This is a genomic window from Pseudomonas sp. PA-6-3C (assembly GCF_021605825.1).
GTDB classification, from domain to species: domain Bacteria; phylum Pseudomonadota; class Gammaproteobacteria; order Pseudomonadales; family Pseudomonadaceae; genus Aquipseudomonas; species Aquipseudomonas edaphica.
In genome coordinates this window covers 1-54545 of record NZ_WKDV01000002.1, presented here as the reverse complement: position 1 = coordinate 54545, position 54545 = coordinate 1, and the positions used below count along the sequence as shown (strand labels likewise).

Sequence of the window (54545 nt, the reverse complement as noted above, 5' to 3'; positions counted from 1 at the left end):
CTTCTTCAATGCAGGCCTGTTCAACTCGGGTTCGGCCCTGGCTCAGCTGGGTCGTTTCTATGCGGCAGCCATCGTCGATAGCGGTATTTCCTTCGACGTGTTGTTCGGGCCAGCCTACAAGGGCATCCCTCTGGCGGCCGCTACGGCCGTGGCCCTGGCTGAACATCATGAGCGGGATTTGCCATGGTGCTTCAACCGCAAAGAGGCCAAGGCTCATGGTGAAGGCGGCAGCCTGGTCGGTGCGCCACTCAAGGGCGACGTGCTGATCATCGACGATGTGATCACCGCCGGCACCGCCATCCGTGAAGTGATGCAGATCATCGCGTCCCAGGAAGGTGCCAAGGCCGCCGGCGTGCTGATCGCGCTGAACCGCCAGGAGCGCGGCAACGGTGAGTTGTCGGCAATCCAGGAAGTGGAGCGTGATTTCGGTATTCCGGTGGTGAGCATTGTTTCGTTGAACCAAGTGCTGCAATACCTGGAAGATGACGCGCAGCTCAAGCAGCATTTGCCTGCAGTGCGTGCGTACCGTGAGCAGTTCGGCGTCTGACACCGAACCCCTGTGGGAGCGGGCTTGCCCGCGATAGCGGTATGTCAGGCGGTGCAGTTCTTGAATGTGCCGCCGTCATCGCAGGCAAGCCAGCTCCCACATTGGAACTGTGAAAACAAAAAAGGCCCCGCTCAATTGGATTGAGCGGGGCCTTTTGGTTTTTGGCGTTTAAGGCCGCTTGCGGTTACTGATCAGCGTACCCACACCCGTATCGGTGAAGATTTCCAGCAGGATCGCATTCGGCACGCGGCCATCCAGGATCAGCGAACTGCCCACGCCGCCTTGCACGGCTTCCAGCGCGCAACGGATCTTCGGCAGCATGCCGCCGTAGATGGTGCCATCGGCAATCAGCTCGTCCACTTGTTGAGTGGTCAAACCGGTCAATACCTTGCCTTCCTTGTCCATCAGCCCGGCGATGTTGGTCAGCAGCATCAGCTTCTCGGCTTTCAGTGCTTCAGCCACTTTACCGGCGACCAGATCGGCGTTGATGTTGTAGGACTCACCGTTGGCGCCCACGCCGATGGGCGCGATCACCGGGATGAAGTCGCCCTTGACCAACAGGTTCAGCAAGTCGGTGTTGATGCCGATTACTTCGCCTACCTGGCCGATGTCGATGATTTCCGGCTGGGTCATTTCCGGCGTCTGGCGGGTCACCGTCAGCTTTTTCGCGCGGATCAGTTCCGCGTCCTTGCCGGTCAGGCCGATGGCACTGCCGCCATGGCGGTTGATCAGGTTAACGATGTCCTTGTTGACCTGGCCGCCAAGGACCATCTCCACCACGTCCATGGTCTGCGCGTCGGTGACGCGCATGCCATCGATGAAGTGACTCTCGATCGACAAGCGCTTGAGCAGGTCGCCGATTTGCGGGCCGCCACCATGGACGACCACCGGGTTGATCCCCACGGCTTTCATCAACACGATGTCGCGGGCAAAACCGGTTTTCAGCTCGTCGCTTTCCATGGCATTGCCGCCGTACTTGATCACCAGCGTCTTGCCGACGTAGCGTCGAATGTAAGGCAACGCTTCGGACAGGACCTTGGCAGTGTTGGCAGCGGCTTCGCGTTCGAGGGTCATTCAGGGCTCCGGTAAAAAAATCAGAACGGTAATTGGAGATCAGGGGCAACACGTTTCAACTGGGCGTGGAACACGTCCTTGATGCGCTGCAACTCAGCCTCGGTATCCGCCTCGAAACGCAGGACCAGCACCGGTGTGGTGTTGGACGCGCGAACCAGGCCCCAGCCTTTGGCGTAATCGACTCGCACACCATCAATGGTGGTCAGGTTGGCGCCTTCGCCCCATTGCGCATCGTGCAGTGCGTCAATGATGCTGAATTTGCTCTCCTCGGTCACATGTATATTGATCTCTGGCGTAGAAATATCGTTCGGGAAGGTCTGAAACAGCTCTTGCGCCGTGGATTTTTCCTTGCTGAGGATCTCCAGCAGACGGGCGGCGCTGTAAATGCCGTCGTCGAAACCGAACCAGCGCTCTTTGAAGAACACGTGGCCGCTCATTTCACCGGCCAACAGTGCGCCGGTTTCCTTCATTTTCTTTTTGATCAACGAATGACCGGTCTTCCACATTAGCGGGCGACCGCCATATTCCTTGATCAACGGCGTGAGGCGGCGGGTGCACTTCACGTCGAAGATGATTTCGGCGTTGGCATTGCGCGCCACCACGTCACGGGCAAACAGCATCAGCAGGCGGTCGGCGAACACGTTTTCGCCGGTGTTGGTCACCACGCCAACACGGTCGCCGTCACCGTCGAACGCCAGGCCCACGTCGGCGCCGGTTTCCTTGACCTTGGCGATCAAGTCCACCAGGTTTTCAGGCTTGCCTGGGTCCGGGTGATGGTTGGGGAAGTTGCCGTCGACGTCGCAGAACAGCGGGATCACTTCACAGTTGAGGGCTTCGAGCAGTTGCGGAGCGATCACGCCAGCCGCGCCGTTGCCGCAGTCCACCACCACTTTCAGGCGGCGCGCGAGTTTGACGTCGCCGGTGATCTGGTCAGAGTAGCGCTGCAGAATGTCGACTTTGGTGACACTGCCTTTGCCGCTGGTCAGGTCGTTGGTCTTGAGGCGGTCGTGCAGGGCCTGGATCTGTTCGTTGGCCAGGGTGTCACCGGCAATCACGATCTTGAAGCCGTTGTAGTCCGAGGGATTATGGCTGCCGGTGAGCATCACCCCGGACTTACCGGCCAGTACGTTGGCCGCGTAGTACAGCGCTGGTGTCGGCACCAGGCCGACGTCGCTGACGTGGCAACCGCTGTCAGCGAGGCCCTGGATCAGTTGTTCCACCAGCTCCGGGCCGGACAAGCGGCCATCACGGCCTACCGAGACATTAGGTTCGCCCTGGGCCAGGCTCTGGGCTCCGATGGCGCGGCCGATCCAGTAGGCGGTTTCGGCGGTCAGGGTCTTGGGCACCACGCCACGAATGTCGTAGGCGCGGAAGATGCTGTCGGGGAATGTCGGGGCTACTCGGGCTGCGGTACTCATCGCGGGGGTGAACTCCATCTGAAGGGGGCAAGGCTGGCCTTAAAGTGGCTGACCGGCAGGCTCAAACTGAAGGGTATGACGGTGTTTTCGGCAGAGAGTTCGTGGTGCAAAAATGCCATCGGCGTGCTGAGGCACTTTGGGAAAACGCGTAATGCATTGATTTCATTGTGGAAATTTCGCTGAATAAATCCGCACATTCTTCATCCTGAATAGCCATGCGGTGGCGTCTTGCCGGACAACTGCATCCGGCAAGGTTCAGCTTAGTCAGTGGCTGCCGGAATGCCCAAAACCACCTGCGCCGCGCTGAGTTTCGTCGAACTCCTGCACCAGTTCGAAGTGTGCCTGTACCACCGGTACCAGCACCAACTGGGCGATGCGCTCGCCGACAGCGATGTTGAACGCGGTGTTGCCACGGTTCCAGCACGACACCATCAATTCGCCCTGATAGTCCGAATCGATCAGGCCTACGAGGTTGCCCAGCACGATGCCATGTTTGTGGCCCAGGCCGGAGCGCGGCAGGATCAATGCCGCCAGGCCTGGGTCGCCGACGTAGATCGACAGGCCGGTAGGAATCAGGATTGTCTGGCCTGGCTCAAGGACGGTGTCTTCCTTGAGCATGGCGCGCAGGTCCAGGCCGGCGGAGCCCGGAGTGGCATAGGCCGGCAGAGGAAATTCGTTGCCGATGCGGGGGTCGAGGATCTTGGCTTGCAAAGCGTGCATGTAAATTAAACCTGGTTCAGCCGTTGGGCGATAAATGAGATCAGTTGGCGGGCAATCTTGCCCTTGCTGGTCTGGGCGAAAAGGGTGGCGTGCAGCTCGCGGTCGATCACGCTGCAGGCGTTTTCCTCGCTGTTGAAGCCGATGCTCGGGTTGGCGACATCATTGGCAACGATCAGGTCGAGGTTTTTGTCTTTCAATTTGCGTGCGGCGTAGTCCAGCAAGTGCTCGGTTTCGGCGGCGAAACCGACACTGAACGGGCGGTCCGGGCGCGTGGCGATGGTGGCCAGGATGTCCGGGTTGCGCACCATTTGCAGGAGCAGGCCGTCGCCGCTTGTAGGGTCTTTCTTAAGCTTTTGCGGGGCGACAACTTCCGGGCGGTAGTCTGCAACCGCTGCCGAGGCGATAAACAGGTCGCAGGGAATGGCCGCTTCACAGGCCGCCAGCATGTCCCGGGCGCTGACTACGTCGATTCGCGTAACGCGATCAGGGGTTGGCAAGTGCACCGGGCCGGTGATCAGGGTGACGCGTGCGCCTGCCTCGACCGCGGCTTCCGCCAAGGCAAAGCCCATTTTTCCTGAGCTATGGTTGGTGATGTAACGCACCGGGTCGATGTTTTCCTGGGTCGGGCCGGCGGTAATCAGCACATGTTTGCCCGTGAGAGCCAGGTGCTGAAAGCACTCGGCGGCACACAGCGCGAGGTCAGTAGCCTCAAGCATGCGGCCCATGCCCACGTCGCCACAGGCTTGGCTGCCGGAAGCCGGGCCAAACACTTTAAGGCCGCGGCTTTGCAGGAGCTGGGTGTTGGCCTGGGTGGCCGGGTCGCGCCACATGGCCTGGTTCATGGCCGGTGCGATGGCGACGGTGGCGTCGGTGGCCAGTACCAGAGTGGTCAGCAGGTCATCGGCAATGCCTTGGGCCAGGCGGGCGATCAGGTCGGCGGTGGCCGGGGCGATCAACACCAGGTCGGCCCATTTTGCCAGCTCGATGTGGCCCATGGCAGCTTCGGCCGCCGGGTCCAAAAGGTCCAGGTGAACCGGGTGCCCAGACAAGGCCTGCATGGTCAGCGGGGTGATGAACTCACTGCCACCACGGGTCATGACCACGCGCACTTCGGCGCCCTGGTCCAGGAGCCTGCGAACCAGTTCTGCGCTCTTGTAGGCGGCAATGCCGCCGCCGACGCCGAGAACGATGCGTTTCCGATACAGACGCTGCATTGGTTTGCCTTTCCAGTTCAGTGATGCCAGTTCAGTGACGCCTGCGATGCCCCCTCCCCAGGGGAAATCACATGCAAAAAAGAGGGCTTAAGATAACACAGCGACCGTCAGGCAACAGCGGCGCACGTGCAGAGGGAGGCGGGATGAGTATTCGCGATTGGCCTGTGGCGGAACGCCCACGGGAGAAGCTTTTGGAATGGGGCGCGGCGAGTCTGTCGGATGCCGAGTTGTTGGCGATCTTCCTGCGTACCGGGGTTTCCGGCAGAAGCGCAGTCGACCTGGCGCGCCATCTATTGGCGCAATTCGGTGGCCTGCGCCCGTTGTTGGAGGCCAGCCAGACGCTGTTCAGCCAGCACTTGGGGCTGGGGCCGGCGAAATTTGCCCAGTTGCAGGCGGTGCTGGAAATGTCTCGGCGGCATATGGCCGAACGCTTGCGTGCCGACTCGGTGCTGGAAAGCCCGCTGGCCGTACGTGAGTACCTCAAGGCCTTGCTGCGCCACGAGCCCCACGAAATATTCGGCTGCCTGTTTCTTGACTCAAAGCACCGGGTGCTGGGCTTTGAGGCGCTATTTGAGGGCACCATCGACGCGGCCATCGTTTATCCGCGACAAGTGGTCAAGCGCGCGCTCGCTTACAACGCGGCGGCTCTTATCCTGTGCCACAACCATCCGTCCGGGAGCGTCGAGCCAAGTGCGGCTGATCGAAAATTAACCAAAATATTGCAAAAGGCCTTGGAGTCGGTAGATGTGCGGGTGCTCGACCACATCATCGTGGGAGATGGCGACCCGCTGTCGATGGCGGAATACGGCTGGTTGTAGGATGGGAGCAGCTGCAAGGTTGAAGCTGCAAGCCACAAGCGGCTTGCAGCTTGCAGCTTAGGGCTTGACGCTGACCTTGGAGAAATCCTGGCGCCCAAACGGGCTCACCTGGTAGCCGTCAACATTCTTGCGCGTCAGGGCGAATGCGGTGGGGTGTGCCAATGGCAGCCACAATGCCTGCTGCTGAATCTGAGCCTGGGCCTGTTGGTACAACTTGCTGCGCACGCCTTGTTCACTGGTGGTCTTGCCGGCGCTGATCAGCTTGTCCAGGGCCGGGTCGCAGTAGCGGGCGAAGTTGGTGCCGGATTTTACCGCTGCGCACGAGAACTGCGGGGTGAGGAAGTTATCCGGGTCGCCGTTGTCGCCGGCCCAGCCCATGAACAGCAGGTCATGTTCGCCGGCTTTGGCGCGGCGGATCAGTTCGCCCCATTCGATTACGCGAATCTCGGCCTGGATGCCGACTTTGGCCAGGTCCGCTTGCAGCAACTGGGCACCGAGGTTGGGGTTGGGGTTCAGCAGGCTGCCAGTGGGGCGAGTCCAGATTGTGGTCTTGAAGCCGTTCTTGAGTCCGGCGCGCTCCAGCAGCGTCTTGGCCTTGGCGATGTTCTGTGGATAACCTGGCAAGTCCTTGGCGTAACTCCAGGTATTGGGTGGGTAAATGCCATTGGCTGCTTCGGCGGTGCCTTCAAATACGGCCTTGAGGTAGCTGTCTTTGTCGAAGGCCAGGTTGATTGCCTGGCGCACTTCGGGCTTGTCCAGTGGCGGGTGCTGGCTGTTGATCGCGACGAATGCGGTCATGAAGGCCGGGGTTTTTTCTACTTTGAGTGCAGGATCTTTCTCGGCTTCACTCACATCCAGTGGCTTGGGCGACAGGGCGATCTGGCATTCATCGCGATGCAGCTTTTGCAGGCGCACGTTGGCATCCGGGGTGATGGCGAAGATCAAGTTATCCACAGCCGGTTTGCCAGCAAAGTAATCCGGGTTGGCTTTATAGCGGACCACGGCATCCTTCTGGAACCGTACAAACACGAACGGGCCGGTGCCGATTGGCTGGCTGTTGAGTTTTTCCGGGGTGCCGGCCTTGAGCAGTTTGTCGGCGTATTCGGCCGGGTAGATCGAGGCAAAACCCATGCTCAAGGCGGCGAGGAAGGTGGAGTCGGCGTGATCCAGGGTGAAGCGTACGGTTAATGGGTCGAGAGCATCGATCTTCTTGACCAATGCGGGTAGTTGCAGCGACTGCGCATGGGGGAAGCCGCTCTGGGCGATCTTGTGCCATGGGTTGGCCGGGTCGAGCATGCGTTCAAAGCTGAAGCGTACGTCTTCGGCAGTCAGGGTGCGGCTTGGATTGAAGTACTCGGTGCGGTGGAACTTCACGTTCGGGTGCAGTTTGAAGGTGTAGGTCAGACCATCGGGCGACACTTGCCAGCTGTCCGCCAGGCTCGGCACCAGCTTGCCGGCCGTGGCGTCGTAGTCCACCAGGCGGTTCATCAGCACGTCGGCCGAGGCGTTGGTGGTGGTCAGCGAGTTGTACTGCACCACATCGAACCCTTCGGGGCTGGCCTCGGTGCAAACGCTCAGATTGGTGGCGGCAGAGGCCAGCGGCGCGATAAATAGAGGGGCGAGCAATAGCGGTAGGGCAGCGAGGCGCATATTCGGTTTCCTTTGCAGATCGAAGGCCCATCTGCGAGTGCAGTCTGGAAAAAGCCTACCGTAGTGGTCTGATTGATAAATGACTAGCCCATTTTTGCCTGTGCTTTTGGCGCAAATGCTGTTTTGATGGCGCCTCAGCGCGTTTCGCCTTGTACTTTTGTGTGCGGGCGAGCGCGGTAAATCATTCTGTGCGACGAGTGGTCGGCTGTTACAGCGGCCCCTCCTGGCAACGGTTCGGGCGTCTATTGCCAAGATTTACGCCGGTAAAAACACACGGGCTGTTGTTGCATTGGGGTCTTTCTGGTATAAAGCAGCGCTCTTTTCTAGGGGCCCGGTTCCTTCACTGTAGGTGTAGCCGGTAAGACCCTTAAAGAAACGCGGCGCCTGGCGCCAAATGACTGAGAGATTAAGCGGCCAACCCATGCCGGGTTGGGCATGTGGTTTTAGAGGGCTGAGGCATGTCGAGAGTCTGTCAAGTTACCGGTAAGGGTCCGGTGACTGGGAATAACATTTCCCACGCAAATAACAAAACCCGTCGTCGTTTCCTGCCGAACCTGCAGCATCACCGCTTCTGGGTTGAAGAAGAGAAACGTTTTGTTCGCCTGCGTGTATCTGCCAAAGGCATGCGTATCATCGACAAGCGTGGCATCACTGTCGTGCTGGCCGAAATCCGCGCCGCTGGCAAGATTTAAGGAGCTTTATCATGCGTGAATTGATTCGAATGATCTCTAGCGCCGGTACTGGTCACTTCTACACTACCGACAAGAACAAGCGTACTACCCCGGACAAGCTCGAAAAGAAAATGTTCGACCCGCGCGTTCGCAAGCACGTGATCTACAAAGAAGGCAAAATCAAGTAATTGATTTTCTTCCTTGTGAAAAAAAGCCCGTCTCTCACGAGACGGGCTTTTTTTTGCCTGAAATGTGCTGATCAGGCTTTCTGCTCGAACACCACGTAGATCTTGCGGCACGGCTCCAGCACTTCCCAGGTGCCGCTGAACCCGGCAGGAATCACGAAACGGTCGCCGGCACGCAAGGTCTTGGCATTGCCGTCGGCATCACGCAGTACCGAAACCCCCTGCACAATCTCGCAATACTCATGCTCGCTGTAATTGACCTTCCACTGCCCGACTTCACCTTCCCACACGCCGGCGTTCATCTGGCCGCACGGGCTGTTGTAGTGGTTATAAATGGTCTGCTCGGGGTCGCCCTTGAGGATTTTTTCGGCGGCCGGGCGGTAGCGGTCCGGGGTGGTGCTGGCTTGGCTGAAGTCGACGATATCCTGGATGCTCATGTGCGTGTCCCGTCTGGCCTGCGGTTGGAGAGCCCAAAGTCTATGTTTATTAAAATGAACATCGCAAGGGCGTTTACCGCCGTTATGTCAAATATATTGAAACACCCCCAGCCGCTGGTTTAGGGTGGCAGCTGCCTTGAGCCGAACAGCAGGCTGGCCGGGCAAGAATTCTTTGAGGCTGCCGGGGGACATCACCTGGCCCTTGTATTCAATAAGAGGAGGACACTCGCATGACCACCCTGACCCGTGCCGATTGGGAACAACGCGCCAAGGATCTGAAGATCGAAGGCCGCGCCTACATCAATGGTGAGTACACCGCTGCTGTTTCCGGTGACACGTTCGAATGCATCAGCCCGGTCGATGGCCGTCTGCTGGCTACCGTTGCCAGCTGCGACGCCGCCGACGCCCAGCGCGCTGTCGAGAACGCCCGCGCTACGTTCAATTCCGGTGTCTGGTCTCGCCTGGCGCCGGCCAAACGCAAAGCCGTCATGATCCGTTTCGCCGCGCTGCTCAACGCCAATGCCGAAGAACTGGCGCTGCTCGAAACCCTGGACATGGGCAAGCCGATCACCGACTCCCTGGGAATTGATGTGCCTGGCGCCGCCAACGCCCTTAGCTGGAGCGGCGAGGCGATCGACAAGATCTACGACGAAGTCGCCGCCACCCCGCACAACCAGTTGGGTCTGGTGACCCGCGAGCCGGTCGGCGTAGTGGGCGCCATCGTGCCGTGGAACTTCCCGCTGATGATGGCCTGCTGGAAACTCGGCCCTGCGCTGTCCACCGGTAACTCGGTGATCCTCAAGCCGTCCGAAAAATCCCCACTGACTGCCATCCGCATCGCGGCCCTGGCCGTTGAGGCCGGCATCCCTAAAGGCGTGTTGAACGTGCTGCCGGGCTACGGCCACACCGTCGGCAACGCGCTGGCGCTGCACATGGACGTCGACACCCTGGTGTTTACCGGTTCCACGAAAATCGCCAAGCAACTGTTGATCCGCTCCGGCGAGTCGAACATGAAGCGTGTATGGCTGGAAGCGGGCGGCAAGAGCCCGAATATCGTGTTTGCTGATGCGCCGGACCTGCAAGCCGCCGCCGAATCTGCCGCGGGCGCCATCGCCTTCAACCAGGGCGAGGTCTGCACCGCCGGCTCGCGCCTGCTGGTCGAGCGCTCCATCAAAGACAAATTCCTGCCGCTGGTGATCGAGGCTCTCAAGGGCTGGAAGCCAGGTAACCCGCTGGACCCGGCGACCAACGTCGGTGCCCTGGTGGACACCCAGCAGATGAATAACGTGCTGTCGTACATCGAAGCTGGCCATGCCGACGGCGCCAAGCTGGTGGCGGGCGGCAAGCGCACCCTGCAAGAAACTGGTGGCACCTATGTGGAGCCGACGATTTTCGACGGCGTGACCAACGCCATGAAGATCGCCCAGGAAGAAATCTTCGGCCCAGTGCTGTCGGTTATCACATTCGACAGCGCCGAAGAGGCGGTCGCTATTGCCAACGACACCATTTATGGCCTGGCCGCAGCCGTGTGGACCGCTGATATCTCCAAGGCACACCTGACTGCCAAGGCCTTGCGCGCCGGTAGCGTGTGGGTCAACCAATACGACGGCGGCGACATGACCGCACCCTTTGGTGGTTTCAAACAGTCGGGTAACGGTCGCGACAAGTCGCTGCACGCGTTCGACAAGTACACCGAGCTGAAATCGACCTGGATCAAGCTGTAAGCAACACCGCAGGTCAAATGTGGGAGCCGGTTTGCGTGGGAGCTGGCTTGCCTGCGATAGCATCAACTCGGTGTAACAGATAAACCGAGGTGTCTGCATCGCGGGCAAGCCCGGCTCCCACACAAGCCCGCTCCCACACTGTTTTGTGTGATCTTGATAATTATCCACAGGAGCGTGGAAATGCGTTGGGCGACTTATTTCGCCGTGCTGGCCTCTGTCCTCAGCGTCGGCCTGGCCTTGGGCGTGAGCATGCCGCTGGTGTCCCTGCGTCTCGAAGGCTGGGGTTATGGCAGCTTCGCCATTGGCGTGATGGCCGCCATGCCGGCTTTTGGCGTACTGCTCGGCGCGAAGGTCTCCAGCCGGCTGGCCTCGTGGCTGGGCACCGCCAACCTGATGCGGCTGTGCCTGTGGGCCGGTGCCATCTCCATCGGCTTGCTGGCAATACTACCCAGCTACCCGGTGTGGCTGGTGCTGCGGCTGATGATCGGCGTGATCCTGACCATTGTGTTTATCCTGGGTGAAAGCTGGATCAACCAGTTGGTGGTCGAGCAATGGCGTGGCCGCCTGGTGGCGCTGTACGGTTGCAGCTATGCCTTGAGCCAATTGTCGGGCCCGTTGCTGCTGGGCGTACTCGGCACTGACCATGACTATGGCTTCTGGGTGGGCGTTGGCTTGTTGGTGGTCGCGCCGCTGTTGCTGCTAGGGCGTTCCGGTGCCCCAACCGCCGAGTCCTTCAGCGTGACGTTCAGTGACCTGTGGCGTTTCTGCCTGACGCTGCCGGCAATTGCCTGGGCGGTCGCCTTGTTCGCCGCGTTCGAGGCGATGATTCTGACGCTGCTGCCGGTGTATTGCCTGCAGCAGGGTTTCACCGCCGAGATTGCCTTGGCCATGGTCAGCACCGTGGTGGTCGGTGATGCGCTGTTGCAATTGCCCATTGGCGCTTTGGCCGATTACTTGCCGCGGCGCACCTTGTTCTTGAGCTGCGCGGTGTTGTTGCTGGCCTCAAGCCTGGCGATTCCTTTGCTATTGCATACGCAGTTGATCTGGCCGGTGTGGGTGATCTTTGGCGCGAGTGCCGGTGGGTTGTTCACCTTGTCGCTGATCCTGATCGGCGAGCGTTATCGCGACGATGCGCTGGTGCGTGCCAATGCTCACGTAGCGCAGCTGTGGGGCATCGGTTGCCTGATCGGGCCTCTGGTGGCGGGCGCGGGCAGCCAATGGGTCAGCGGGCATGCGCTGCCGTTGCTGATGGCGGCCGGGGCGCTGGGGCTGGTGGTGTTGCTACTGCGCCAGGGCGCATTCGGCGCCGCACAGCCTGCCTAAGCATTTGAAATGCAATCAACTGTGGGAGCTGGCTTGCCTGCGATAGCGGTGTGTCAGCTTGCCCAAATGGCGCCTGATACTCAGCTATCGCGGGCAAGCCCGGCTCCCACAGTTGACCCTGTTGTTCTTACAGCATGCGCTCCAGGCCAACACTGGTGGCGAACCAGGCATTAAACCTGCGCCACCAACTGCCCGGCTCCCGCGTCAGGGTGTGCAATTGGCCGTTATCCTCGGTCACCCACACCACCTGGCCATTCTGCAATTTCGCCTCATAGCTCAACGCTGGCGCCATGCCTTGCAGCGCCAGGTTGCGCACGTGTTCCGCCAGTTCGGGGCTGTCTACCAGCACCCCGACTTCGGTGTTCCACAGCACCGAGCGCGGGTCGAAGTTGAACGAGCCGATAAACGACTTTTGCCGATCAAAGATCATCGCCTTGCTGTGCAGGCTGGAGTCCGAGCCGTGGAAGGCGCCTCGGCGAAACAAGTGTGGGCCACTGCCACCGCCCGCATCGCCCGGTTGGCGGCGCAGCTCATAGAGTTTCACGCCGTGTTCCAGCAACGCCTTGCGATAGGGCGCGTAGCCGCCGTGTACGGCAGGCACGTCGGTGGCTTCGAGGGAGTTGGTCAGCAGGCTGACTGACACGCCCGCATCGGCGCGCCCGGTCAGGTACACCAGCCCGGGTTGCCCCGGCACGAAATACGCCGAAATCATTATCAGCTCATGGCTGACGCCTTCCAGCTCCGGCGCCAGCTGAGTGGTTAGCAGTAAGCGTGGATCAGGGTCAGCCTTGGCCAGCACTTTGCTCGGCGCATCCCACAACGCCTGGTTCCAGGCCCAGATCAGCTCGCGACGCCAGATGTCCATGCGCGGTTGTGTCTGGTAAGTGCGCAAGCGGTTATAGAGGGCGTGGTTCTGCTGGCGCGACTCAGCCAACGAGTCTTGCAGGCGTGCGCGTGCGGCGTTCAGGTCACCCTTGGACGGGGTGCTTGAGACGAAGTCGTCAATGGGCTTGCTCAGCGCGCTGTTCCAGTACTGATCAAAGCTGTGCCCGAGCTGCTCGGCCACCGGGCCGACGCTGAGCATGTCGATATCGGTGAAGTTGAGATTGGGCTCGGCATCGAAATACTCGTCGCCCAGGTTGCGCCCGCCGACAATGGCCACGCTGTTATCCGCCAGCCACAGCTTGTTGTGCATGCGCCGGTGTTGCAGCGACAGGTTGAACAGCCGGCCCATCGCCCGCGTCACGCCGGTGCTGCGGCCCAGGTGCAGCGGGTTGAACAGGCGAATCTGGATCTGCGGGTGGGCGGCGAGGGTGGCGATAACCTGATCGAGGCCGTCGCTGGTGGTGTCGTCCAGCAAGATACGGATGCGCACACCACGGTCGGCGGCCTTGAGCAGTTCATCCACGAGCATGCGCGTGCTGATGCCGTCGTGCACGATGTAGTACTGCAGGTCGAGGCTGCTCTGAGCATTGCGGATCAGTTCGGCACGGGCCATGAAGGCTTCGCTGCTGTTGGGCAACAGGCGAAAGCCCGAACGACCTTGGTACGGCGCCGCCTGGGCCTGGATCGAGCGCCCGAACGAGGATTGCGCCGCAGGCAGGGCGTCGCTGGGGATGCGCGGTGCATCGACCGTGGCGCAGCCACTCAGCGTCAGGGCGCCCAGCAGCAAAAACGGTAAAAGCCGTCGAATCATCAAAGGCACTGCTTCCAGGTCAGGGCGGTTGTGGGATATGACGGCAGATTGCGGGGAAAGGTCAGTCGGTCACCTCGGCAAGCATCTTCATCGCGGCGGCCCCGACCTTGCGCACTGCCTCTTCGATCTGCGGCGTTGGCTTGGCAGCGTAGTTCATGCGCAGGCAATTACGGTATTTGCCGGAGGCGGAAAAGATGCTGCCCACCGCCACCTGTACACCTTGTTCTACCAGCACACGGTTGAGTTTCAGGGTATCAAAGCCCTCCGGCAGTTCTACCCACAGCATGAAGCTACCTTGGGGCCGGCTGGCACGGGTGCCGGCGGGGAAATAACGGCTGACCCAATCGAGCATCAAGTCGCGATTGCGCTGGTATTGGGTGCGCATCCGCCGCAAATGCGGCTCGAAGTGACCGTTTTTGAGGAACTCGGCTATGGCGATCTGCGGTTGCGTCGCTGTGGAACCGGTGCTGATGTATTTCATGTGCAACACCCGCTCAAGATAGCGCCCTGGCGCTACCCAGCCGATGCGCAGGCCGGGCGCCAGGGTTTTCGAGAACGAGCTGCACAGCAGCACACGGCCATCTTCGTCGAAAGATTTGATCGTGCGCGGACGCGGGTAGCTGTAGGCCAATTCGCCGTACACATCGTCTTCAATAATCGCCACGTCAAAGCGCTGGGCCAGGGTTAGCAGTGCGCGTTTGCGTGCCTCGGGCATGATGTAACCCAGCGGGTTATTGCAGTTGGGGGTCAGCTGGATGACCTTGATCGGCCACTGTTCCAGTGCCAGCTCCAGTGCTTCGAGGCTGATGCCGGTGATGGGGTCGGTGGGGATTTCCAGAGCCTTCATGCCCAGACCTTTGAGGGTTTGCATCGCGCCGTGAAAGCTTGGCGAGTCGACCGCAACAATATCGCCAGGCTCGCAAATCGCGTGGATGCTGGCGGAGAGCGCTTCATGGCAGCCGGTGGTGATCACGATATCTTCGGCGGTCAACTGGCAGCCGGAATCCAGAGACAGTCGAGCGATCTGCTCACGCAACTCCATACAGCCAAGGATATTGTCGTAATACAGCCCCGGCAGGTCCTGGCGACGGCTCACCCGGGCCAGGCTGCGCAGCAGGGGCTTCATGGTCGGCGACAATACGTCCGGCATGCCACGGCCCATCTGTATGACGTCTTTGCGCGGCACGGCGCGAATCAGTTCCAGCACCTGGTCCCACTGCGAGATTTCCACCGGGCGCTGTGCCGGGCGGCCGATTTCCGGCAGCGCCGGCAACTCGCGTCCGACCGGCACAAAGTAGCCCGACTTGGGCTTGGGCATCGCCAGGCCGTTGTCTTCCAGCAATCGGTAGGCTTGTTGCACGGTGCTCAGGCTCACTCCGTGTTCCACACTCAAGGCCCGCACGGAAGGCAAGCGATCACCGGGGCGATAGAAGCCCTGCTCGATGCGCGTGCCCAGTAATTCGGCGAGGTTGACGTAGAGGGTCATGGTGATCGCTCCGAGGGGACCAGTACAGATAGGCGCAAAATACAGGATTCAGCCCTTCATGGGCAGTATCTGTATGGATTTAATAAAGATTGGTTGAATCTGTAATGGTTTTGCCCGTGCGCCCATCCTAGTCACTCATGGCAACAGGCAAATGAGGGGCAACACGATGAACGGCATGAGCGATGTGCGGCTGATGTTACACAGTCAGCAATTGCAGGCAGGGCAGGAGCGGGCGAAGTTGCCTCGCGATATCAGCCGCTGGAGTCTGTTCTGGCACCGCCGCTACACGCGCAAAGCCTTGCTGCACCTGACCGGTGAGCAACTGCTTGACGTCGGGTTGACTGCCGAACAGGCGCGCCAGGAAGGCATGAAGCCGTTCTGGCGCGACTGATCAGAGCAGCTCTTTGAAGCGGTGCCAGAGCATCCCCAGCGCCAACAGCGGCGAGCGCAGATGTTTGCCGCCGGGGAAGGTGATGTGCGGCACCTGGGCGAACAAATCGAAACGGCCCTGCTGCTGGCCGCTGATTGCCTCGGCGAGCAGCTTGCCGGCCAGGTGCGTGGCGTTGAGGCCATGGCCGGCGTAGGCCTGGGCGTAATACACGTTTGGCTGGTCGGCCAGCCGGCCAATCTGCGGCAGGCGGTTGGCGCCGATGCCGATCATGCCGCCCCATTGGTAGTCGATCTTCACGTCCGCCAGTTGCGGGAACACCTTGAGCATTTTGGGGCGCATATAGGCGCCGATGTCCTGCGGGTCGCGGCCGGAATAGTGGCAGGCTCCGCCGAACAGCAGGCGGCGGTCGGCGGACAGGCGGAAGTAATCCACGGTCACGCGTTGATCGCACACCGCCATGTTCTGCGGCAGCAGGCTGGCGGCCTGGGCTTCGTTCAAGGGTTCGGTGGCGATGATGTAGCTGCCGGCGGGCAGCACCTTACCGCTCAATTGCGGGTTCAGGCCGTTGAGGTAGGCGTTGCAGGCCAGCACCAGGGTGTTGGCGCGCACGTTGCCATTGGCAGTGTGCACGTTGACCTCGGGGCCGTAGTCGATGCGCGTCACTTCGGACTGCTCAAACAGCTTCACGCCCAGCTGCTGCGCGGCGGCGGCTTCGCCGAGGGCCAGGTTCAGCGGGTGCAAATGGCCGGAACCCATGTCGATCATGCCGCCTACATAGCGCTCGGAGCCGATCACGCTGCTCATCTCGTTGGCTTGCAGCAGACGTACTTCATGGCGATAACCGAGGTTGCGCAGTTCTTCGGCGTCTTCGGCCAGGCCGATCAGATCGCGGGGTTTGTTGGCGAGGTCGCAGTAACCCCAGGTCAGGTCGCAGGGGATCTGATAGCGCTCGACTCGCTCGCGCACGATCTCCACGGCTTCCAGGCCCATCAGCTTCATCTGGCGCACGCCGTCGCTGCCGATCACGTTGCTGAACTGGTCCAGGCCGTGGCCGACACCGCGAATCAGCTGGCCGCCGTTGCGGCCGCTGGCGCCCCAGCCGAGCTTGCGCGCTTCCAGCAGCACCACGCTAAAGCCGCGTTCAGCCAGCTCAAGCGCTGTGTTTAGGCCGGAATAGCCGCCGCCAATCACGCACACATCGGCGCGCACTTCGCCCATCAACGCCGGGTAGTCGGGCTGTGAAACGCTGCTGGCGGCGTAGTAGGAAGCGGTGTGCCGGGCGCTGGCGGTCATGGGGAGCATCCCTGTTTGGAAAATTTGACGCAGGATACAGCGGTCGGACGAAGCTGTCTGCGCAGCACGTTTTGCGTCAGAATCCACGCTTATTCGCCGTTCGGTAAGTGTTTTGATGAGTTGCAACAGCCAGAAAATCAGCGCGCTGCGCAGGCAGATCCCTTCGTTCGAGTGCGTCCCCGGCTGCCACGACTGCTGTGGGCCGGTGACCACCTCACCCGAGGAAATGTCGCGCCTGCCACGCAAGACTGCCGCCGAGCAGGAGGCTGCCATGGACGAGCTGAACTGTGTGCACCTGGGGCCGAATGGCTGCACCGTGTATGACGAGCGGCCGCTGATTTGCCGGCTGTTTGGCACTACCAAGACGTTGCCGTGCCCGAATGGGCGGCGGCCGGTGGAGTTGATTCACCCTAGGGTTGAGAAGCAAATTCACGAATACATGGCGAGTACCCGGCAAGTACTGGTCTGACGGATGTACTGGATCAAAAAAATGTGGGAGCAGGCAAGCCAGCTCCCACATTTGACCGAATTGTGTCATTTGGTCAGTCGGGGATCGGCAGATTGAGGCTCTCTTTCACCTCTTCCATCACGATATAGCTCTTGGACTCGCGCACATGCGGCAGCTTGAGCAAGATATCGCCGAGCAATTTGCGGTACGAGGCCATCTCGGAGATCCGCGCTTTCACCAGGTAGTCGAAGTCGCCTGACACCAAGTGGCACTCCAGCACATGGGGCAGCTTCAGCACGGCGCGGCGGAATTCCTCAAAGGTGTCGCCCGACTTGTAATCCAGGCTGATCTCGACAAATACCAGCAAACTCCCCTTCAAATGCTGCGGGTTGAGCCGAGCGTTGTAGCCCATGATGATCCCTTCGCGCTCCAGGCGGCGGACCCGCTCGGTGCACGGCGTGGTCGACAGCCCGACCTTTTCCCCCAGCTCCGTAAACGAAATACGCCCATCGGTTTGCAGGATGCGCAGGATATTGCGGTCGATCTTGTCCAGCTCCCGCTTGGTCTGGGTGTTGGTACGCATAGGGGATACGCCTCTGTGAAAAGGGTTTTTGCCGAGAATTGTCGCCAAATATAGGCATTTATATAGTGAAATGCACTGGTCATTGTTTTTTACACTGCGCCCATCATTGCTCGAATAACACACGTCAGCGGCTAAGCCCGTGATGAGGATATAAAAATGCGCGTTCTGGTCTTGGGTAGCGGCGTCATTGGGGTGACCAGTGCCTACTATTTGGCGCGGGCCGGCTTTGAAGTGGTTGTGGTCGACCGTCAGCCCGCCGCTGCCATGGAAACCAGTTTCGCCAACGCAGGCCAGGTGTCGCCGGGTTATGCCTCGCCCTGGGCCGCGCCAGGCGTGCCGCTCAAGGCCATCAAGTGGTTACTGCAACGCCACGCGCCACTGGCGATCAAAGCCACCGCCGATATCGATCAGTACCTGTGGATGGCGCAGATGCTGCGCAACTGCACCCAGAGCCGTTACGCGGTGAACAAAGAGCGCATGGTGCGCCTGTCCGAATACAGCCGTGACTGCCTTGACGAACTTCGCGCCGAAACCGGCATCGCCTACGAAGGCCGCAGCCTGGGTACTACCCAGTTGTTCCGCACCCAGGTGCAATTGGATGGTGCGGCCAAAGACATCGCCGTATTGAAAGAATCCGGCGTGCCGTTCGAGCTGCTCGACCGCGCCGGCATTGCCCGCGTTGAGCCAGCCCTGGCCAGCGTCACCGATATCCTCGCCGGCGCCCTGCGCCTGCCCAACGACCAGACCGGCGACTGCCAGATGTTCACCACGCGTCTGGTGGACATGTGCAAGCAATTGGGCGTGGAATTCCGTTTCGAACAGGACATCCAGCGCCTTGATTACGCCGGTGATCGCGTTAATGGCGTGTGGATCGATGGCAAGCTGGAAACCGCCGACCGTTACGTACTGGCCCTGGGCAGTTACTCGCCCAAGCTGCTCAAGCCGCTGGGGATCAAGGCGCCGGTGTATCCGCTCAAGGGTTACTCACTGACCGTGCCGATCACCAACCCGGCGATGGCGCCGACTTCGACCATTCTGGATGAGACCTACAAGGTCGCGATCACCCGTTTCGACAACCGCATCCGCGTCGGCGGCATGGCTGAAATAGCCGGTTTTGACCTGTCGCTGAACCCTCGTCGACGTGAAACCCTGGAGATGATCGTCAACGACCTTTATCCTCAGGGCGGCGATTTGACCGAAGCCACTTTCTGGACCGGCCTGCGCCCGACCACACCCGACGGCACGCCGATTGTCGGTGCCACCCCGTTCAAGAACCTGTTCCTGAACACCGGCCACGGCACCCTTGGCTGGACCATGGCGTGCGGCTCTGGCCGTTTGCTGGCTGACCTGATGGCGAAAAAAACGCCGCAGATCAGCGCCGAAGGTCTCGATATTTCCCGTTACGGCAGCAACCACCAGGAGTCCGCAAAACATGTCAATCCAGCGCCAGCTCACCAATGAGCGCATGAGCCAGATCGTTGTTCACAGCGGTACCGTGTATCTGGCAGGGCAGGTCGGCGACGACATGAATGCCGGGATTGAACAGCAGACCCGCGAAACCCTGGCCAATATCGAACGTTTGCTGGACCTGGCCGGCACCGACAAAACCAAGTTGCTGTCGGTGACGATCTACCTCAAAGACATCGACGCCGACTTCGCCGGCATGAACGCGGTGTGGGACAAGTGGCTGCCTAAAGGCGTGGCCCCGGCCCGTGCCACGGTTGAGGCCAAACTGTGCGAACCAGAAATTCTGGTAGAGCTGTCCGTGGTGGCTGCGCTGCCTTAAACGTAGCTTTTTCCCCCGGCGCCGTGGCTGATAGTCGGCGCCGGTTTTTCTTCACTTTACCGCCTAGAAGCCTGCCGCCATGCGTCCTGCCCGTGCCCTGATCGACCTCCAAGCCCTGCGCCACAACTACCAACTGGCCCGTGAACTGACGGGGGCCAAAGCCCTCGCCGTGGTCAAGGCGGATGCCTATGGCCATGGTGCCGTACGTGTGGCCCAGGCGCTGGAAGCCGAGGCGGATGGGTTTGCGGTGGCGTGCATCGAGGAGGCATTGGAGCTGCGGGCTGCCGGGATTCGTGCGCCGGTATTGCTGCTGGAAGGTTTTTTCGAAGCTGACGAACTGCCGCTGATCATCGAACATGATTTTTGGTGCGTGGTGCATTCGTTGTGGCAGTTGGAAGCCATCGAACAAGCCCGGCTGAGCAAACCGCTGACCATTTGGCTCAAGCTCGATTCGGGCATGCACCGCGTGGGCCTGCACCCCAAGGATTACCACGAGGCGTACCAGCGCCTGCTGGCCAGCGGCAAAGTGGCCAGGATCGTACTGATGAGCCACTTCGCCCGCGCCGATGAACTCGATTGCGTGCGCAGTGACGAGCAAGTGGCGGTGTTTGAAGCGGCGCGCCAAGGGTTGTCGGCCGAGGTCAGCCTGCGTAATTCGCCGTCGGTGATGGGCTGGCCGAATATGTCCAGCGACTGGGTGCGCCCAGGCATCATGCTCTACGGTGCCACGCCGTTTGGTGAGGACCAGGCCATCGCTGCGCGTTTGCAGCCGGTGATGACCCTGGAATCGAAAGTCATCTGCGTGCGTGAATTGCCGGCCGGTGAGCCGATCGGTTACGGCGCCAAGTTCATCACGCCAAAACCGATGCGCGTCGGCGTGGTTGCCATGGGCTATGCCGACGGCTACCCGCGCCATGCACCGACCGGCACGCCAGTGCTGGTGGCAGGCCAGCGCAGCCAGTTGCTGGGCCGAGTGTCCATGGACATGCTCTGCGTTGACCTCACCGACGTGCCCCAGGCCGGGCTCGGTTCCCCCGTGGAGCTGTGGGGCAAAAATATCCTTGCCAGTGACGTGGCGGCGGCTGCCGAAACCATCCCCTACCAGATTTTCTGCAACCTGCGCCGCGTACCAAGGCTCTATTGCGGGGCTTAAGCCGCGCCTACGAGCAGAGCCCACCGGGATTTAGGCCCAAGTGTTGTAAATACTGAACGCTGTCGCCATGATAACGCTCAACTACAACAAAGCCTGAATCCTAGGAGGCTCCTGCATTGGACGTCGGCGAACGACTGCAATCCATCCGTAAACTCAAAGGTCTTTCCCAGCGTGAGCTCGCCAAGCGCGCGGGTGTCACCAACAGCACCATTTCGATGATCGAAAAAAACAGTGTCAGCCCCTCGATCAGTTCCTTGCGCAAGGTGCTGGGCGGCATCCCCATGTCCATGGTCGAGTTCTTTTCCGAGGAGATCCTCCAGGAAAAACCGACGCAGATCGTCTATAAAGCCAATGAGCTGATCGACATCTCGGACGGCGCCGTCACCATGAAACTCGTCGGGCGCGCGCACCCCAGCCGGGCGATCGCGTTTCTCAACGAGATCTACCCGCCGGGCGCCGACACGGGCGAAGAAATGCTCACCCACGAAGGCGAAGAAACCGGGATTCTGGTGGAAGGTCGCCTGGAGTTGGTGGTCGGTCTTGAAACTTTTGTGCTCGAAGCCGGCGATAGCTACTACTTTGAAAGCACCAAGCCGCATCGTTTTCGCAACCCGTTCGACGTGCCGGCGCGGCTAATCAGCGCAGCCACACCTGCGAACTTTTGACAGAAGAGGCGTGCTGCCAGCGTTGCAGACACACCCGTTGCTGTAACCGTGAGGCCGAATCTCCCTTTATTTAATAGGGTTGTTTCGGCATGACGGGCTAACCGTTATACTTTCGCCGCCTGCGAAACCGTGGCCGCAGGCGTGAATAGCCACCATTGAGGGTGAACGCGTGAACCTAATTATGAAAATGCTGGCTGCACCAGCAACCGTACTGGCCCTATGGGCTGTCAGCGCTCAAGCTGCGACCAATGATGAAATTGCCAAGCGCCTGGAGTCTGTCGGCCAGGTGTGTGTCCAGGGCCAGGAATGCAAAGGGATGGAAGTTGCCGTGGCTGCGGGCGGCGGCGGCGGCGCGAAGACGCCGGATGAAGTGATTGCCAAGCACTGCAATGCGTGCCACGGCACGGGTTTGCTGGGCGCACCGAAGATCGGTGACAGCGCGGCCTGGAAAGACCGCGCCGATCATCAAGGCGGCCTCGATGGCCTGCTGGCCAAGGCGATCACCGGCTTGAACGCCATGCCGCCAAAAGGTACATGCGCCGATTGCTCGGATGACGAGCTTAAAGGTGCAATCGAGAAGATGTCTGGATTGAAGTAAAAAGTTAAGCCTTTACAAAAGGTTAGCCCGCAAAGTGGGCTAACCTTTGGGTAACAAGAGCGCTTTCGCATATTTTAAAGTACCAAAGTCGCCAGTAGCCCTACGGCTCCAAGAATGAATCCGATGAGTGCCCCGCGCCCCGGTAGTTCCTTTAGCATCGCATAAATGACGATGGGCTCTAATATAAGCAGCAGTGTGAGTGACGCCACTGTCACGATCCATATATTCCCTGTGCCTTGGTAACCTAACCAATAAGCGAATATCAGGCTTATGCCGGCAATGCATATGAGTAAAATAGGTTTTATAAAAAGTTCAGGATTTTCTATAACTCGTCCAGAAAGTTTTGAGGCATAAACTTCACTATAGATAGTTAGGATTTCGCCAAACACCATGAGCACCATGGAGGCTATTAAATAGTGACTGTTTTTCATTATTTATCTCTAGTTAGGATGTCTAGTATTTCACTCGCGGCAGCTTCCGCATAATCACTATTGCCTAGAAGAAAGTGTGGCCCGTCATGATCGAGCAAGAAAGTATTTCTGTAAGGGGTACTTTCAAGTTGAATAATACGGGTTAAGTTTTTTTCAATCAGCTCTAGACAAGATGAGTGGTTGTTTCTTAATAATTTTATAGCGTTTGCGAAATGGGTTGCTTCGTCGGCGATTAAGTTACAAATCCATGTGTCGAAGCCCGAGTGCCCAAACTGATTATAGAACGTATCTTTCTTGTATGTTTTGACTGAAATGTATTCATCGTACGCAAACACAGTAAGTAAGCTTAGTTCGTTTGATAAAATTTCTTCAAAGGGTTTAAAGTCGCTGTTTCTTGATTTTAAATTGTCCAAGAGAGTTTCTTCGTCTGTATTAAATATCAAACGATTCAGTTCTATAAAGCCGTCGGCATGATTTTTTTCATCTAAAAACCATAAGTCTAAATATTGCACGAAGTATGGGGAAAACTCAGAGCGTCTCGGATAAAGGTAGTGATACAGGTTTATCGCGTCGTACTCAGAGACTAAGTCAGCCAAAAAGAAATCCTCGTATTTTGGGTCAATGCCGGGATTGACCCAGTCGCTATTGGCGATTTCTTTGAATAGCGCTCTAGAGCTCCAATGACGCTTATTGAGGAAGGGAGGTTTCATTTTTTTGCTCCGTTTGATGTGTGAGTGTCATGGCTCAATTTTTTGATTATGGTTGGGATTATTGATTCTTGTATTTCTTTTTTAGTGATTGGATAATCAAGCGTGTTGTGGTCTAACACAAAGGTTCCTGTATATTCTGTTTTTTCAAAATCTAATGTGAAAAGCTCTTTAAGTATGGACGGGGCTTCTTGAAGCCTATTCGGGAATAGCTGTTTAGCTTGTTCTATGAAAAAGAAAAAATGCTTAGCTTCATCTCTTTTGGTTTTTCTGATCCAGACTGACAATTGCGAGGAACTAAAGTTGTCGTAATTTTTTATGCTGCGCTGATAGACGTGCGTCGTGATTATCTCGTCATACGCAAGCAAGATGAGAAGTCTAAGTGGGTCCTGCATAAAGGGGGCTAGGCTGTTGAAGTCGGATTGTCTTGTTTCAACTTCCATTGCTACAACGTCAAGCGGAATTCCTGTGTAGGCTGAATAAATCAGAGAGAAGCCATACGCGTGATCGATTTCATCTCTAAGCCAAGGCTTTAAAATATTTGCCAATTCAGAGATGCAAGCTGGATTCTGATCAGCGATATGCCAATAAAGCCTCCTTGCATCGTATTCGGTAATTATTGAGTCGAAGAAAATTTCTTTCCAAGTAGCCTTCTCTGCCTTGCTAAGCGTTAACGGAGGAAAGCAAAAATCCTTGAGAATTGAAGACGCATTGCTTAATTTTTTCGGCGTATTAGAGGTGCTCTGCATGTTATTCATGATAGCGGCCTTTTGGTAAAGTTATTTTTCAGGTAGACGGCTTCATACTAAAAAGTTACTGAAAGACAGCGTGTGGTCGACATCCGATGGTTTCCAGTCTGTCTGTTGACTGACGATGGGTTCCCAATAGTTAACAGTGATGTCGTATACGTAACGCCAATCCAAATTTTCCGACTCTATGACGCCAGCGTTTGGAAAGTATTCTGCCCATTTCATGCCGCCAATTATGCTGGAGGCAACCTGTAAGCTTGTCGCACTGTTGTAGTTGGCCATTTTCCTGGCTTTACCAATTGATAGATTTGACCCTAACCAGAAGGCGCGGAATTTTTTGCTGATTAGGAAAACGCCAAGCTCATCTATTCCCGAAATAATTTCGTCTTTCATAATCGTTTTTTTGATTTTTTCTGATTGCTCACTCTGACCCAAAAGTTGCATTGAATCGAGTGTCTGATCACAAGGTTCATACGCATAGTAAACAGTTGGGCGGTAGGTAGGATTCTCGGGGTCGCCTAAAGTCAAATATTCAGCAATTGACAGTGCTTCGTTATGGGTTAGTAAATAGGCAGAAAATTCCAAATAGTTAGGTGACCAGCTTTTAACTCTAACGTTACACCCTTGCTCTAGCATTTCTAGTGCATATCCATTTTTTCTTGCGCCGTAAGGAATTTCTGTTTCGTGTGTGCCCCAGCCCAATTCTGCTGCTTGCAGGCATTCGGTAACGAGACCGTCCACAGACCATGTGGAGACGAAGTTTAGGGGGGCGCGGGCTGATGCACTGACTTGGGAGTCATGCTCGGAGATTTGTATAACTTGTATTTCAAGGATGTTGGCAAGCGCTGCCCATTCAATCTGGTTTTTCGGTTCTGCTACTATGTTGTTTGCTGCGGCCATTTCTACTAAAGCTTTCTTTAATAAAATTGAGATGAAACCAGGATTTGCGCCATGGGCGACAACAGCGGTTGGGCCAGTAGTTTTCTGTTGATACGTTTTCATTACCTCGCGAAGCTGATAGTTTGTGATAAGCGCCTGGTATTTTTCGTCTTTGTAGGCCCACGGCTCTATACAGGTGTCTAGATAAAGTGAGTCATACTTTTGAGCCAGTTCTAAAAGCTCCAGGCTTGAGACAGATACTGCGAGGTTCACTAAAAAAGTATTTCCGTTTAAGTACGGCGAGAGTATGGGTTTGAAGTTTTCAGCGGTTATGGCCTTTTCTTCCAGGGTGGCTGAGAATTCGGTGGTGATTTCGATAAGGCTCTCGTTTAGGTGTTTCTCAAAAATTGTCACGTTCACTCCATTGTAATGCCTTGATAATAGTGGGAGCAGGCCTTGTGCGACGCTTCCGAAACCGATAATTATTATATGATTAATGTTTTTCATTGCACTTCCTTGGGTATTTGTATTCGTTAGGTGTATAGCCTTTTGAAGATGGTTTCATACTGAAATCGATATTAGTGCGTGGATATAATTTGTGTTTTGATCTTGTCCTAAATGAACGTAGGGCTTTTATTCAATGAGTCGTAAGGCTTTTCTTTGGTCGTAATCTCGGGTTAAACCTTTATGATATGTTTCTGTTTTAATTAGGCTTTTATTTGGCAGTTTCTTCATGCGCACAGGGATGGCCTTATCAAATTGATTGCTGTTCATTGCAGCAAAGACCCGGCAAGCTCGGTCCAACCCCTAATCACGGAATGTTCAGGAGGGTCGGATGGTGCAGTTGTGTTCAATCGAGCAAGCAGTTGACGACGTACTGGCACGCTTGCCGGCGCATATCCACATGGGCATGCCGCTCGGTCTGGGCAAGCCCAACCTGTTCGTCAATGCGCTGTACCGGCGTATCGCCAAGCTGCCGGAGCGCGAGCTGACGATCTATACCGCACTGGCCCTGGGCCGCCCGACCATGGGTGACGGCCTGCAGAAGCGCTTTCTCGAACCCTTTATCGAGCGGGTATTCGGCGACTATCCCGAGCTGGATTTCCTGGCGGATTTGCACAAGGACAGCCTGCCAAAGAACATCCGTGTGCAGCAGTTCTTCATGCAGCCCGGCAGCCTGCTGCATAGCGTGTCGGCGCAGCAGGACTACGTCAGCAGCAACTACAGCCACGCTGCCCGCGATATCAACGCCGCCGGCTTGAACCTGGTGGCGCAATTGGTCGCCAGCAGCGCCGAACACCCCGACCGGCTGAGCTTGAGCTGCAACCCCGATATCACCCTCGACCTGCTGCCGATGATCGCCAAGCGCCGCGAAGCAGGCGAAACCATCCTCGTCGTCGGCCAGGTTCACAGCGATTTGCCCTATATGCCCGGCGATGCCGAACTGGGTATGGACGCCTTCGATTACCTGATCGACGAGAAGGACAGCACCACGCTGTTCTCCACACCGAATATGCCGGTCGGCTTTCAAGACCACTTTATCGGCTTGCATGCCAGCACCCTGGTGCGCGATGGCGGCACGTTGCAGATTGGCATTGGCTCTATGGGCGATGCGCTGACCGCCGCCTTACTGGCGCGCCAGGCCGATAACGAAGCCTACCGGTTGTTGCTGACGGATCTGGATGTTTACCAGTGGGCGCCTTTGATCAGCCGCGAAGGCGGTGTCGAGCCCTTTGCGCGTGGCCTTTATGGATGCAGCGAAATGTTCGTCAACGGCCTGCTGGTGCTGGCCGATGCCGGGATTATTCGGCGCAAGGTCTACCCGGATGTGACGACCCAGCAGCAGGCCAACGCCGGCACCCTGGATGACGCCGCGCAGCCCGACGGTGTTTCCATTCACGGCGGTTTCTTCCTCGGGCCGCGCAGCTTTTACCAGCGTTTGCAGGAAATGACTCACGCCAAACGCCTCGAATTCAACATGACCGCCATCAGCTACATCAACGAGCTGTACGGGCAGGAAGCACTCAAGCGTCTGCAACGCCTGGATGCGCGCTTTATCAACAGCGCGATCATGGTGACGCTGCTCGGTGCGGGCGTGGCCGACCAGCTCGAAGACGGTCGCGTACTCAGCGGTGTGGGCGGGCAGTACAACTTTGTTGCGCAAGGCCATGCGCTGGAGGGCGCGCGTTCAATCCTGATTCTGCGCAGCTGGCGCGAGTCGGCGGGTGAGGTCAGTTCCAATATGGTCTGGGAGTACGGGCATTGCACCATCCCACGGCACCTGCGGGATATCGTCATTACCGAATACGGCATTGCCGACTTGCGCGGTCAGACGGATGCCAAGGTGATCGAGGCCTTGCTCAAGGTCACCGACTCGCGCTTCCAGAACGACCTGATCGAACAGGCGCAAAAGGCTGGCAAGCTGGCCAAGGACTTCGAACTGGACCCACGTTTTACTGAGAATACGCCGGAGCGGCTCAAGGGCATTCAGGCGCGGCATCGCCGGTTGTTCCCGGAATATCCGTTGGGCACTGACTTTACCGATGAGGAGCGAGACCTGTTGCGCGCCCTTAACTGGCTCAAGAGCAAATTCAAGCTGACGGAGATTCTGGAATTGGGCCGGGCTGCACTGGATGCACCGGAGCCGGAGGCGTTTCCCGAGCATTTGAAGCGCATGCGGCTGGATCATCCGGAGGGGTTGAAAGAGGATCTGTATCAGCGCTTGCTGCTTGCTGGCCTCCAAGCCACCGCGCACTGACAGGCACCAAAAATCAAATGTGGGAGCTGGCTTGCCTGCGATAGCGGAGTGTCAGTCGACAGAGTTGTCGACTGTCAGGCCCTCATCGCAGGCAAGCCAGCTCCCACATTTTTAATCGAGTTCAGGCAGTGATTACTCGATGAAGGTGACGACGCCACCGGCCAGCGACTTCACCCGCGCCAGCGATTCAACCCGATAACCCTGCGCATCCAGCTCCGCACGGCCACCCTGGAACGACTTCTCAATCACAATCCCCAAGCCTGCAACGGTCGCGCCGGCTTGCTTGATGATCGAGATCAGCGCCTGGGACGCTTTGCCGTTGGCCAAAAAGTCGTCGATCACCAGCACGCGGTCGCTGCTGGTCAGGTGACGTGGGGAAATCGCCACGGTGCTTTCGACCTTCTTGGTGAAGGAATACACAGTGGCCGACAGCAGGTTTTCAGTCAGGGTCAGAGACTGCTGCTTACGGGCGAAGATCACCGGCACACCCAGGTTCAGGCCGGTCATGATCGCCGGTGCAATACCCGAGGCTTCGATGGTGACGATCTTGGTGATGCCCGAGTCCTTGAACAGCGCGGCGAATTCGTCGCCGATCAACTTCATCAGCGCCGGGTCGATCTGGTGGTTCAAAAAGGCGTCAACCTTGAGGACCTGATCGGAAAGCACGATGCCTTCTTCGCGAATTTTCTTGTGCAGTGCTTCCACGGAAAGCTTCCTCTAATGGCGCGGTGTGCGCCGAAAGTAGATTAAAAAGTAGTCGATTCTAGCGCTTTAACATCGCGCGTATGTCCGCCAAGGCGGTGTTGCCGCGAACGGCCTTCACCTCGGTCGGGGTGTCGTCATTGCCTTCCCAGGCCAGATCGTCCGGCGGCAGTTCATCCAGGAACCGGCTGGGGGCACAATCGATGATTTCGCCGTATTGCTTGCGCTTGGCCGCGAAGGTGAAGGCCAGTGTCTGACGTGCGCGGGTAATGCCCACGTAGGCCAGGCGCCGTTCTTCTTCGATGGTGTCAGCTTCAATGCTGGAGCGGTGCGGAAGGATTTCCTCTTCCATGCCCATGATGAACACGTAAGGGAATTCCAAGCCCTTGGACGCGTGCAGGGTCATCATCTGCACGCCTTCGGCGCCGTCTTCTTCTTCCTGTTGGCGCTCAAGCATGTCGCGCAACACCAGCTTGCCGATGGCGTCTTCGACGGTCATCTCGCCTTCTTCGTCCTTCTCCAGCGTGTTTTTCAACGCTTCGATCAGGAACCAGACGTTGCCCATGCGGTAATCCGCAGCCTTGTCGCTGGAGCTGTTGGTGCGCAGCCAGTTTTCATAGTCGATGTCCATGACCATGCTGCGCAGGGCGCTGATCGGGTCTTCGCCGGCGCACTGCTCGCGTACCTTGTCCATGAAGCGTTTGAAGCGCGACAGGCGATCGGTGAAGCGCGTGTCCAGGTGCTCGCCCAGGCCGATTTCGTCGGTGGCGGCGTACATCGAGATTTTGCGTTCGGTGGCGTAGTTGCCGAGCTTTTCCAGGGTCGTCGAACCGATTTCCCGACGCGGCACGTTGATCACGCGCAGGAAGGCGTTGTCGTCATCCGGGTTCACGATCAGCCGGAAGTAGGCCATCAGGTCTTTTACTTCCTGGCGTCCGAAAAAGCTGTTGCCGCCCGACAGGCGATACGGCACCTGGTGGTGCTGCAGTTTCAGCTCGATCAGCTTGGCCTGGTAGTTGCCGCGATACAGGATCGCGAAATCGCTGTAGGGCCGGTCGGTACGCAAGTGCAGGCTGAGGATTTCCACGGCCACGCGCTCGGCTTCGGCGTCTTCATTGCGGCAGCGGATCACGCGGATCTCGTCGCCATGGCCCATCTCACTCCACAGTTGTTTTTCAAACTCGTGGGGGTTGTTGGAAATAAGCACGTTGGCGCAGCGCAGGATACGGCTGGTGGAGCGGTAGTTCTGCTCCAGCATCACCACTTTCAGGGACGGGTAGTCGTCCTTGAGCAACATCAGGTTTTCCGGGCGCGCGCCACGCCAGGCGTAGATCGACTGGTCGTCGTCGCCTACCACGGTGAACTGGTTGCGCGTGCCGATGAGCATTTTCACCAGCAGGTATTGGCTGGCGTTGGTGTCCTGGTATTCGTCCACCAGCAGGTAGCGGACCTTGTTCTGCCATTTTTCGAGGATGTCGGCGTGTTCCTCGAACAGCTTTACCGGCAGCAGGATCAGGTCGTCGAAGTCCACCGCGTTGAACGCCTTGAGCGTGCGCTGGTAGTGGGTGTAGACGATGGCGGCGGTCTGTTCCTTGGGGTTGCGCGCGTTTTCCAGGGCCTGGGGCGGCAGGATCAGGTCGTTTTTCCAGGCGCCGATCATGTTCTTGATCTCATCCACGCCGTCGTCGCCTGCGTATTCCTTCTGCATGATGTCAGTCATCAGCGACTTCACATCGGTCTCGTCGAAGATCGAGAAGCCCGGCTTGTAGCCCAGCCGCACGTGCTCCTTGCGGATGATGTTCAAGCCCAGGTTGTGGAAGGTACACACCGTAAGGCCACGGCCTTCGCCGCCCTTGAGCAGCGTGCCGACACGCTCCTTCATTTCGCGCGCGGCCTTGTTGGTAAAGGTCATGGCGACGATGTACTGGGCACGGATGCCGCAGTTCTGGATCAGGTGCGCGATCTTGCGGGTGATCACGCTGGTCTTGCCGGAGCCAGCACCGGCGAGCACCAATAGAGGGCCGCCGACGTAGTTCACGGCTTCTTGCTGCCGGGGATTGAGTCGGGACATACAGAAATCAGGGAGTCGTTGTTCAAAAGGGCGGGCATTTTAACAGGCTGGCAAGATTCTGCTGCTTTAGAACGACGGTGTGACGTACCACTCGATCTAAATTTGCCGGTTTTGATACTTTGCCGCAGGATGTGACGGGTAACTGCAGCGAATGTATACCGTTAGCGTATTTGATAACCCTTATCATTGGTGATTATCAGGCCGCGCGTCATAATGCCCGCCGCCAAAAAAATTTGCAGAGTCTAGGGAGCTAGCTTGTCTACGCCTGTCGAACCCTTGCGTTTGCTGCTACTGGCCGATGAGCCAGCGTGGGCAGCGTTGTTGCGCGAGTGCCTGGCGCCGATGGGCGATGGGGCTGTGCTGGTCAGCGCGCCCAACTGGGACTCGGTGAGTCGTCTGTTCGATGACGACCACAGTGCCATGTTATTGACCACGCCCAGCCTGCAACCCGGCCCAGGCCGTTGCAGCCTGCCGTGCATATTGCTGCTGGAGCAGGAACCGCTGGTTTCACCGCTGGGTGTGAGCGACTGGCTGGTCTTTGGTGCATTGGATACCGATACCTTGCGCCGCTGCCTGCGCCACGTGCGTGAGCGCGGCGTGCTGGAAAACACCCTGCAGCGCCTGGCCGAGCAGGACCCGCTCACCGGTATCGCCAACCGCCAGGGTTTCCAGACCTTGCTGGCGGCGCGTCTAGCCGAAAACGAAGGCCGTGGCCTGGCCCTCGGCCATCTGGACCTCGACAATTTTCGTCACGCCAACGACGCCTTGGGCCATCAGGCCGGCGATCGTTTGATCCTGCAAGTGGTCTCGCGGCTCAAGAGCCAACTCGAAGCCGGTGACCAACTGGCGCGCCTGGGCAGCGACGAATTCGCCCTGCTGATCGACACCCGCCGTGCGCCCCAGCGCGCCGAGTGGATGGCCGAGCGCATTACCGAAGCCATGGCCGAGCCGTATTGGGTGGATGGCGAAAGCCTGCTGATCGGCTGCAGCCTGGGCGTGGCACATGCCCGTGCCCGCGCCGGGGCCGACCCGCTGATGTGGCACGCGCACATCGCCATGCAGCAGGCCAAGAGTACCCAGGGCTGTACCTTTCACATCTTCAACGAACGCATCAACCGCAACGCCCGCAGCCTGGCCGACCTGGAAAGTGAGCTGCGCCGTGCTCTGCGCCGCGACGAACTGGAGCTGCATTATCAGCCGCGCCTGGATTTGGACGACGGGCATATCGTCGGCCTGGAAGCGCTGGTGCGCTGGCGCCACGGCGAGCGTGGCCTGTTGCCACCCAGCGAATTCGTGCCCTTGGCCGAACAGAGTGGCCTGATTGTGCCATTGGGTTACTGGGTGATCTCGCGGGCCTTGCGCGATATGCAAGACCTGCGCGAACGCGGCCTGCCGCCGCTGCATATGGCGGTCAACCTGTCGTTTCGCCAATTCCAGGACAGCCAGTTGCTTTCGACGTTGAGCCGGCTGATCGCCGAGCGTGGTGTCGAAGCCCAGTGGCTGGAATTCGAGCTGACCGAAACCGCCGTGATGCGCCGCAGTGATCTGGTCAAGCAGACCATGGACGCCCTTGGCCGCTTGGGTGTGCGGTTTTCCCTGGATGATTTCGGCACCGGTTTTTCCTCATTCGTGCACCTCAACAGCCTGCCAATTGCCTTGCTGAAGATCGACAAGAGCTTCGTCGGCGGCATGGAAGAGCGCGAAGAAAACCGCAAGCTGGTGCATGCCATGATCAACCTGGCCCACAACCTCAACCTGGAAGTGGTGGCCGAAGGGGTGGAAACCCCTGAACAGCTGGCGTTGTTGCGGCTGTTTGGGTGTGATCAGGCCCAGGGTTACCTGATCAGCAAGCCGTTGCCGTTGCCGGAGCTGGTGGAGTATTTGACGTTCGGCAAGAGCCAGCAGGCGCTGCTGGGCTGAAGGTTGTAAACCCAATCAAAAATGTGGGAGCTGGCTTGCCTGCGATAGCGGTGGGCCAGCCAGCCAATTTGGCACCTGACACACCGCCATCGCAGGCAAGCCAGCTCCCACATTGGCCGAGTACATTCTCTAGTCTGGTTGCATGGCCGGGAATTGCGTGCGCACTTCAGGCTCCTGCCGAATCATCCGCTTCATCTTCGCCTCAAACGCCCACGTCAGGCTGACGGCCGCACACGCCAGCCCAAGCGCCAAACCCCACCACACGCCCGTTGGGCCCCAGCCCAGGGTGAACGCCATCAACCAAGCAGACGGCGCGCCGATCAGCCAATAGCAACCCAAACCCACCAGGAAGGTGGTCTTGGCGTCCTTCAGCCCGCGAATACAGCCCATGGCAATGGTTTGCACGCCGTCGAACAACTCAAACCACGCCGCCACGGCCAACAGGCTGACCGCCAGCACGATGACGTCGTGGAAGGCTGGGTCGTTATGGTCCAGAAACAGCCCGATAAGCGCATCGGAAAACAGCCACAGCACAACGGCAAATCCCAACATCACCAACGCGCCAAAACCGATGCCGACCCGCCCGGCCATGCGCGCCTGCAGCAATTGCCCGGCGCCGTAATGCTGGCCGATGCGCATGGTGATCGCGTAGGACATCCCCGCCGGCACCATGAACGCCACCGAAACGATTTGCAGGGCAATCTGATGCGCTGCCAATTGCGTACTGCCCATGGTGCCCATGCACAACGCCGCGAAGGCAAACAAACCGACCTCCACTGCATAGGTGCCGCCAATCGGCAGGCCCAGGCGCCATAGCTCACGCAGATACTGAGTGTTAAGGCGCAGCAGGCCCGCGCCGAGCGGGTAGGCTGCGTAAGCCCGGTTGCTGCGGATGTACCACATCAGCGCCAGGGCCATGCTGTTGGCGACGATCGCTGTTACCAGGCCGATGCCCATCAGGCCGAGCTTCGGCAGACCGAACATGCCTTCGATCAAGGCATGGTTGAGCAAGTAGTTGAGTACCGTGCCGCCCAGGCTGATCACCATCACCGGCGTTGCCTTGCCGATGGCGCTGGTGAAACCGCGCAAGGCCATGAAGCTCAGGTAGCCGGGCAGGGCGAACGGCAGGATGGTCAAGAATTGCCCAGCCGCCTGCACGTTGGTTTCGGTCTGGCCGAACATCAGCAGCACGGGCTTGAGATTCCACAACAGCAAGCCGGCCACCAACGCCATCAACCACGCCAACCAAAGACCTGCTTGGGTCAGGCGAGTGGCGCCTTCGATGTCACCGGCGCCATGACGGATGGCGACCAGCGTGCCGACGGCGGCAATCACACCGATGCAGAAGATCGCGACGAACGAATAGCTCGCCGCGCCCAAGCCGCCACCGGCCAGGGCTTCGGGGCTCAGGCGGGCCATCATCAGCGTGTCGGTCAGCACCATCAGCATGTGCGCCAACTGTGAGGCAATCAACGGCCCCGACAGCCGCAGAATGGCCCAGAGTTCAGTACGCACCGGATGTTGCATGATCATCACACTCAAAAAGTCAGAGGGTTGGGAAAGGGCTGATTCTCGGCGCTCCCGAGGCATTACACAAAAGGATAAAAGCGATCATTCGCATGATTAAAACTCATGGTAGGGTTGGGTATTGATCTGAGGGGGTTCTTCTATGGCACGCCGTCTACCGCCGCTTTATGCCTTGCGCGCCTTTGAAGCCGCCTCCCGGCACAACTCATTTACCCGTGCGGCGGATGAGCTTTCCATCACGCAAAGTGCTGTCAGCCGGCATATCCGTACGCTCGAAGAGCACTTCGCCTGCCGCCTGTTCCAGCGCAGTGGCCGCAACCTGCAGCTCACCGAAGCGGCGCGCCTGCTGTTGCCCGGCGTGCGCGAAGGCTTCGCGGCGCTGGAACGCGCCTGCCACACCCTGAACGCCGAAGACGACATCCTGCGCATGAAGGCGCCATCGACCCTGACCATGCGCTGGTTGCTGGCGCGGCTCAGTCGCTTTCGCGCCTTGCAGCCTGGCAATGAAGTGCAACTGACCAGTGCATGGATGAGCGTGGATGAAGTGGACTTCAACCAGGAACCCTTCGACTGCGCTGTATTACTGAGCTACGGGCACTTTCCTGCGGACTGGGAGGCCTGTTACCTGTTCCCCGAGTTGCTGATTCCGGTGGGTGCGCCCAACCTGCTCAATGACGGGCCGTGGGACGTCCCACGACTGGCAAGCGCCGAGCTGCTGCACCCCACACCCGACCGCCGTGACTGGCGCAATTGGCTGGAGCGCATGGGGTTGTCGTCCCAGGTGTCGCTCAAGGGTGGGCAGGTGTTCGATACCTTGGAGTTGGGCATGATCGCCGCCGCGCGGGGTTACGGCGTGTCCATGGGCGATTTGCTGATGGTGGCCGAAGATGTGGCCCAGGGCCGTTTGAGCCTGCCGTGGCCGACGGCGGTGGCCAGTGGGGAAAATTACTACCTGGTGTGGCCGAAAACCCGTCCCGGTGGTGAGCGTTTGCGGCGATTGGCGGAGTTTCTTCAAGGCGAAGTCAATGCCATGGAATTGCCCCAGGTCGAACGCCTTGCCTAGCGCTTCGGTGCAATCGTTTGCGCGGTACCCCTGTAAATCGCTCAAGTATTGTCTGCGCTTGCCGAATAAGGTGTGCTGGAACCTTTATTTTCCAGCGTTTCCCACCAGATAATTTGCCGAGCTGCGCTAAGAGATCAGGATGATCCTGGCCTCGGCCAGGAGCTGTCATGTCTCAACCTCGCGCTCGGATCGCCTCCCAGTTAGGCCTCGCCTTGGCCGTTATTTTGGCGGTCGTCATCAGCGGCAGTACTGTTTTTGCCCTGCGTTCCTTGGATTCGGCCAACCTCGACACCCGCGAGGAACACCTGGCCAGCGAGGCACGCTTGCTGGCCGATCAACTCAACACCTTCCACAGCACCTTGCGCGAAAGTACTCAGCGATTGAGCGGGCTGTTTGAAAAGCGCTTTGGCGCCGGGTTGAGTGTGCGCGCTGACCAGCAAGTCGCCGTGGCCGGTGTGCAGACCCCGAGCCTGCTGTTGGGCGATGAGGTGTTGAACAACAACTTCGCGGAGGTGGACGAGTTCAAGCAGATGTCCGGCGGCGTGGCCACTGTGTTTGTGCGCAGTGGCGAAGACTTCATTCGCATCAGTACCTCCCTGACCAAACAAGATGGCAATCGGGCCATCGGGACTGTGCTGGATCACCAGCATCCGGCCTACCAGCGCCTGTTGGCCGGGCAGAATTACATCGGGCGGGCGGTGTTGTTCGATCGCGCCTACATGACCCAGTACAGCCCCGTGCGCGATGCCGCCGGCAAGGTGATCGCCGTGTTGTTTATCGGCTTTGATTACACCGATGAGCAGAAGGCCCAGTTCGACAACCTCAAGCGCTTCCGTATCGGCCAGACTGGCTCACTTGCCTTGCTGGACGAACAGAAGCACTGGCTGGTGCCACCGGCGGGTGTGCAGGCGCTGGATCAGGCGGTTCCGGTGATGCTTGATCTGGCCAAGAACCCAGGCAAAGGCCGCTTCTGGAGCGACAAGGACGAAGACTTCTACAGCGTTGCGGTGCCGTTTGAAGGCGGGCCGTGGTCGGTGGTGGCGAGCATGCCGAAGTCCGAAATACGTGCAGTCACATGGGCGGTCGGCATTCGCCTGGTGATCGGCAGCGTACTGGCGATGTTGCTGGCAGTAGGCGCAGCGGTGTGGTTGCTGCGCAGCAAATTGCAGCCTTTGAGCGACTTGGTGCGCCAGGCCGAAGCCTTGGGCGCTGGCGATTTGAGCGCACGCTTGAATGTGTCCAGCCATGATGAAATCGGCCAGTTGGCGAGCAGCTTCAACCAGATGGGTGAGGCGCTTTCGACCATGGTCTCGCATATTCGCAAAGCGGCAGAAGAGGTCAACAGCCGGGCTCAGGCGTTGTCCGGCCTGTCGGGTGGGGCCTATGAGGGCATGGAGCAGCAGTCCGGCGAAATCACCAGCATGGCCGGCGCAGTGGAAGAGTTCAGCGCCACCTCGCTGAACATCGCCGACAACATGGGCAATACCGAGCGATTGGCCCAGGAAAACGCCCAGCAGACGCGTATTGGCCGCACCTCGATGCAAGAGGCGTCGTCGTCGCTGGAGCATATCGCCACTGCCCTCAACAGCACGGCCACGGTGATCAACACCTTGGGCCAGCGCTCCCAGGAAATTGGCGGAATCGTCGGCGTGATCACCTCGATTGCCGAGCAAACCAACCTGCTGGCGCTCAACGCCGCCATCGAGGCGGCGCGGGCCGGTGAACAAGGCCGGGGCTTTGCGGTGGTTGCCGACGAGGTGCGTAACCTGGCCTCGCGTACGCGCCAGGCCACCGACGAAATCTCGGTGATGATCCAAAGCATCCAGCAGGAAACCGGCAACGCCATCAGCACCATGGAGCACGGCAACGTGTTGATGCAGGAAGGCCTGTCGCGCAACGCCGACGTGGCCTCGGCCCTGGCGCGCATCGACGAGCAAAGCCGTTCGGCAGGCCAGCAATTTGCTGCCATTACCACCGCGACCCAGGAGCAGAGCAGCACGGCCAACGTGCTGAGCAGCAACTTGCAAAGCATCGCATTGGCTAACAGCGAACAGCGCGAAGTGGTGTCGAACCTGGCCATTACCGCCAAGGAACTGGAAACCCTGGCGGCAGGCTTGCGGCAGGAGGTCGACCGTTTTCGTTAAGGCTTAATGCTCGCCCAGGCCTGGGTCCACGCGCTTGCCGATATCCTTGAGGCGCGCCAGTTGGTCGACCATCCCAGGCGCCTCGTCCATGCTGGTGACGAAGGTCCACAGGTAGGTCATGACCGCGTAGATGTGGCCGGCCTTGACCGCCGGCGACAAAGCCAGCTGGCTGATCGCGACCACAAACAGCAGGGCTGCCAGCGTGCCGAGAAACAGGTACGCGGCGGCCTCGCGGTCGGACAGCCAGATGCGCAGGCGTGACAGCACGTGGTAGTGGCGACGCAAGGTCGGTGCGCCGACTTTTTCCACCAGGCCGATTTCTTTCTCCAGGCGATCATTCAGGCGCTCATGCAGTTCCTGGTTGCGCTGGGCAAAGCGTGGCAGCAGCGTCACGCATAAGAGCAGGGCGGCCAGGCACGCCAGGCCGACCCAAGGCTCAATCACGATCAGCATCACCGCCGCGCCAATAATCGAGACCAGCGCCGTGGCGATAATCGGCACGTGCTTTTCAAAGAAGTCGACGAATTCGCGCGCAAGCACCACCCGTGCGGCGGATTTTGAGGTGCTGTGGTTCTGCAGGCGCTGGTTAAGAATCACCGGCACCGCAAGGTCGGCGTAGATTCGCGTAAAGGTGCGCGTATCCAGCGCCCGTCGCGCCGCGCCGACCACCCAGAACGCCATCACCACCAACGCATAGAACAATGCGCTGGTGGCATCGCCACGGATAATCGAGTCCACCGCAAACCCGGCAAACAACGGGTAGGCCAACAGCAGCGCATTCTCCAGCGCCACCAGTGACAGTGTGCAGAACAGCTTGCCGGGGTATGCCTTGGCGATCGCCTTGAGCGTTTGGCCGGCGGATTGCTGGCCGATTTTCTTGCTTTCTTCAATCAGGATTTGCGGGGTCACGGATGACATGGGTGCACCAAAGGAGTGATAGACGCTATTATTGAGCGACTGCTCAAGTATCCTTGAGCGATCGCTCAAAAAGCAAGCGCCGCTTATCTACCGGCGCCCAAAGGAATTGCCCATGTCGCGTATCGACCGTAAAGACCAGATCATCGCCGCTGCCCTGGAGCTGTTTCGCAGCAAGGGCTTTGCCGATGTGTCCACCCGCGACCTGGCCGAGCATGCCGGCTTGTCGCGCAGCCACGTCTATCACTACTTCAGCGACTGGAACGAACTGCGTCGCGAAGCCTTTGTGCGCTTTGCCAATGAGCAATTGGATGAAGTGCGCGAGCCCTTGGCAGATGCTCCGCCACTTGAGGCGCTGGTGGGTTTTTTAGGTGATTGCCTGCCGAGCACCGCTGATGCCGGCTGGGCGTTGTGGCTGGATGCCTGGGACGAAGCCATGCACGACCCGCAAATGGCCCAGGCGTATCTGGTGATCAACGCGCAGTGGCAAGGCATGCTGGCTGAGGTGATTGAGCGAGGCGTGGCTGAGGGGATTTTTCGCTGCGACTCGCCGCAACGCGCGGCCCGGCAAATCTTCGCGTTGGCGATGGGGTATGCCGATGACCTGATGCTCAAGCCGTCTGTGGAATCGGCCGAGGCGGTACTGGATGAGGTCATGGAAGTGGCGCAGCTGCTGTTGGGTTTCTCCGCATAAGGGCTCGGTATTTACACCATTTCACTGTGGCGAGCGGGCTTGCCCCGCGTTGGGCTGCGCTGCGGCCCCGGCTCTACCGGTTGAATCGTATTGGCCGGATCAGGAGCGCTTCGCACTCCAACGCGGGGCAAGCCCGCTCGCCACAAAAGCCCACATGCCACAGAATTTGCGTTCATTAAGCGCTAGCCGACTGCCGCAGGCCGGTACTGCAAGGCCTCCTGCAAATGATGCCGGGCAATGTTTTCAACCCGCTCAAGGTCCGCCAGGGTGCGCGCTACCTTGAGCAGCCGGTGGGCTGCGCGCAGGGACAAGGTCAGTCGCTCGCAGGCGCCTTCCAGCCAGCCTTCATCGGCTTTTGCCAGTGTGCAGTGCTCGCGTAACCCCGGCAGATTCAGAAAGGCATTGGCGCAGCCCTGGCGCTTTTGCTGGCGTTCTCGAGCCTCTGCCACCTGCGCCGAAGCCGTCGCCGTATTATCGCCAGTGTGTTGGGTCGGGTTCAGCGCAGTGGTCTCCCGTGCCACGGTCAGGTGCAAGTCGATCCGGTCCAGCAACGGCCCTGAGAGCTTGTTGCGATAACGCTGAATCTGCTCCGGCGTACACCGACAGCGCCCGCTGGGCTCACCCAAATAGCCGCAAGGGCAGGGGTTCATGGCGGCCACCAATTGAAAACGTGCCGGAAAACTCACTCGGTCACGGGCGCGGGAGATCACGATATGCCCGGATTCGAGCGGCTCGCGCAGCACTTCCAGCACCTTGCGATCAAACTCCGGCAGCTCATCCAGAAACAGCACGCCATGATGGGCCAGGGTAATTTCCCCCGGCTGCGGTTTTGACCCGCCGCCCACCAGCGCCGGCCCCGACGCTGAATGGTGCGGTTGACGAAACGGACGGTGCGGCCAATGGCTCAACGGCGCCAGGCTGACCACCGACTGAATGGCCGCCACTTCCAGGGCTTCCTGCTCACTCAAGGGCGGCAGCAAACCAGGCAGGCGGCTGGCGAGCAAGGTCTTGCCGGTGCCGGGCGGCCCGCTGAACAGCAGGTTGTGCGCGCCGGCCGCCGCGATCAGCAGCGCGCGCTTGGCGGCCAGTTGGCCTTGCACCTCACTCAGGTCCGGGTAGGGCTTGTTCAGGTACAGCAAACCGTCGGACTTATACGGCTCAATCGGCACCAGCCCATTCAGGTGCGCCACCACTTGCAGCAGGTGGTCCACTGCAATCACCTTCAACCCCGACGCCAGGCACGCCTCCTCGGCATTTGCCCGCGGCACTATCACGGTGCGCCCGGCCTTGCGTGCGGCCAGCGCGGCCGGCAGCACACCTTTGACCGCCCGCACCTCACCGGACAGGGCCAATTCCCCCAGGCATTCCACGTCGTCGAGCATCAATGCCGGCACCTGCACGCTGGCGGCCAGGATGCCCAAGGCAATCGCCAAATCAAAACGCCCACCATCCTTGGGCAGGTCGGCGGGCGCCAGGTTGAGGGTGATACGGCGGGCCGGGTATTGCAGCGCACAGTTGAGGATGGCGCTGCGCACGCGGTCCTTGCTTTCCTTGACGGCGGTTTCCGGCAGGCCCACCAAGGTAAGCGATGGAAGACCATTGGCCATATGCACTTCGACGGTAACGGCGGGGGCTTCTACGCCAATTTGGGCACGGCTGTGGACGATGGCGAGGGACATGCTCGTTCCTTGAGTGGGAGGCCGCTTCCTGCGGGTTTTTCAAGGGTAGACGAGGTGAGATGCTTTCGAGGGCGGGAGGTTTTACTGAACGTATCCAAAGAGCGACGCAGAACACCGTGGGAGCTGGCTTGCCTGCGATAGCGCCAGTGAATTCAACACCGCTATCGCAGGCAAGCCAGCTCCCACAGTGGCCGGGTTTATTCAGCAGCGGGTGGCGTCAACCGCGCTTCCAGCTCCGCAACCTTCGCTTCCAGACTCTCCAACCGCGCACGCGTGCGGGCCAGTACGACCATCTGGCTGTCAAATTCTTCCCGGCTCACCAGGTCAAGCTTGCTGAAGCCGCTTTGCAGCAGCGCCTTGAACTGGCTTTCGATTTCGTTGCGGGGCAGCGGGGTTTCGCCGCTGAACAGGCGAGAGGCGTGGCCGCTCAGGGCGTCGAGGAGGTCTTTGGGCGCGAGCATGGGAAATATTCCGGAAAACTGTTGGCCGGCAGTGTATCACGCAGCGTCTATAGTCCTTTCACGGCCGCGAGCGCACGCTTTTCGCGCAGAGGGCTGGGCGGCTACGCACTGTTTTTGTGCGCATTGCAGCCGCCAATACGCCCCGCAGGTGGGCATAAGTGGGCAAAGGACTGATTTCAGTGGTTTTTACGGAGCTGGCAAGGTTTCTGCTTAGACGATCATGACCCATGCACTGATGCAGTCGCTGTGACGAATGCAGTGCGCCGACGGATCAGGGGTACAGGTTTCGTCACCAGTGGTTCGCTGGCGTCGCAACGGCAAATGCCGAGGCGACGACGCGTTACAAAGCCAGGCACTGCGCTTAGACTTGAGACGGGTTTGTTTTCCTGGGGCAAGTCCACCAATTCGGGAGAGAGTTTTCATGAAGCTAGTCACTGCCATCATCAAGCCGTTCAAGTTGGACGATGTACGCGAGTCACTGTCCGAGATCGGCGTGCAGGGCATTACCGTTACTGAGGTCAAAGGCTTCGGTCGGCAGAAGGGTCACACCGAGCTGTATCGCGGCGCGGAATACGTGGTCGATTTCCTGCCAAAGGTGAAGATTGATGTCGCCATTGACGACAAGGATCTTGACCGGGTTATCGAGGCGATAACCAAGGCGGCCAACACCGGCAAGATCGGTGACGGCAAGATCTTCGTGGTCAATCTGGAACAGGCTATTCGCATCCGTACCGGCGAAACCGATACCGACGCAATCTAAGCCGCCAAACCCCCAACGCCCCAGGAGAAAACAATATGACTCTGCGTAAATTCGCAGGGCTAGGAGCCCTGTTGTCCCTCGTAATGCCGGCCCTGGCATTGGCGGCGGACCCAGCCCCTGCTCCAGTCCTCAATTCCGGCGACACGGCGTGGATGCTCACATCCACCGCGCTGGTACTGTTCATGACCATTCCGGGCCTGGCGCTGTTCTACGGCGGCATGGTGCGCTCCAAAAATATTCTTTCCGTGATGATGCAGTGCTTCGCCATCACCGGCCTGATCACCATCCTGTGGTTCGTTTACGGCTACAGCATGGCGTTCGACACCACCGGTATGGAAGCAGGCGTCGTCAACCTCAACTCGTTCGTGGGCGGCCTGTCCAAACTGTTCCTGTCGGGTGTAACCCCGGCGAGCATCACCGGCCCTGCGGCGCTGTTCCCTGAGGCGGTGTTTGTCACCTTCCAGATGACCTTTGCCATCATTACCCCTGCGCTGATCGTCGGTGCATTCGCCGAGCGTATGAAGTTCTCCGCGATGCTGATCTTCATGGGCGTCTGGTTCACCCTGGTCTATGCGCCGATTGCCCACATGGTGTGGGGCGGTCCGGGCTCGTTGCTGGGCGACTGGGGCGTGCTGGACTTCGCCGGCGGCACCGTGGTGCACATCAACGCCGGTGTGGCTGGCCTGGTGGCGTGCCTGGTACTTGGCAAGCGTAAAGGCTTCCCGACCACCCCGATGGCACCGCATAACCTGGGTTACACCCTGGTCGGTGCAGCCATGCTGTGGGTTGGCTGGTTCGGCTTCAACGCAGGTTCTGCTGCGGCGGCCAACGGTACTGCCGGTATGGCGATGCTGGTCACTCAGATCGCTACCGCTGCTGCGGCACTGGGCTGGATGTTCGCCGAGTGGGTCACCCACGGTAAGCCAAGCGCACTGGGCATTGCCTCGGGCGTAGTAGCCGGTCTGGTTGCAATCACTCCGGCTGCCGGCACTGTTGGCCCGATGGGCGCTCTGGTCATCGGCCTGGCAGCGGGCGTGGTGTGCTTCTTCTGCGCCACCACCCTGAAACGCAAACTGGGCTACGACGACTCCCTGGACGCCTTCGGTGTGCACGGTATCGGCGGTATCCTCGGCGCGATCCTAACCGGCGTGTTCGCAGCGCCTTCGCTGGGCGGCTTCAACGCGGCTACCACTGATATCGCGGCGCAAGTCTGGATCCAGTGCAAAGGCGTGGGCTTCACCGTGATCTACACGGCCATCGTGACTTTCATCATCCTCAAGGTGCTGGACATGGTGATGGGCCTGCGGGTGACCGACGAAGAAGAGGCGGTGGGCCTCGATCTGGCGCAACATAACGAGCGCGGCTACAACTTGTAAGTACGCGAAAAAAAGATGCCCGGCTTGCCGGGCATTTTTTTGTCTGGTGTTTGTCTGTGGCTAAAGGCGGATGGGTTTTTTGCCGAGTTTGTGATGGGATCCACACGGCACTTTTGAGGATGCGAAAGTCTTACATGCATGTAGGCGTATTCGACACTTTGTTTTTTCCCAGACCGCGCTAGAATGCGCGCCGATGGGCGGAGAACTGTATGTGGCAACAGACCCTGATTACCCTGCGGGCCAAGCCCCGGGGCTTTCACCTGGTAACGGATGAGTTGCTTGCCGGCCTGCCTGAATTGAAGGCGTGCCGCGTAGGCCTGTTGCATTTGTGGCTGCAGCACACCTCGGCCTCGTTGACCATCAACGAGAATGCCGACCCGGCGGTTCGCCGTGACTTCGAGCGTTTCTTCAACTCGCTGGTGCCGCAAGGGCGTGCAGGGTTCGAACATAACGACGAAGGTCCGGATGATCTGCCGGCGCACTTCAAGGCCAGTCTGCTGGGCTGCCAGTTGAGTTTGCCGGTCAAGGCCGGCCGCTTGGCGATAGGGACTTGGCAAGGTGTTTATCTGGGCGAGCACCGTGATCATGGCGGTGCTCGTAAAGTCCTCGCCACCTTGCACGGTGATGGGGCATAAGCCACTGGTTATCCAGTGGATGTGATTTTTTTCCGGCGACCTCGACAGAGGGTGAAGCTGGGCTATAACTAATCTGCTTTTCGCAAGTCATGAGGTAGAACATGAGCGACGATGATCTGGAAAACGACGACCTTGAAGTAGGCGACGACGACGAGGCTGAAGAAGGTCTTGAAGCGGCAGCTGAAGACGTTGCTGACGACGACGGTGGCGATGATGCACCCGCCCCGGCAGCCAAAGGCAAAGCCAAGGCCGCTGTCTCGGTAGACGAACTGCCGAGCGTTGAAGCCAAGAACAAAGAGCGCGATGCGCTGGCCCGTGCGATGGAAGAATTCCTCGCTAAAGGCGGCAAAGTGCAGGAAGTCGAGGCCAACGTGGTGGCAGACCCACCGAAGAAGCCGGATAACAAGTACGGCAGCCGACCTATCTGAGGTCAGCAGACTGCTTGTAAGAAAAAGCCCGCCGTCGCTGCGGGCTTTTTCATGCCTGAAACAAATTCTTAAAATTCATTGCATAGCCCTGTGGGAGCTGGCTTGCCTGCGATAGCGGTGGGTCAGACAGACCGCTATCGCAGGCAAGCCAGCTCCCACTTTGAATCTTCAGTGTGACTGCCAGCTGCGCAGCAGCCCCGGCAACTCTGTCAGGCTACGAATCTCTGCATCCGGCTGCTTATCCGCTTCCCACGCCTTGCCCGTCGGGTTGAACCACACCGCGCGAAGCCCGGCCTGCTGCGCACCGGCGATGTCATCGCCAGGATGATCGCCAATATGCACGGCCTGATTTGCATCCACGCCACCGCGCTGCAAGGCTTCCTGAAACAGCCGCGCATCCGGCTTGGCAATGCCGATATCCTCGGCGCGCAGGGCAAAGTGGAAGTAATCCGCCAGCCCCACGCGTTGCACATCGGCATTGCCGTTGGTGATCACGCCCAGCAGGAAGTGCTGGCGCAGCGCCTTTAGCATGGGCTCCGCTTCCGGGAACGGAGTGAGCTGGTGACGGGCGTGAATAAACGCCTCGTAGCACACATCCGCCATCTGCGTGGCCTCAGGCTGTGGGTAACCCGCCTCTTCAAACGCGTGCATCAGGACCTTATGACGCAGGATGCTGATGCGATATTTAAGCTCTGGATGGCGCTCCAACACCTGCTGGCGAAGGCTGGCGAAATGTTCCAGGGGCAAGTCGCCAACCTTGGAGGCGTTAAGTGCCAGCCATTCGCGCATCGACGCCTCGGCGTTGATGATGACGGGTACGTTGTCCCAGAGCGTGTCGTCCAGGTCGAAGGTGATCAGCTTGATACTCATGAGTCGCCGCCCTTGATGCGTTTGGCCCGTGGATGGGCGCTGTCGTATACCGTCGCCAGGTGCTGGAAGTCGAGGTGGGTATAGATCTGCGTGGTCTTGATATCGGAGTGGCCGAGCAGCTCCTGCACGGCGCGCAGGTCCTGGGACGACTCCAGCATATGGCTGGCAAAAGAATGTCGCAGCATGTGAGGGTGCAGGTTTTGCCCCAGCTCGCGTTCGCCGGCAGCCTTGACCCGCACCTGAATCGCCCGTGGCCCCAGGCGTCGGCCTTGCTGGCTGACAAACACCGCATCGTCGGCCGGGTTGGTCAACAGGCGCAGCGGCAACCACAGCTGCAAGGCTTCGCGGGCCTTCCTGCCCACCGGCAGCACACGGGTCTTGCTGCCCTTGCCGAGCACTTGTACCAGGCCGTCCGCCAGGTCCAACTGATCCAGGTTCAGGCCGGTCAGCTCCGACAAACGCAGGCCCGAGGAATAAAACAGCTCAAGAATCGCCTGGTCACGATGGGCCAGGAAGTCATCCTCAACGGCGCCGTCCAGCAGTTGCAGGGCGCGGTCGGTGTCGAGGGTCTTGGGCAGGCGCCGTTCGCCCTTGGGCGGCGACAGGCCGTTGGCCGGGTCGTGGTCGCACAGGCCTTCACGGTTGAGGTAGTGATAGAGGCCGCGTACCGCTGAGAGCAGGCGTGACAGGCTGCGCGAAGACTGGCCCGCCTGGTGCAGGCGCGCGATCAGGCTGCGCAGGCTCTGGATATCCAGCGCCTTCCAGCTGGTGATCTGTTGTTTTTCGCAGTACGCCAGGACCTTGTTCAGGTCCCGTCGATAGGCTTCCAGGGTGTGAGGCGACACCTGGCGCTCGTTGCGCAGGTGAGCGCAATAAGCGTCCAGTTGCCGTTCCATGGCTAGCGCACCGCGCGCAGGGTGGTGGTGTGGCGGGGCAAGACGCGGCCCAGCACTTCGGCGATGTAGGTCAAGAACAGCGTGCCCACCGAGCTTTTGTAGTGCGCAGGGTCACGGCTGGCAATCGCCAGCACGCCGTGCAAGCCCTGATGGCTGAGGGCGACCACGGCGGTGGAACCGATCTGCTTGCGCTGTTCGGCGCCAAACAGGAAATCCAGCTCGTGTTCACGCAAGGTGCCGCTGATGGTCTTGCCTTCCGAGAGCAGGCCGCCGATTGCGGTTTGCGCGTCGCTGCCGCTGACCCAACGGCCCACCGGCATCGGGTTGTCGCTGAACAAAATCAGGCTGACAAACGGCACCTGAAAGTCCTGGCGCAGGCTGTCTTCCACGGCGATGACCGTTTCTTCCAGGCTGTTGGCGTCCATCAGGGTCAGTATCAGGCGGCGGGTCTTGTCGAACAAGCGGTCGTTGTCGCGGGCCACATCCATCAGGTGTGAAAGCCGATGGCGCATTTCGATATTGCGCTCGCGCAGGATCTTCATCTGCCGCTCCACCAGCGACACGGTATCGCCACGCTGGTGGGGGATGCGCAGGGCGGGCAGCAGTTCTTCGTGTTCGACGAAGAAGTCCGGATTAGCCTCAAGGTACGCCGCGACAGCAGCGGCCTCCAGACTTTCGCTTGGGGTTGCTTGGGCGGGTACTTGAGGCTTATCGGTCATTAGCTTGGCTCACTCATAGACGGACCTGTCCTTCGTATACACGCGAGGCCGGCCCGGTCATCATCACCGGGTGGCCAGGCCCTGCCCACTCGATGGACAAACGCCCACCCGGCAGGTCGATCAATAGGGGCGAATCCATCCACCCCTGGCTGATCGCGGCGACGGCTGCGGCGCAAGCACCGGTGCCGCACGCCTGGGTTTCGCCGGCGCCGCGTTCCCACACACGCAGCTGCGCGCGGGTACGGTCGATCACCTGCAAAAAGCCCACATTGACCCGCGCCGGAAAGCGCGGGTGATGCTCGATCTTCGGCCCCAGCTCATGCACCGGGGCGTTGTTGATGTCGTTGACCCGCAGTACGGCATGGGGGTTGCCCATGGAGACGGCAGCGATGTCGACGATTTTGCCTTCTACATCCAGCGCGTAACTGGCGGCCTGCTCGGTGGCCTGAAACGGAATATCCGCTGGCACCAGGCGTGGCGCGCCCATGTTGACGCTGATCTGGCCGTCGCTGCGAATGTCCAGCTCGATCACGCCGCTTTTGGTCTCGACACGAATCTGGCGCTTGGCAGTCAGGCGTTTGTCCAGCACAAAGCGCGCAAAGCAGCGCGCACCGTTGCCGCACTGTTCCACTTCGGAGCCGTCGGAGTTGAAGATCCGGTAACGGAAATCCACCTCCGGGTTGCTCGGCGCCTCGACGATCAGCAACTGGTCGAAACCGATGCCGGTGTGCCGGTCGCCCCACTGTTTGGCGTGCTTAGGCAGGATGTGCGCGTGCTGGCTGACCAGGTCCAGGACCATAAAATCATTACCCAGCCCGTGCATCTTGGTAAAACGCAGCAGCATGGCTTACTCCGGCAGCAGGCTTTCGCCAGCAAACAACTCGGCTACCGTCTCGCGGCGACGCACTTCAAACGCTTGATCACCGTCCACCAGCACCTCGGCGGCACGGCCGCGGGTGTTGTAGTTGGAACTCATGACAAACCCGTAGGCACCGGCCGAATGCACGGCCAGCAGGTCACCTTCTTCCAGGGCCAACTGACGATCCTTGGCCAGGAAGTCGCCGGTTTCGCAGATCGGGCCGACGATATCGTAGGCGCGGCCTTCGCCCTCGCGCGGGGTTACGGCAGTGACGTCCATCCACGCCTGGTACAGCGCCGGGCGAATCAGGTCGTTCATTGCTGCATCGACAATGGCGAAATCCTTGTGCTCTGTGTGCTTGAGGTACTCGACCTGGGTCAGCAGCACGCTGGCGTTGGCAACGATATAACGGCCCGGCTCGAACATCAGGGTCAGGCCGAGGCCTTCGGTGCGCTCACGCACAGCCTTGATGTAATCGGCGATCAGCGGCGGCTCTTCATCGCGATAACGCACACCCACACCACCACCGAGGTCGATGTGTTGCAGGTAGATGCCGCACTCGCCAAGGCGATCGGTCAGCGCCAGCAGGCGATCAAGGGCGTCCAGGAACGGCGGCAGGGTGGTCAGTTGCGAGCCGATATGGCAGTCGACACCCAGCACTTCCAGGTTCGGCAGCTGTGCGGCACGGATGTACACGTCTTCGGCGTCGGCAATGGCGATGCCGAACTTGTTCTCTTTGAGACCGGTGGAGATATACGGGTGCGTGCCGGCATCGACGTCCGGGTTGACGCGCAGGGAGATCGGCGCGCGAACGCCCATCTCGGCGGCGACCACTTGCAGGCGCTCCAGCTCGTCGGTGGATTCGACGTTGAAGCAATGCACGCCCACTTCGAGCGCGCGGCGCATGTCTTCGCGGCTTTTGCCGACGCCCGAGAAGACGATCTTGTCAGCCTTGCCGCCGGCAGCCAGAACACGTTCCAGCTCGCCACGGGAAACGATGTCAAAACCAGCGCCAAGACGCGCCAGGACATTCAGTACACCCAGGTTGGAGTTGGCCTTGACCGCGTAGCACACCCTGTGTGGAACGCCTTCCAGTGGGTCGGTGAACGAGCGGTATTGGGCTTCGATGTGCGCACGCGAGTACACATAGGTCGGGGTGCCAAACTGCTCGGCAATCGCGGACAGCGCCACGCCTTCCGCGAACAGCTCGCCGTCCCGGTAGTTAAAAGCGTCCATGATGTTCCCTTAGTAAGTGTCGTGCTTATGCGCTTTCGCAGCTTTCTGCGACGACTGTGCCTGGTCGTTCGGGTCTTTGCTGTCATCGGGCAGGTACAGCGGGCCTTTTTGACCACAGGCACTAACGAGGCAAGCGACCGCGACGAGCGCAGCAAGGGAAGAGATCAGGCGCTTCATGGCGAAATCCTTGAATATGCATTAATTGCGCCCGAGTATACCGACCACCCGGCAGCTTGCCTATGCGCCGTAATACCCGTCCGGCGGGGGTTTGCCGAGCATGTCGCGATTCGGCCTACGCTAAATGAGGATATTTCACGCGGCTGCGGGTAATGAAATCGGTATCCTTTGCAATCATCATGGCGCGTCCGTATCGTGCGCCGCTTGAGCGTGACCAGACACTTTTCGAGGTTCCCACAATGAGTTTGACCGAAGCCCGTTTTCACGACCTGGTGGATTCGACCCAGCAGGCGCTGGAAGATATTTTCGACGACAGCGGCCTGGATGTGGACCTGGAGAACTCGGCTGGCGTGCTGACCGTTAAGTTTGAAAACGGCACCCAACTGATCTTCAGCCGTCAGGAGCCGCTGCGTCAGCTATGGCTGGCGGCGCGTTCGGGTGGTTTTCACTTCGACTACAACGAAGAAGACAAAAACTGGCAGTGCGATACCAGCGATGAGCTGTTAAGCGAAATGCTCGCACGCCTGGTCCAGGAACAAGCCGGCGCTGAGCTGGACTTCGACGAGATCTGATCGTGACCCAGCCTGCACCTGTACGCCCACCCAAGCCGCTGTTCAGCAATGTCAGCCCGGCAGTGCCGTCACCTTGTATCAGTTTGTGTCGCCTGGACGAGCAAAAAGTCTGTCTCGGCTGCTACCGGCACGTGGAAGACATCCGTGAATGGCGCTCCGCCGACGATGCCCGGCGCCGGGTGATCTGCGCCGAGGCCGAACAGCGCAGGGCGCGCGCCTGAGGCCGTCTTGTTTATTTGTGACGCTGTGGTAGTGTCCGGGTACGCCTCAACTCATCGAGGCCCGTGAGAACCCCGCCTTTTCCTGGCGGGGTTTTGCTTTTTTGTGCAGAAAAAAGGAGTCTGCCTGAATCATGACCGCACCTTCCATCATTCTTACCCGTCTTGACGTGCAGCGTCTGGAGCAATTGATCGACCGCTTGGGCGACGACTCTCCCGGCGCCGAAGCGTTGCAAGCCGAACTCGACCGCGCCGAAGACGTGGTTGGCCACGATGAAGTGCCTGCGGGTGTCGTGACCATGAACTCCAGCGTGCATTGCCGTGAGCAAGGCAGCGGCAAGGACTACCACCTGACCCTGGTGTACCCGAAGCACGCGAACGCCGATGAAGGCAAAATTTCGATCATGGCTCCGGTAGGCAGCGCCTTGCTTGGCCTGCAAGTGGGCCAGCACATCGACTGGCCGGCGCCGGGCGGCAAAACCCTCAAGCTTGAATTGCTCAGCGTCGAAGGCCAGCCCAAAGATGGCGGCGCCTTCCCTCTCTAAATCTGGCTCAGCGCCGCATTCAGCGACAACTCCAGCTCGGCCTTGTAACGCAGATACAAGTTGCTCGGGCTTTGCACATCACCGAGCAGGCCGGACAGGTCCAGGTCGGTGATGTAGCAGCGGTAAAGCTCGGTCTCCCGGCGTTGCCCGACGATTTCCTGGGCGACCACGGCAAACAGTTGGTCGCCGAACTCCAACTCCGAAAACTCCCGTTGATTGCAATACAGCGTGATGCCGACCTGGCCGGGTGCGGCCTTGCCGATAATCGCCTGCACGTCATAAAACGGCTTGTTGGCCGGGTTTTGCGGCACCGGCCGAGGCTCGATGCCGCGGGCGCGGTGGCTGCCTGACGGCAACAGTTGGTAATACAAAATCTGCACTTCACCCAGCGGCTGTTGCGTGTCCAGCGGTGCCAGCGCTTCGCGGCGATAGATGATTGACTGCAGGAATCGCTGCAGTGGCGCCAGCAGGCTTTGCTCATCATGAAACGGCAAGCGTTGCTGCCACAGCGCATTGAACTCATCCAGCACATACAGCTCGGCGAAGCCTTCATTGACCCGGTAGAACACCTGCACACAATCAGCCACGCCCATGGGCAGCAGCAGGGCCAGGTCGTGGTCTTCCAGCGCCATGGCGTCCAGGTGCAGCGGGCTGTAGCTGGCCAGTTCTTCGCTGAGGTAGGCGATCAGCGCATCCTGGGTCAGCAGTGGCACGTGAGTGGCCTGGCCCGGCGTCAGTTCCATCACGTGATAGTGCTGCTGCACCTGCAGGAGGTAGCGGTGATTGGACTGGCTCAGCAGCAGGTTCTGCACGGTGTCGAAAATTTCTTCCACCCGCTGGGCAATGAATTGCGCACGGTTGTGGCAGAAGCAGCGCACCCGCAGGCGTGGCAGGTGGTTCGGCGGCAGTTGGTTGAGGTAGTCGCGCAGGCAGTCGAGCAGTGCATGGGGGCCGTCGTAGCGGCTGACCAATACCTCGTTCCAACTGTTGAGCGTGACCTGATCCAGGGTCAGCACCAGGTTGTCGCGCACACCGGCGTAACTCAGGGAGTCAGTGCGCTCGGTGGTCATCAGGATATTCAAGTCGCGGTGATGCTTGAGCGGGTCGACGCCGACGTTGATCAGCAACAGCACCTCTTCCGGTACCGCCGAGCGCAACAGGCGGTCTTCATCAACGCTGGCCAGGGGCAGGGCGATGGTCTGTTGCAGGCAGCCCAGCAGGTTGAACAGCTCGAATTCCGTCATGTCGCTGACGCCTGGGTGCAAGGCCAGGCGCGTGCTGCTGTCGATCACGCCGTTGCGATGGCACCAGGTGAGCATTTCCAACAGGTCGCGGCTGCGCTTGATCGGCGCGAAGTGCTCCCATTCCAGCGCCGTGAGGTTGCCGTTGTACAAGCCCCAGTGGTGCTGGCCGGGCTCTTTGCGGTTGGGCGATTGCACCAGGGTCAGGGTGTCTTCGGCCAGGTCCGGGGCGATGCCGGGGTTGATGAACTCGACCTTGCCGGCTTTACGCTCAAACGCGGCATACAGGCGCCGACCCAGCACATTGAGGTCGCGCTTGTTGATCAGGCTGACGGTCTGCTCGGTGCGAGCGAACTGGGTGAGAAAGCGGTAGCTGTAATTGAGTTCGCTGACCAATGCGCGGCGCTCGGAAGCCACCTGGCGCACTTTCCACTGGCTGCGGCTGTCCAGCAAGGCCAGTTGGCGCTGGTCCCAACCCCATTCATGGGCCAGGCGTTCCAGCAACAGCCGCTGCCAGCTGGTGCTGCGTTGGCCGGCGCTGAGCTTGCGATTGACCTTCAGGTACAGCGCGCGGCGTACCAGCTCCAGGCGATCGGGTTCATTGCGCGCCCTGAGGTATTCCTCGATGCGACGGTAGACCACGATGTACGGGTCCAGCTCGTCCAGGTCCATCTGGTTGGCAAACACCGCACGTTTGAAGCGCAGGCTCAGGCAGTGCACGTTCGGGTGTTCGCTGGCGTACACCTCGGTCAGCAGCAGCTTGAGCACCGATTTGTAAGGCGACTCGATGCCCTTGAACAGTTGCCACAACCCCGCGCCGATAAATTCGCCCGGCGGGATGTGCGCCAGGTGGCCGAGGTCGAGGGTTTCATCGGCGCGGATAAAACGTTTGGAGATCAGCGCGTGGGTGAACTCGGCGTAACGGGTTTCTTCATAGACCGGCACCAGCCACCAGATGGGCGTGCGCCCGGCGAGCCAGATGGCGGTGCGGTAGAACTCATCCAACAACAGGTAATGCTGGGTGGTGCCGCAATCGTCAGAGCTCAGTTGCGTATCGCGCTCGCCTGAAACAAAGCGCGTCGGCTCGATCAGGAAGAAATGCGCCTCGGCGCCCATGGTCAAGGCCCAGGCTTCCAGCAACTGGCACTTTTTGCGCAGCTCGGCCAGTTCGTTCTCGCCAAGGTCCGGAGCGTGGCAGACCCACACGTCCATGTCGCTCTGGTCCGCCTGGGCCAGGGTGCCGAGGCTGCCCATCAGGAACAGGCCATGGATCGGCCGCGGCGGGTTGCCATGGCGCGGCTTATAGGAGAACGAGCGGGTCAGGCGCTGGGCTTCGGTGAGGGCCTGGGCGTCGGGTTCGAAATTCGACAAGCCTGCCGGCGTGCTGCTCGAGACGTAGCCGGGCAACAGCGGGTGGTTGACGTGAAAAAACAACGGCAGCAGGGTCAGCACGTTTTGTTGGCGCGGCGTCAGCCCTTCGACGGCGCGGGCCATGCGGCCTGCATTGAGGGCCATGAAGCGCGCACGCAACTGGGCCAGCACCTTGCGGTCGATGCCTTCGTCCAAGTCGGGGCGGATTTCATGGGTGCGGGTCATTTCTGGGTCGTTGGCTCGCAGAGCCCGACGTGGGCGGCCGTGTAGGAGTTTACAGCCAGAAGCGTAGGAGGTTTAGATGATATGTGGCTTTTTGGCGTCAGAATTTTGTGCGGCCCACAGCAACGCCCTCGGAATCCGCAGCAGGCGGACCCCATGGGCGACAGTAAGGTGTCAGGCAGCTTCTTTGGTAGTGGCGGTAGTCAGGATAGTCAGCAGGGTTTGCGCTTGCTCGGCAGCGTCGCGGCCGAGGCTGGTCAGGTAGCCCCCATCCGGCTGGTCGATCAGGCCTTTGGCATGAAGGCGTTTGGCAGCGGCGATGGCAGTAGGCGCGGCGGTCTGGTGGACTTTCAGACCTTCCTTGGTGCTGTCCAAGGGGAAGAGTACAAGGATTTCCAGTTCGGCAACCAACTCAGGGGTATACGACATAAGGACTCCAGACTTTCTAAAATTTATTAGAGGCTAGCAGGCCATAAGGTGAACGCACTTTGCCGAACTGTCCAGCGTGTTGCTGCGTGCCCGGACTATTCCTTTTCCGGCGGCAACTCAGGCAGCGCCCGCAGTGCTGTTTCGTACCATTCGGTATTGAATGCGCGATCCTCGTCCAGCATCGCGTCGATCTCGAAAGCCAGCACGTGAGCCATGAGATTCAGGATCTCTTCACGCTCATAACCCACCAGGGTCAGTTTGTTGAACGTAGCCTTGGCGGCAGGCGGGTTGTCGCTTTCGATCTGATTTTCGATCGCTTCGATCAGTGTATTTTCGGTGAACTCTTCTTCGTCGCTGTCGATATCGGTCGGCTCGCTCATGGCAGGCTCCTCAAGGAAAGAGCGCCAGTCTACCGCCATTCAGGCAACTGATGCTGCTGGTCAGGCGGCCTGCATGGATCTATAACTCTTGCAGCCAACCCCACACCCGGCCTGGAGGCATTCGCAATGCTCAAGCTTTACGGATTTTCGGTCAGCAACTACTACAACATGGTCAAACTGGCGCTGCTGGAGAAAGGCCTGCCGTTCGAAGAAGTGCCGTTTTACGCAGGCCAAACCCCTGAAGCCCTGGCCGTCAGCCCGCGTGGCAAGGTGCCGGTGCTGGGCGTCAAGCAAGGCTTTATCAACGAAACCAGCGTGATCCTCGAGTACATCGAGCAAACCCAGGAAGGCCCGTCATTGCTACCCGCCGACCCGTATCAGCGCGCCCAGGTGCTGGCGTTGTGCCGGGAGATCGAGCTGTATATCGAGTTGCCCGCCCGCGCGTGTTTTGCCGAGGCGTTCTTTGGTATGCCGGTGCCGGATGCGATCAAGGACAAAACCAAGGCTGAGTTGTTGCTGGGGGTTGGTTCTTTGGGCCGGCACGGCAAGTTCGCGCCGTATGTGGCGGGTGAGAGCTTCACGATTGCCGATCTGTATTTCATGTACAGCGTGAACCTCGCCTGCGCGGTGGGCGAGAAGCTGTTTGGCCTGGATTTGCTGGCGCAGTTGCCGAAGGCCAAGGCCTTGCTGGAGCGCTTGCATGAGATGCCCAACGCCAAGAGGGCGGCGGCGGACAGGGAGGCAGCGATGCCGGCGTTTATGGCGATGATTGCGGCTAAGAAGTAGATATTTGGCGGCAGGGATGACGCTATCGCAGCATAGGTATCTACACAACCGGTTAACACGAGGTCTGTGGCAGGTGGGCTGTTGTGGCGAGCAGGCTTGTCCTGCGTTGGGCTGCGAAGCGGCCCCAGTACAGGCACGGCAATTTTGCTGAAAGTACTCAGCGTCTGTTTTTGGGGCTGCTTCGCAGCCCAACGCAGGACAAGCCTGCTCGCCACAGGAGAAATAGGCTGCTTTTAAAAGTTGTG

Annotated in this window: 54 protein-coding genes and 1 pseudogene (1 of these 55 running past the window's edge); 26 read left to right on the top strand and 29 right to left on the bottom strand. The window is 59.4% G+C overall.

Going from position 1 to position 54545, the window contains the following annotated elements:
* Positions 1–547: the 3' portion of an orotate phosphoribosyltransferase gene (gene pyrE, locus GIW48_RS02105; RefSeq protein WP_236460713.1), read on the top strand. The gene continues 98 nt to the left of window position 1, outside the view; the window shows 547 of its 645 coding nt (coding positions 99–645); the start codon falls outside the window, past its left edge; its stop codon occupies positions 545–547.
* A 168-nt stretch (positions 548–715) separates the two neighbouring features.
* Here pyrE and argB read toward each other — a convergent pair whose 3' ends face one another.
* The 4 genes and pseudogenes from argB to coaBC all read right to left on the bottom strand — a co-directional run bounded on the left by argB (position 716) and on the right by coaBC (position 4973).
* Positions 716–1621, bottom strand: a complete 906-nt coding sequence (argB, locus tag GIW48_RS02100) for an acetylglutamate kinase (RefSeq protein WP_015886532.1) — start codon at positions 1619–1621, stop codon at positions 716–718.
* A 20-nt stretch (positions 1622–1641) separates the two neighbouring features.
* A pseudogene (locus GIW48_RS02095) lies at positions 1642–3063 on the bottom strand (phosphomannomutase/phosphoglucomutase); the annotation flags it as partial.
* Positions 3064–3303: 240 nt separating this feature from the next.
* Positions 3304–3759, bottom strand: a complete 456-nt coding sequence (dut, locus tag GIW48_RS02090; RefSeq protein ID WP_099550262.1) for a dUTP diphosphatase — start codon at positions 3757–3759, stop codon at positions 3304–3306.
* A gap of 5 nt (positions 3760–3764) precedes the next feature.
* Positions 3765–4973 (bottom strand): bifunctional phosphopantothenoylcysteine decarboxylase/phosphopantothenate--cysteine ligase CoaBC, encoded by a 1209-nt coding sequence (gene coaBC, locus GIW48_RS02085; RefSeq protein ID WP_015886530.1) that lies wholly within the window; start codon positions 4971–4973, stop codon positions 3765–3767.
* A 143-nt stretch (positions 4974–5116) separates the two neighbouring features.
* Between coaBC and radC the strand changes: the two genes are divergently transcribed.
* Positions 5117–5791: a RadC family protein gene (radC, locus tag GIW48_RS02080; protein WP_017135851.1), complete on the top strand. Its 675-nt coding sequence runs from the start codon at positions 5117–5119 to the stop codon at positions 5789–5791.
* Positions 5792–5848: 57 nt separating this feature from the next.
* Here the strand turns inward: radC and GIW48_RS02075 are convergent, their stop codons facing one another.
* On the bottom strand, positions 5849–7441 hold the full coding sequence (locus GIW48_RS02075) for an ABC transporter substrate-binding protein (RefSeq protein ID WP_017135852.1): 1593 nt from the start codon (positions 7439–7441) through the stop codon (positions 5849–5851).
* A gap of 458 nt (positions 7442–7899) precedes the next feature.
* Between GIW48_RS02075 and rpmB the strand changes: the two genes are divergently transcribed.
* Positions 7900–8133 (top strand): 50S ribosomal protein L28, encoded by a 234-nt coding sequence (rpmB, locus tag GIW48_RS02070; RefSeq protein ID WP_003176907.1) that lies wholly within the window; start codon positions 7900–7902, stop codon positions 8131–8133.
* 11 nt (positions 8134–8144) lie between these two features.
* The gene (gene rpmG / locus GIW48_RS02065) at positions 8145–8300 is read left to right on the top strand and encodes a 50S ribosomal protein L33 (RefSeq protein WP_003176906.1); all 156 of its coding nucleotides are present in this window, start codon (positions 8145–8147) and stop codon (positions 8298–8300) included.
* A 71-nt stretch (positions 8301–8371) separates the two neighbouring features.
* On the opposite strand, the gene GIW48_RS02060 is transcribed toward rpmG, so the two are convergent.
* Positions 8372–8734, bottom strand: a complete 363-nt coding sequence (locus GIW48_RS02060) for a cupin domain-containing protein (RefSeq protein WP_236460714.1) — start codon at positions 8732–8734, stop codon at positions 8372–8374.
* Positions 8735–8964: 230 nt separating this feature from the next.
* Between GIW48_RS02060 and GIW48_RS02055 the strand changes: the two genes are divergently transcribed.
* Together GIW48_RS02055 and GIW48_RS02050 are read left to right on the top strand one after the other, a co-directional pair.
* The gene (locus GIW48_RS02055) at positions 8965–10458 is read left to right on the top strand and encodes an aldehyde dehydrogenase (protein ID WP_017135854.1); all 1494 of its coding nucleotides are present in this window, start codon (positions 8965–8967) and stop codon (positions 10456–10458) included.
* A gap of 180 nt (positions 10459–10638) precedes the next feature.
* A complete protein-coding gene (locus GIW48_RS02050) occupies positions 10639–11781 on the top strand; it encodes an MFS transporter (RefSeq protein WP_169988070.1) in 1143 nt (380 codons plus the stop codon).
* Between the two features lie 127 nt (positions 11782–11908).
* Here the strand turns inward: GIW48_RS02050 and GIW48_RS02045 are convergent, their stop codons facing one another.
* The gene (locus tag GIW48_RS02045; RefSeq protein WP_236460715.1) at positions 11909–13477 is read right to left on the bottom strand and encodes a phospholipase D family protein; all 1569 of its coding nucleotides are present in this window, start codon (positions 13475–13477) and stop codon (positions 11909–11911) included.
* A gap of 61 nt (positions 13478–13538) precedes the next feature.
* On the bottom strand, positions 13539–14963 hold the full coding sequence (locus GIW48_RS02040; RefSeq protein WP_068933817.1) for an aminotransferase-like domain-containing protein: 1425 nt from the start codon (positions 14961–14963) through the stop codon (positions 13539–13541).
* Positions 14964–15129: 166 nt separating this feature from the next.
* Here GIW48_RS02040 and GIW48_RS02035 point away from each other — a divergent pair, with 166 nt between their 5' ends.
* Entirely contained in the window at positions 15130–15354 is a 225-nt protein-coding gene (locus GIW48_RS02035; protein ID WP_236460718.1) for a DUF1127 domain-containing protein, read from the top strand.
* Here the strand turns inward: GIW48_RS02035 and GIW48_RS02030 are convergent, their stop codons facing one another.
* Positions 15355–16647: an NAD(P)/FAD-dependent oxidoreductase gene (locus GIW48_RS02030; protein ID WP_099550266.1), complete on the bottom strand. Its 1293-nt coding sequence runs from the start codon at positions 16645–16647 to the stop codon at positions 15355–15357.
* A gap of 115 nt (positions 16648–16762) precedes the next feature.
* Here GIW48_RS02030 and GIW48_RS02025 point away from each other — a divergent pair, with 115 nt between their 5' ends.
* A complete protein-coding gene (locus tag GIW48_RS02025; protein WP_017135860.1) occupies positions 16763–17116 on the top strand; it encodes a YkgJ family cysteine cluster protein in 354 nt (117 codons plus the stop codon).
* A 73-nt stretch (positions 17117–17189) separates the two neighbouring features.
* On the opposite strand, the gene GIW48_RS02020 is transcribed toward GIW48_RS02025, so the two are convergent.
* On the bottom strand, positions 17190–17678 hold the full coding sequence (locus GIW48_RS02020) for an Lrp/AsnC ligand binding domain-containing protein (RefSeq protein ID WP_003176896.1): 489 nt from the start codon (positions 17676–17678) through the stop codon (positions 17190–17192).
* A 156-nt stretch (positions 17679–17834) separates the two neighbouring features.
* Between GIW48_RS02020 and dadA the strand changes: the two genes are divergently transcribed.
* From dadA to GIW48_RS01995, 5 genes are all read left to right on the top strand, one after another.
* Positions 17835–19139 carry a D-amino acid dehydrogenase gene (gene dadA, locus GIW48_RS02015; protein ID WP_236460716.1) on the top strand — a complete coding sequence of 435 codons (1305 nt, stop codon included), beginning with the start codon at positions 17835–17837 and terminating at the stop codon, positions 19137–19139.
* On the top strand, positions 19111–19464 hold the full coding sequence (locus GIW48_RS02010) for a RidA family protein (protein WP_017135862.1): 354 nt from the start codon (positions 19111–19113) through the stop codon (positions 19462–19464). Before dadA ends, GIW48_RS02010 begins: the two co-directional genes overlap by 29 nt.
* Before the next feature lie 79 nt (positions 19465–19543).
* The gene (gene alr / locus GIW48_RS02005; protein WP_170036713.1) at positions 19544–20617 is read left to right on the top strand and encodes an alanine racemase; all 1074 of its coding nucleotides are present in this window, start codon (positions 19544–19546) and stop codon (positions 20615–20617) included.
* A gap of 116 nt (positions 20618–20733) precedes the next feature.
* Positions 20734–21282: a cupin domain-containing protein gene (locus GIW48_RS02000; protein WP_017135864.1), complete on the top strand. Its 549-nt coding sequence runs from the start codon at positions 20734–20736 to the stop codon at positions 21280–21282.
* Positions 21283–21463: 181 nt separating this feature from the next.
* On the top strand, positions 21464–21880 hold the full coding sequence (locus GIW48_RS01995; protein WP_236460719.1) for a c-type cytochrome: 417 nt from the start codon (positions 21464–21466) through the stop codon (positions 21878–21880).
* Between the two features lie 74 nt (positions 21881–21954).
* On the opposite strand, the gene GIW48_RS01990 is transcribed toward GIW48_RS01995, so the two are convergent.
* The 4 genes from GIW48_RS01990 to GIW48_RS01975 are packed head-to-tail and all read right to left on the bottom strand — an operon-like array spanning position 21955 to position 25153.
* Positions 21955–22311, bottom strand: coding sequence for a hypothetical protein (locus GIW48_RS01990; protein WP_017135866.1), 357 nt, complete (start codon positions 22309–22311; stop codon positions 21955–21957).
* A complete protein-coding gene (locus tag GIW48_RS01985) occupies positions 22311–23021 on the bottom strand; it encodes a hypothetical protein (RefSeq protein ID WP_225933017.1) in 711 nt (236 codons plus the stop codon). Before GIW48_RS01985 ends, GIW48_RS01990 begins: the two co-directional genes overlap by 1 nt.
* On the bottom strand, positions 23018–23776 hold the full coding sequence (locus GIW48_RS01980) for a ferritin-like domain-containing protein (protein ID WP_186354645.1): 759 nt from the start codon (positions 23774–23776) through the stop codon (positions 23018–23020). The genes GIW48_RS01985 and GIW48_RS01980 overlap by 4 nt, the downstream gene beginning before the upstream one ends.
* 42 nt (positions 23777–23818) lie before the next feature.
* Positions 23819–25153: a saccharopine dehydrogenase C-terminal domain-containing protein gene (locus GIW48_RS01975; RefSeq protein ID WP_170036715.1), complete on the bottom strand. Its 1335-nt coding sequence runs from the start codon at positions 25151–25153 to the stop codon at positions 23819–23821.
* Positions 25154–25481: 328 nt separating this feature from the next.
* Between GIW48_RS01975 and GIW48_RS01970 the strand changes: the two genes are divergently transcribed.
* Positions 25482–27404, top strand: a complete 1923-nt coding sequence (locus tag GIW48_RS01970; protein WP_236460717.1) for an acetyl-CoA hydrolase/transferase C-terminal domain-containing protein — start codon at positions 25482–25484, stop codon at positions 27402–27404.
* Between the two features lie 132 nt (positions 27405–27536).
* Here the strand turns inward: GIW48_RS01970 and GIW48_RS01965 are convergent, their stop codons facing one another.
* Complete coding sequence (locus GIW48_RS01965; RefSeq protein WP_010207474.1) at positions 27537–28109, bottom strand: xanthine phosphoribosyltransferase; 573 nt, start codon at positions 28107–28109, stop codon at positions 27537–27539.
* 58 nt (positions 28110–28167) lie between these two features.
* On the bottom strand, positions 28168–30177 hold the full coding sequence (rep, locus tag GIW48_RS01960; RefSeq protein WP_017135871.1) for a DNA helicase Rep: 2010 nt from the start codon (positions 30175–30177) through the stop codon (positions 28168–28170).
* Between the two features lie 255 nt (positions 30178–30432).
* Here rep and GIW48_RS01955 point away from each other — a divergent pair, with 255 nt between their 5' ends.
* On the top strand, positions 30433–32097 hold the full coding sequence (locus GIW48_RS01955) for a putative bifunctional diguanylate cyclase/phosphodiesterase (RefSeq protein WP_170036719.1): 1665 nt from the start codon (positions 30433–30435) through the stop codon (positions 32095–32097).
* 129 nt (positions 32098–32226) lie between these two features.
* Here the strand turns inward: GIW48_RS01955 and GIW48_RS01950 are convergent, their stop codons facing one another.
* Positions 32227–33630, bottom strand: coding sequence for a NorM family multidrug efflux MATE transporter (locus GIW48_RS01950; protein WP_017135873.1), 1404 nt, complete (start codon positions 33628–33630; stop codon positions 32227–32229).
* A 136-nt stretch (positions 33631–33766) separates the two neighbouring features.
* Here GIW48_RS01950 and GIW48_RS01945 point away from each other — a divergent pair, with 136 nt between their 5' ends.
* Both GIW48_RS01945 and GIW48_RS01940 read left to right on the top strand, forming a co-directional pair.
* The gene (locus tag GIW48_RS01945; RefSeq protein WP_017135874.1) at positions 33767–34687 is read left to right on the top strand and encodes a LysR substrate-binding domain-containing protein; all 921 of its coding nucleotides are present in this window, start codon (positions 33767–33769) and stop codon (positions 34685–34687) included.
* A 167-nt stretch (positions 34688–34854) separates the two neighbouring features.
* Entirely contained in the window at positions 34855–36831 is a 1977-nt protein-coding gene (locus GIW48_RS01940) for a methyl-accepting chemotaxis protein (protein WP_170036724.1), read from the top strand.
* Positions 36832–36834: 3 nt separating this feature from the next.
* Here GIW48_RS01940 and GIW48_RS01935 read toward each other — a convergent pair whose 3' ends face one another.
* Positions 36835–37749, bottom strand: a complete 915-nt coding sequence (locus GIW48_RS01935; RefSeq protein WP_170036726.1) for an ABC transporter six-transmembrane domain-containing protein — start codon at positions 37747–37749, stop codon at positions 36835–36837.
* Between the two features lie 112 nt (positions 37750–37861).
* Between GIW48_RS01935 and GIW48_RS01930 the strand changes: the two genes are divergently transcribed.
* Positions 37862–38440 carry a TetR/AcrR family transcriptional regulator gene (locus GIW48_RS01930; RefSeq protein WP_176992493.1) on the top strand — a complete coding sequence of 193 codons (579 nt, stop codon included), beginning with the start codon at positions 37862–37864 and terminating at the stop codon, positions 38438–38440.
* Between the two features lie 182 nt (positions 38441–38622).
* Here the strand turns inward: GIW48_RS01930 and GIW48_RS01925 are convergent, their stop codons facing one another.
* Together GIW48_RS01925 and GIW48_RS01920 are read right to left on the bottom strand one after the other, a co-directional pair.
* Complete coding sequence (locus tag GIW48_RS01925) at positions 38623–40119, bottom strand: YifB family Mg chelatase-like AAA ATPase (protein WP_236461946.1); 1497 nt, start codon at positions 40117–40119, stop codon at positions 38623–38625.
* 197 nt (positions 40120–40316) lie between these two features.
* The gene (locus GIW48_RS01920) at positions 40317–40580 is read right to left on the bottom strand and encodes an accessory factor UbiK family protein (protein WP_058421153.1); all 264 of its coding nucleotides are present in this window, start codon (positions 40578–40580) and stop codon (positions 40317–40319) included.
* Between the two features lie 421 nt (positions 40581–41001).
* On the opposite strand from GIW48_RS01920, the gene glnK reads away from it, so the two are divergent.
* From glnK to sutA, 4 genes are all read left to right on the top strand, one after another.
* The gene (gene glnK, locus GIW48_RS01915) at positions 41002–41340 is read left to right on the top strand and encodes a P-II family nitrogen regulator (protein WP_002555808.1); all 339 of its coding nucleotides are present in this window, start codon (positions 41002–41004) and stop codon (positions 41338–41340) included.
* A gap of 35 nt (positions 41341–41375) precedes the next feature.
* Positions 41376–42716 (top strand): ammonium transporter, encoded by a 1341-nt coding sequence (locus GIW48_RS01910; RefSeq protein WP_017135897.1) that lies wholly within the window; start codon positions 41376–41378, stop codon positions 42714–42716.
* 209 nt (positions 42717–42925) lie between these two features.
* A complete protein-coding gene (locus tag GIW48_RS01905) occupies positions 42926–43351 on the top strand; it encodes a secondary thiamine-phosphate synthase enzyme YjbQ (protein ID WP_056860808.1) in 426 nt (141 codons plus the stop codon).
* Positions 43352–43452: 101 nt separating this feature from the next.
* Positions 43453–43779, top strand: coding sequence for a transcriptional regulator SutA (sutA, locus tag GIW48_RS01900; RefSeq protein WP_017135899.1), 327 nt, complete (start codon positions 43453–43455; stop codon positions 43777–43779).
* Between the two features lie 168 nt (positions 43780–43947).
* On the opposite strand, the gene GIW48_RS01895 is transcribed toward sutA, so the two are convergent.
* From GIW48_RS01895 to lptM, 6 genes are read right to left on the bottom strand one after another with little or no spacing between them, the layout of a single operon-like run.
* Positions 43948–44649: an HAD family hydrolase gene (locus GIW48_RS01895; protein WP_176992491.1), complete on the bottom strand. Its 702-nt coding sequence runs from the start codon at positions 44647–44649 to the stop codon at positions 43948–43950.
* Positions 44646–45545 (bottom strand): tyrosine recombinase XerC, encoded by a 900-nt coding sequence (gene xerC / locus GIW48_RS01890; protein WP_017134991.1) that lies wholly within the window; start codon positions 45543–45545, stop codon positions 44646–44648. The genes GIW48_RS01895 and xerC overlap by 4 nt, the downstream gene beginning before the upstream one ends.
* 2 nt (positions 45546–45547) lie before the next feature.
* Entirely contained in the window at positions 45548–46264 is a 717-nt protein-coding gene (locus GIW48_RS01885) for a DUF484 family protein (protein ID WP_056860805.1), read from the bottom strand.
* Between the two features lie 13 nt (positions 46265–46277).
* Positions 46278–47108: a diaminopimelate epimerase gene (gene dapF / locus GIW48_RS01880; protein ID WP_017134993.1), complete on the bottom strand. Its 831-nt coding sequence runs from the start codon at positions 47106–47108 to the stop codon at positions 46278–46280.
* Positions 47109–47111: 3 nt separating this feature from the next.
* Positions 47112–48359 (bottom strand): diaminopimelate decarboxylase, encoded by a 1248-nt coding sequence (gene lysA, locus GIW48_RS01875; protein ID WP_017134994.1) that lies wholly within the window; start codon positions 48357–48359, stop codon positions 47112–47114.
* Between the two features lie 9 nt (positions 48360–48368).
* Positions 48369–48536 (bottom strand): LPS translocon maturation chaperone LptM, encoded by a 168-nt coding sequence (gene lptM, locus GIW48_RS01870; protein ID WP_017134995.1) that lies wholly within the window; start codon positions 48534–48536, stop codon positions 48369–48371.
* A 239-nt stretch (positions 48537–48775) separates the two neighbouring features.
* Here lptM and cyaY point away from each other — a divergent pair, with 239 nt between their 5' ends.
* The 3 genes from cyaY (at position 48776) to rnk (ending at position 49871) form a co-directional block, all read left to right on the top strand.
* On the top strand, positions 48776–49108 hold the full coding sequence (gene cyaY / locus GIW48_RS01865; RefSeq protein ID WP_099550435.1) for an iron donor protein CyaY: 333 nt from the start codon (positions 48776–48778) through the stop codon (positions 49106–49108).
* Between the two features lie 2 nt (positions 49109–49110).
* Entirely contained in the window at positions 49111–49329 is a 219-nt protein-coding gene (locus tag GIW48_RS01860; protein ID WP_056860802.1) for a DUF1289 domain-containing protein, read from the top strand.
* Positions 49330–49460: 131 nt separating this feature from the next.
* Positions 49461–49871, top strand: coding sequence for a nucleoside diphosphate kinase regulator (rnk, locus tag GIW48_RS01855; protein ID WP_017134998.1), 411 nt, complete (start codon positions 49461–49463; stop codon positions 49869–49871).
* Here the strand turns inward: rnk and GIW48_RS01850 are convergent.
* The 3 genes from GIW48_RS01850 to GIW48_RS01840 form a co-directional block, all read right to left on the bottom strand.
* Positions 49868–52708 carry a class I adenylate cyclase gene (locus tag GIW48_RS01850; RefSeq protein ID WP_236461943.1) on the bottom strand — a complete coding sequence of 947 codons (2841 nt, stop codon included), beginning with the start codon at positions 52706–52708 and terminating at the stop codon, positions 49868–49870. The genes rnk and GIW48_RS01850 overlap by 4 nt on opposite strands.
* 171 nt (positions 52709–52879) lie before the next feature.
* A complete protein-coding gene (locus tag GIW48_RS01845) occupies positions 52880–53134 on the bottom strand; it encodes a TIGR02647 family protein (RefSeq protein ID WP_010207442.1) in 255 nt (84 codons plus the stop codon).
* Positions 53135–53229: 95 nt separating this feature from the next.
* The gene (locus GIW48_RS01840; protein ID WP_017135000.1) at positions 53230–53514 is read right to left on the bottom strand and encodes a hypothetical protein; all 285 of its coding nucleotides are present in this window, start codon (positions 53512–53514) and stop codon (positions 53230–53232) included.
* A 126-nt stretch (positions 53515–53640) separates the two neighbouring features.
* Between GIW48_RS01840 and GIW48_RS01835 the strand changes: the two genes are divergently transcribed.
* Positions 53641–54300 (top strand): glutathione S-transferase family protein, encoded by a 660-nt coding sequence (locus tag GIW48_RS01835; RefSeq protein ID WP_236461940.1) that lies wholly within the window; start codon positions 53641–53643, stop codon positions 54298–54300.
* Positions 54301–54545 lie beyond the last annotated feature (245 nt).

What these genes read in the sequence shown, in the direction of transcription:
- argB (WP_015886532.1), bottom strand. Translation starts at nt 1,621, where the DNA reads ATGACCCTCGAACGCGAAGCCGCTGCCAACACTGCCAAGGTCCTGTCC.
- dut (WP_099550262.1), bottom strand. Translation starts at nt 3,759, where the DNA reads ATGCACGCTTTGCAAGCCAAGATCCTCGACCCCCGCATCGGCAACGAA.
- coaBC (WP_015886530.1), bottom strand. Translation starts at nt 4,973, where the DNA reads ATGCAGCGTCTGTATCGGAAACGCATCGTTCTCGGCGTCGGCGGCGGC.
- radC (WP_017135851.1), top strand. Translation starts at nt 5,117, where the DNA reads ATGAGTATTCGCGATTGGCCTGTGGCGGAACGCCCACGGGAGAAGCTT.
- GIW48_RS02075 (WP_017135852.1), bottom strand. Translation starts at nt 7,441, where the DNA reads ATGCGCCTCGCTGCCCTACCGCTATTGCTCGCCCCTCTATTTATCGCG.
- rpmB (WP_003176907.1), top strand. Translation starts at nt 7,900, where the DNA reads ATGTCGAGAGTCTGTCAAGTTACCGGTAAGGGTCCGGTGACTGGGAAT.
- rpmG (WP_003176906.1), top strand. Translation starts at nt 8,145, where the DNA reads ATGCGTGAATTGATTCGAATGATCTCTAGCGCCGGTACTGGTCACTTC.
- GIW48_RS02060 (WP_236460714.1), bottom strand. Translation starts at nt 8,734, where the DNA reads ATGAGCATCCAGGATATCGTCGACTTCAGCCAAGCCAGCACCACCCCG.
- GIW48_RS02055 (WP_017135854.1), top strand. Translation starts at nt 8,965, where the DNA reads ATGACCACCCTGACCCGTGCCGATTGGGAACAACGCGCCAAGGATCTG.
- GIW48_RS02050 (WP_169988070.1), top strand. Translation starts at nt 10,639, where the DNA reads ATGCGTTGGGCGACTTATTTCGCCGTGCTGGCCTCTGTCCTCAGCGTC.
- GIW48_RS02045 (WP_236460715.1), bottom strand. Translation starts at nt 13,477, where the DNA reads ATGATTCGACGGCTTTTACCGTTTTTGCTGCTGGGCGCCCTGACGCTG.
- GIW48_RS02040 (WP_068933817.1), bottom strand. Translation starts at nt 14,963, where the DNA reads ATGACCCTCTACGTCAACCTCGCCGAATTACTGGGCACGCGCATCGAG.
- GIW48_RS02035 (WP_236460718.1), top strand. Translation starts at nt 15,130, where the DNA reads ATGAACGGCATGAGCGATGTGCGGCTGATGTTACACAGTCAGCAATTG.
- GIW48_RS02030 (WP_099550266.1), bottom strand. Translation starts at nt 16,647, where the DNA reads ATGACCGCCAGCGCCCGGCACACCGCTTCCTACTACGCCGCCAGCAGC.
- GIW48_RS02025 (WP_017135860.1), top strand. Translation starts at nt 16,763, where the DNA reads ATGAGTTGCAACAGCCAGAAAATCAGCGCGCTGCGCAGGCAGATCCCT.
- GIW48_RS02020 (WP_003176896.1), bottom strand. Translation starts at nt 17,678, where the DNA reads ATGCGTACCAACACCCAGACCAAGCGGGAGCTGGACAAGATCGACCGC.
- dadA (WP_236460716.1), top strand. Translation starts at nt 17,835, where the DNA reads ATGCGCGTTCTGGTCTTGGGTAGCGGCGTCATTGGGGTGACCAGTGCC.
- GIW48_RS02010 (WP_017135862.1), top strand. Translation starts at nt 19,111, where the DNA reads ATGTCAATCCAGCGCCAGCTCACCAATGAGCGCATGAGCCAGATCGTT.
- alr (WP_170036713.1), top strand. Translation starts at nt 19,544, where the DNA reads ATGCGTCCTGCCCGTGCCCTGATCGACCTCCAAGCCCTGCGCCACAAC.
- GIW48_RS01995 (WP_236460719.1), top strand. Translation starts at nt 21,464, where the DNA reads ATGAAAATGCTGGCTGCACCAGCAACCGTACTGGCCCTATGGGCTGTC.
- GIW48_RS01990 (WP_017135866.1), bottom strand. Translation starts at nt 22,311, where the DNA reads ATGAAAAACAGTCACTATTTAATAGCCTCCATGGTGCTCATGGTGTTT.
- GIW48_RS01985 (WP_225933017.1), bottom strand. Translation starts at nt 23,021, where the DNA reads ATGAAACCTCCCTTCCTCAATAAGCGTCATTGGAGCTCTAGAGCGCTA.
- GIW48_RS01980 (WP_186354645.1), bottom strand. Translation starts at nt 23,776, where the DNA reads ATGAATAACATGCAGAGCACCTCTAATACGCCGAAAAAATTAAGCAAT.
- GIW48_RS01975 (WP_170036715.1), bottom strand. Translation starts at nt 25,153, where the DNA reads ATGAAAAACATTAATCATATAATAATTATCGGTTTCGGAAGCGTCGCA.
- GIW48_RS01970 (WP_236460717.1), top strand. Translation starts at nt 25,482, where the DNA reads ATGGTGCAGTTGTGTTCAATCGAGCAAGCAGTTGACGACGTACTGGCA.
- rep (WP_017135871.1), bottom strand. Translation starts at nt 30,177, where the DNA reads ATGTCCCGACTCAATCCCCGGCAGCAAGAAGCCGTGAACTACGTCGGC.
- GIW48_RS01950 (WP_017135873.1), bottom strand. Translation starts at nt 33,630, where the DNA reads ATGATCATGCAACATCCGGTGCGTACTGAACTCTGGGCCATTCTGCGG.
- GIW48_RS01945 (WP_017135874.1), top strand. Translation starts at nt 33,767, where the DNA reads ATGGCACGCCGTCTACCGCCGCTTTATGCCTTGCGCGCCTTTGAAGCC.
- GIW48_RS01940 (WP_170036724.1), top strand. Translation starts at nt 34,855, where the DNA reads ATGTCTCAACCTCGCGCTCGGATCGCCTCCCAGTTAGGCCTCGCCTTG.
- GIW48_RS01935 (WP_170036726.1), bottom strand. Translation starts at nt 37,749, where the DNA reads ATGTCATCCGTGACCCCGCAAATCCTGATTGAAGAAAGCAAGAAAATC.
- GIW48_RS01930 (WP_176992493.1), top strand. Translation starts at nt 37,862, where the DNA reads ATGTCGCGTATCGACCGTAAAGACCAGATCATCGCCGCTGCCCTGGAG.
- GIW48_RS01925 (WP_236461946.1), bottom strand. Translation starts at nt 40,119, where the DNA reads ATGTCCCTCGCCATCGTCCACAGCCGTGCCCAAATTGGCGTAGAAGCC.
- GIW48_RS01920 (WP_058421153.1), bottom strand. Translation starts at nt 40,580, where the DNA reads ATGCTCGCGCCCAAAGACCTCCTCGACGCCCTGAGCGGCCACGCCTCT.
- glnK (WP_002555808.1), top strand. Translation starts at nt 41,002, where the DNA reads ATGAAGCTAGTCACTGCCATCATCAAGCCGTTCAAGTTGGACGATGTA.
- GIW48_RS01910 (WP_017135897.1), top strand. Translation starts at nt 41,376, where the DNA reads ATGACTCTGCGTAAATTCGCAGGGCTAGGAGCCCTGTTGTCCCTCGTA.
- GIW48_RS01905 (WP_056860808.1), top strand. Translation starts at nt 42,926, where the DNA reads ATGTGGCAACAGACCCTGATTACCCTGCGGGCCAAGCCCCGGGGCTTT.
- sutA (WP_017135899.1), top strand. Translation starts at nt 43,453, where the DNA reads ATGAGCGACGATGATCTGGAAAACGACGACCTTGAAGTAGGCGACGAC.
- GIW48_RS01895 (WP_176992491.1), bottom strand. Translation starts at nt 44,649, where the DNA reads ATGAGTATCAAGCTGATCACCTTCGACCTGGACGACACGCTCTGGGAC.
- xerC (WP_017134991.1), bottom strand. Translation starts at nt 45,545, where the DNA reads ATGGAACGGCAACTGGACGCTTATTGCGCTCACCTGCGCAACGAGCGC.
- GIW48_RS01885 (WP_056860805.1), bottom strand. Translation starts at nt 46,264, where the DNA reads ATGACCGATAAGCCTCAAGTACCCGCCCAAGCAACCCCAAGCGAAAGT.
- dapF (WP_017134993.1), bottom strand. Translation starts at nt 47,108, where the DNA reads ATGCTGCTGCGTTTTACCAAGATGCACGGGCTGGGTAATGATTTTATG.
- lysA (WP_017134994.1), bottom strand. Translation starts at nt 48,359, where the DNA reads ATGGACGCTTTTAACTACCGGGACGGCGAGCTGTTCGCGGAAGGCGTG.
- lptM (WP_017134995.1), bottom strand. Translation starts at nt 48,536, where the DNA reads ATGAAGCGCCTGATCTCTTCCCTTGCTGCGCTCGTCGCGGTCGCTTGC.
- cyaY (WP_099550435.1), top strand. Translation starts at nt 48,776, where the DNA reads ATGAGTTTGACCGAAGCCCGTTTTCACGACCTGGTGGATTCGACCCAG.
- rnk (WP_017134998.1), top strand. Translation starts at nt 49,461, where the DNA reads ATGACCGCACCTTCCATCATTCTTACCCGTCTTGACGTGCAGCGTCTG.
- GIW48_RS01850 (WP_236461943.1), bottom strand. Translation starts at nt 52,708, where the DNA reads ATGACCCGCACCCATGAAATCCGCCCCGACTTGGACGAAGGCATCGAC.
- GIW48_RS01845 (WP_010207442.1), bottom strand. Translation starts at nt 53,134, where the DNA reads ATGTCGTATACCCCTGAGTTGGTTGCCGAACTGGAAATCCTTGTACTC.
- GIW48_RS01840 (WP_017135000.1), bottom strand. Translation starts at nt 53,514, where the DNA reads ATGAGCGAGCCGACCGATATCGACAGCGACGAAGAAGAGTTCACCGAA.
- GIW48_RS01835 (WP_236461940.1), top strand. Translation starts at nt 53,641, where the DNA reads ATGCTCAAGCTTTACGGATTTTCGGTCAGCAACTACTACAACATGGTC.